The organism is Barnesiella sp. B2-R-119, assembly GCF_023656675.1.
GTDB lineage: Bacteria > Bacteroidota > Bacteroidia > Bacteroidales > Barnesiellaceae > Barnesiella > Barnesiella intestinihominis.
On the sequence record NZ_JAMOKL010000003.1, the window covers coordinates 1 to 57,671 of the forward strand.

Genomic DNA, 57,671 nt, shown 5'->3' on the forward strand with positions numbered 1-57,671 from the left:
TATTGCTACCTCTCCGCTGCCCCTCGACTTGCATGTGTTAGGCCTGTCGCTAGCGTTCATCCTGAGCCAGGATCAAACTCTTCGTTGTATCTTTTCTTTTTCTTTATTATACCTTCGAAGCGTTACCTGACCGAATTGACTTCTTTCTCTCTTCTTTTCCTGTACTACACTTGCTTCTTCAATTTCCTCAATGAACTTGGCAAAAGTTCCCCGGGGCGTACCCCGTTTCCTCTTTTGCGGTTGCAAAGTTAATTCATTTTCCTACTCCGCTCCAAATTTTTTTACCACTTTTTTATGCTATATAACATAAAATTATACAATAGACTTATTTTCAACTAAGTATATGTAAAAAAAATTTCTCGAATAGATGCTTTCAAACAAATTATTCCGGACTCTTAAATGGAGCTATGCAGTCCATATAATAAACTCAGAGAATAAAAACAGCTGTAAAATTATCTTTTTACCTTTATTTTCTTACCAGACAAATCTTCTATTTCTGCATTAACACTTAACCGGAAGCGATCGCAACTATCAAATCCATGAACCTTCTTCGGTGTTTCCCCTGCAAAGCAGGAACTTTGCAACGATGAATAATGTGCACAATTCCTACATATCAATTTCCCTTTATGAACAAATGTCTGTTCTTTTTTCCCATATCGATCTTTCACTCCAAAAGAAACATAATTGCCCAGCCCCAATCCATGATGGACAATCTCGATAATACCTACCACCAAAAGACAACACAATAGCAGTACAAACAAGCCGATGATATTGGTGAACATATAAATCATTCCTACAATACCTACAAAATAAACCATCGACCACAATAGTCCTGCCCACAGACTACCCCGCCGGACGAAACTCTTAACCATCAAGAATATTTGGAGACCCTGTAAGACCAACAGCAACCCCAATGAGAGAGCCATACCGGGTTGCCAAAACAATCGCGACGCCATATATCCCAAGAGGCACAAGGGCATAGAATATACACCTATCCGCCGACCACCAGACCCGATGGAATGTACAAGCTGAATGTCGTCAAGAGTAGCGGTGAACGAGGTCCACTGATTGATACATATAAGCGCTACCAGAATATACAATATGAGATATACGAACATTCCCAACGCTCCATATCCGGCATATCCGTAAAACCAAAGCGCCTGATCGCCATGCCCCGCCATATAGACCACTTCTATTATGCTCAATGACAAAAACACCACGATATTCAGTTTGTACCGCCACCCTTCCAACCAATTACCTCTTACCCGGTGGACCCATAACAAGAAGCACGACAAAATGAAAATCGCCCATACAAAAGTCATCGCGACATTGGCGTTAACAATCCACGTCCACCTCTCTCCATACAACGGCAGAGGCAAAATATTTTTCAAGAAGGATAGATTTTCATCTTTTTCGGCTAAATTCCCCACCTCAACTTCTTCGAGATAATTGGCATTCACATACGCCACCTTACCATTAAAGTTGATTTTCGCCCAAGCATCTTCAACCGACTCCACTATGACAGTGTCGCTTTTTGTAATAGTTCCAATTTTTTCACTTTGTACAGACGGCTGCTCACGGACATTCAAATTCGAGACACTAACGGCACGATACGAGACAACCTCTGCCGAACAAACCGCACACATAAAAGAAGAGAGAATGAAGCCAAACAAAACTGTTTGAATACGAGTAATCGTTTTCATGGAGAGTAATTATAAGATTTGCAATCCGATTATGATATCACTTGCAAATATAATCTTTTCCTACAAAGGACCAACGACTCTCTTCACTTTATTTTCTTCATTCTCCCAAAACCTCTTCTAGACACTTTCTACAAGAGGAATTACCCGATTGAGATTTATCTCTCTTTCAACTAAGAAGCTGTTTTAAATTATTGAGAAATAATATTATCATTGCAAGCAGGTATGTTCCGTCCATATTGAGCCCCTGTCTCGCATCTCGAATCCCTTGATTTTTGTCAATAGCCCGCTATTGACAAAAATCTCGGACTCCAATCGGCTTCAATATAGGTCTCAATCTGCCTCGGAATAAATTAAAACAGCTTCTAAATCGTTTCACACGGCAACCCAAAGGCTTCGGCAACTGCCGGATAAACGATTTTGCCATCGACAATATTCAGTCCTTTATACAATGCCTCATCTTCGGAACAAGCTTTTTGCCAACCTTTATCGGCTAATTGAACCACATAAGGGAGCGTAGCATTTGTCAAAGCCAATGTCGAAGTCGCAGAAACAGCACCGGGAATATTGGCTACACAATAGTGTATTATACCATCGACTTCGTAAACCGGTTCGGAGTGCGTCGTCGGACGAGAAGTCTCGAAACAGCCTCCCTGATCGATAGCCACATCGACCAATACAGAACCCTTTTCCATTGTGGACAGCATATCTCTCGTGATCAAATGAGGGGCTTTCGCACCCGGAATCAACACAGCACCCACTACCAAATCGGTCGTAGGAAGCTCTGCACGAATATTAAATTCAGAAGAATACAACGTTTTAATATTAGCCGGTTTTATTTCATCGATATGCCTTAAACGCGACAATGAAAGGTCTGTGATTGTCACGTCGGCCCCCATTCCGGCGGCAATGCGAGCTGCCGAATACCCCACAACCCCGGCGCCAATAACCAACACTTTTGCGGGTTTTACTCCCGGAACACCACCCATCAATTTTCCTTTTCCACCTTGCGGTCGTTCTAAAAAACGCGCACCCTCTTGCGTTGCCATTCGTCCTGCCACTTCCGACATAGGAATCAACAAAGGCAGGCTGTGATCTTTCAACTCTACCGTTTCATAGGCCAAACACGTGGCTCCACTCGACATCATGGCCTCTGTTAATCTTCTATCCGAAGCAAAATGGAAATAGGTAAACAACAATTGGCCTTTACGGATAAGCGGATATTCAGGAGCAATAGGCTCTTTTACCTTTACAATCATTTCGGAGATAGCGTACACGTCTTCAATAGTCGCCAATATTTTCGCTCCGACTCGTTCGTATGAACTATCCGGGAAACCACTATTCTCTCCGGCTCCTTTCTGGACGTACACCGTATGCCCATGTTTTACCAACTCATTCACTCCTGCCGGAGTCATGCCTACTCGGTTTTCATTGTTCTTGATTTCTTTTGGAATTCCTACAATCATAGCCTATAAGTATTAAGATTAGATTAAATTCGGTTGAAAGATAAGAAAATTATTTTTTACTTTATTACATCAACATTCATTTTTTTCGACAAAAAACGGGGAGGTTCTGATTCATCAGAGCCTCCCCCTCTAAATATCTATACAGTAATGTATTTAATTCTTCTTGACCAACAAAACCGAAGGCACAGCCCGCTCTCCTTCGTGGTCGTATATTCCATTATCGCAAGGATAATTAATAACCCCATATCCTTGTATATACAGCGTGGAAGAACCGCCACCATCTAAATTAAGAGCATCGGTCGCCCCCATCTGCCGAGCGAATGTCCGCAAATCATACAGATTCACTCCTTTCGCACCATCTAACCTCCCATCAAAAACTATCAACAACACCTTATTATCATCGGTAGTAGCCACGCAGGTGCGAGGATGCGTATCGGTAGTGAAAGTATTGCTCCACATAGCGACATCACGACCGTCGTCCAACATCAAAGGCCCCGACACAACAACTTGCTGATAATTTCCACCCTGAGCAGCTTCCTCCGTCGAACTCCACTTTTTTATTTCCACAACATCTCCCGTCGCACAAAAAGCCCCCGTCGCACGTGTGGAAAATTCATTTGTCTGAGTAGCAGCCATCACTGTACCATTACATTTCAAAAAATGACGACTGATCCCGGTCGAAGTATTGAAATATGTTCCATTTACAGCGGCCAATGCGTTAGCAGCCAATGCCCGATCGCTAGTCGTCTTTTTTAGCGAACCTGCCTCATAAGACACCAAAAAGGAAACATCGGCTTTATTCAAATCGATTTCCAGCATGCTTATCGTTTGAGGATAATCGAATAGTAACGGAACTTGGGCCGTTTTACTAATTATTCCTGTCTGAATTTCCCGTTCCTGCCATTGTATTCCGGCAATGGCAATTGAATCGGCTTGATTTCCGCCCGATGGTCTTTGCGGAACCGACGAACTACCATCATCTTTCCCACACGAAGACATACCCACAATCATCGACACAACCATTACGGGCAAAAACAACTTACTCCATTTCATCTTCCTTGAACTATTGAAGAAACCGTGTGGATATCAAAAATTAAATTTTTCGAGTTTCATCTCGGAAAGCTCTTTCATCTTTCCTACATACGAAACAAAATGAGCTGTCTGTTCATGAATCGACAATGCATCGGCATCTTTCCATGTCTCGCAAATCATCAATACATCGGGACGTGTACTGCTCTCAAAAATATCATATGCTACACAACCCGGCTCCTTCAATGAGCATTCTGTCAATTTTCTCGCTATATCAAGAACCTTATCTCGACAAGATTTCTCTACCTGAATAAAAACATTCAATCTAATCATAACTTTTCAATTTATTCGATACCAGTTTTGAACTGGTAAAAGTAATATATTCTCCTCATAAAAGAGATTGCGAAAAACAAATATAACTAAACAAATTCCTCAATCTCTAATAAACGAAGAGCCGCCTCTGCAACAGATACGGCTCTTCCATCTACTATATTTTAATTCTATTAGAATGGCAAATCATCGGTAGGAGAAGACGCCAAATCGGGAGCTGCCGGAGCCGGTGGGAACGGAGCTATATCGTTGGGCATCGGAGGCATATCGGGAACACCCTGAGCAACAGGAGCTGACTTTTCTATCTTCCAAGCTCTCACATCGGTGTACCAACGACCATTAAACTCCCTACTTTCAAGATCAAAGCTAACCACGACATCTTCGCCGATAGCGGCAGGATATTGATCTACTTTATCACCGAAAAGATTGAAACAAACTTTTCGAGGATATTGCTCTTCTGTTTCCAAAACATACTCTTGCTTTTTCCACGGATTGCCTGCTTTCGAAACACCCTCCTGCAAAGGCAACACATGGATTATTCTTCCTTTAATTTCCATATTCAATTTACAAACTGTGTAATTATTCGGCAACAAATATAGCAAAAGGTAAGGGGTAAGGCAAGATGAAAACAAGTTTTTTTCACTCCGTTCTGCCCAAACTTCATTTTATATCGCAAAAGCAGCGAGACTTCCAATAAAAACATTTTCACTTTTTTATTTGTTATATTACAAAAACCTTTCTCTATAACATTTATTAAAAAGGAGTTTTAACTAAACCCTCAATTTTATAACAAGTCACCTCTCTTGAAATCGGAAAAATCACATTATCTTTGCAAACTGAGATTATATATTCAAACAAATGAAAGAAAAGCAATTACTTAAAACCATCGTAGAAGGCATTCAAGAAAAAAAAGGAAAGAAAATTACAACCGTAGATCTCTCAAAAATAGAATCGGCAGCCACCTCTCATTTTATTATTTGCGAAGGACAATCGACAACCCAAGTCATGGCGATTGCCGATAGTATAAGAGAATATGTATTACAAAATACAGGAATAAAACCTTTCGGATATGACGGATATCAAAACGGACAATGGATTGTTATCGACTACGGTAACATATTGGCCCATATTTTTTTGCCGGAATACCGAAATTATTATAAGCTCGAACAATTATGGAATGATGCCAAATTGGCAGAAATTCCCGATGTGGAATAATTTTTGATACATCAACAGCACATTATATCATCAAAATATGGGAAACAACAATATGTCTCCATTAGGACCTAAAAAGAAAGGTATTCGATTCAATTTGTATTGGATGTACTCGCTCATCGCTCTCGTTTTAATAGGACTTTACTACATGAACGACAACACGATGAGTAAAGAAGTGAATTGGACCGAATTCGAAAAAATCGCCAAAGAGGGCGGTATAACCAGACTGACCGTTTTCGCCAAAAAAGATTATGCCGAAGCCCAACTGAACGACAGTACAGCCAAAGCTGTCTTTAAAACTGACAAAATAAACGGGAAACCAGTAATATATACCAATATTCCTTCGGGAGACAGTTTTGCAAAAACTCTCGATACGTGGAAAAAGGAAGATGGTTTTAATGCAGAAGTCTATTACGAAAACAGTAGTGACCTAACTAACATATTATGGTCGGTAGGCCCATTCATATTACTCATTGTATTTTGGATTTATTTAGCCCGCCGAATGACCAATCAAGGCGGAGGAGGCAGTGGAGGAGTATTCAATGTAGGGAAAGCCAAAGCTCAACTTTTCGATAAAGACGGCGCTGTAAAAGTGACGTTCAACGACGTTGCCGGATTATCGGAAGCCAAACAAGAAGTCGAAGAAATCGTAGAGTTTCTAAAAAATCCCAATCGTTATACCAACTTAGGTGGCAAGATCCCCAAAGGTGCCTTATTGGTAGGTCCTCCGGGAACCGGAAAAACATTATTGGCAAAGGCCGTTGCCGGAGAAGCCAACGTCCCGTTTTTCTCTTTATCTGGTTCCGATTTCGTAGAAATGTTCGTCGGTGTGGGAGCCTCTCGTGTTCGCGATCTTTTCAGACAAGCCAAAGAGAAAGCTCCGTGTATCGTCTTTATCGATGAAATCGATGCTGTGGGGCGTGCTCGTGGGAAAAATCCGAATATGGGTTCTAACGACGAACGAGAAAATACATTAAATCAGTTGCTAACCGAAATGGACGGATTCGGCTCGAACAGCGGAGTTATCATTTTGGCCGCTACCAACCGAGCCGACATATTGGATAAAGCATTGCTGCGTGCCGGACGATTCGACCGTCAAATCTACGTAGAACTACCCGAATTGAACGACCGGAAAGAAATATTTAAAGTCCATTTAAGGAATGTAAAAATAGACGATTCTGTCGATGTAGACCTTCTGGCTCGACAAACTCCCGGCTTTTCGGGCGCAGATATAGCCAATGTCTGCAATGAGGCCGCCCTCATCGCCGCCCGAAAAAACAAAAAAAGCGTTCAACGGCAAGACTTCATGGATGCTGTCGATCGTATCGTCGGCGGTCTGGAAAAACGATCTAAGATTACAACCCAAGAGGAGAAACGCTCCATTGCCATACACGAAGCCGGGCATGCTTCTATCAGTTGGTTATTGAGATATGCCAACCCCCTCATCAAAGTAACGATCGTTCCTCGCGGACGTGCATTGGGAGCCGCATGGTATCTCCCCGAAGAACGACAAATCACGACACGCGAGCAGATGCTCGACGAAATATGCGCCACATTAGGAGGTCGTGCAGCAGAAGAAGTATTTATCGGACGAATCTCTACCGGTGCTTCCAACGATTTGGAGAGGGTTACCAAACAGGCTTATGCTATGGTCGTTTATTTCGGTATGAGCGAAAAATTACCGAATCTTTCTTACTATGATTCCACGGGGCAAGAATATGGATTTACCAAACCGTATAGCGAAGACACAGCTAAACTCATCGATGAAGAAGTAAGCAAAATCGTAAGCGAACAATACGAAAGGGCTAAAAAAATTCTAAAAGAGAATGCCGACAAACACGCCCAACTGGCAGAAGTATTGATCTCCCGTGAAGTTATTTTCTCGGAAGATGTCGAACATATCTTTGGAAAACGTCCGTGGGTATCTCGCTCCGAAGAAATCTTGCAGGACGAAGAATCGGCAAAACAAGAAGGAGAAAAAGCCGAGAAAGAAACCCAAGAAAAAGACCTCTCGACAGGAAACAACAATACCCATGAAAGGGAAAACAAAACGGAGGAAAAACCAGAGAAAGATTCGGAGAATACATAGTTTTCACCAACTCCCCCTATATAAGAAAAGAGGTATCGACAAGTCGATATCTCTTTTTTATGTCGCATCACCAAAAAAGAGCCCTAAATAAACGTAAGTTTTTTCAGAGAATAGTTATATTTGTCAGCGATTTATCAAAACAAAAAAATCGTGAAAAATTTATTGACCCGAACTTTAACCGGTATCCTTTTTATCGTTATCATCACAACGGCCGTTCTATCAGGAGCTTATACATTTCTCTTTATATTCGGTATCATCTCGCTCCTCGGATATATCGAATTTATAAACCTGACTCAATTTGGCAGAAAGTTCGATAAGATATTACTCATGCTCGACATGGCAGGAGCCTGTGCCCTATTTCTAGCTGTATTTTCTTTCTCTGGACAATTACCATATAACTTCCAAAAGGCTTCTATCCTCACTTACGTTATTTACCTCATCGCACGTCCAGTCACGCAACTCTATTCGACACCCGAAAAATCGCCCATAACCAGTTGGGCATATAGCATTTTAGGTCAAATTTATGTTGTACTGCCTCTGGCCCTATTAGGAGTTTGGGGATACAAAAGCGACTATCAACTATTCATGAATACCGAATATTTGCTGATGGCTCTTTTTGTATTCGTATGGACAAACGATACCGGTGCGTATATCGTAGGTTGTACGTTAGGTAAACATCGACTGTTCGAGCGCATATCGCCAAAGAAGTCATGGGAAGGATTTTTCGGAGGTTTGGCATTCTGTATCATACTCGCTTCTTTGGCAAACCACATCATACCGGGTATGCTTTCGACAGCCCAATGGATAGGTATGGGAATCTTAACCTCCATATTTTCCACTTGGGGAGATTTATGCGAGTCCTTACTCAAACGTACGGCAGGAGTAAAAGATTCCGGGAAAATATTGCCGGGGCACGGAGGTATTCTCGATCGCTTCGACAGCGAATTGATAGCCTCGCCCGTTATATTCATATATCTGACTTTCGTTTTATAACCCCGATGCTTGCATCGGCTTCTTTTTTACATTAAATTTGTAATTATTCAAATATCCGCCTATGAACGACCAACGTTATAATCTGCGAGGCGTATCGGCTTCAAAAGAAGATGTACATAACGCCATAAAAAATATAGATAAAGGAATTTTCCCAAAAGCGTTTTGCAAAATTATACCCGACATACTCGGAGGAGACCCCGAATATTGCAACATCATGCACGCAGATGGAGCAGGGACCAAATCGTCATTAGCTTACATGTATTGGAAGGAAACTGGCGACCTCGGTGTATGGAGAGGCATAGCGCAAGATGCCCTCATCATGAACATAGACGATCTGCTCTGCGTAGGTGCGACCGACAATATACTCGTGTCCTCGACGATCGGACGAAATAAACTATTAGTTCCCGGAGAAGTCATCTCGGCAATCATAAACGGGACCGAAGAACTCCTCGCCGAATTGCGAGACCTCGGAGTAAACGCATATAGTACCGGAGGCGAAACGGCCGATGTCGGAGATTTGGTTCGAACGATCATAGTCGATAGCACTGTCACTTGTCGCATGAAACGGAAAGATGTCATATCGAATGGCAATATCCGGCCGGGCGATGTCATAGTAGGATTATCGTCCTATGGACAAGCCTCGTATGAAAAAAGCTATAACGGAGGCATGGGCAGCAATGGTTTGACATCGGCACGACACGATGTATTCGGGAAATATCTCGCGACCAAATACCCCGAAAGCTATGACAATGCAGTTCCTGACGAATTGGTATACTCAGGGACATTGAAACTTACAGACAAAATAGCCGAATTAGGAATAGATGCCGGTAAACTGGTATTGTCACCTACACGAACATACGCCCCTGTCATTAAAAAATTGCTTGACGAGATGCGGTCGCAGATACACGGTATGGTACACTGTTCGGGGGGAGCTCAAACCAAAATCATGCATTTCGTAGAGAAGATGAGAGTTGTCAAGAACAACCTCTTTCCGGTTCCGCCTTTGTTCAATATCATACAAGAACAATCGGGAACCGACTGGCATGAAATGTACAAAGTATTCAACATGGGGCATCGCATGGAAATCTATGTAGACTCATCGAATGCTCAAAAAGTTATCGAGATCAGCCATTCATTCGGTATCGACGCTCAAATTGTAGGATATACCGAAGCGTCCGATCGCAACGAGCTAATCATAGAATCGGACAAAGGACGATTTGAATATAGATAAATTCCGTTTCACAATTTAATTAAAACAACTATGTTAATTATAGGAATAGCCGGCGGAACCGGTTCGGGAAAAACCACCGTTGTACGAAAAATTATCGAAAGCCTACCCGCCGGACAAACTGCCGTTATTCCACAAGACTCCTATTATTGGGATAGCAGTCATATACCCGTAGAAGAAAGACAAAATATCAATTTCGACGAACCGGCTGCCATCGACTTCGATTTACTGGTAAAACATTTGAAAGGACTGAAAGCGGGACACTCCATCGAACAGCCCATATATTCGTTCCTGACATGTACCCGCTCCAACGAGACAATAACCGTCGAGCCGCGCGATATAGTCATCGTCGAAGGTATTCTTATTCTTTGCAATGAAGAGCTCCGAAACATGATGGATATGAAAGTATTCGTCGATGCAGATGCCGACGACCGACTTATCAGAGTCATCAATCGGGATATTATCGAACGAGGACGTACGGTCGAGATGGTTATCGAACGCTACGAACGGGTTTTGAAACCGATGCATCTGCAACATATCGAACCTACAAAACGATATGCCGACATCATTATCCCCCAAGGCGGACACAACTCGGTGGCCATAGAAATCATGACCAATTTTATTTCCCACAAACTTAAAGGTTAGAAATCATGCGGAGGGCAATATCCTATTGGATATATATACTCTTCGTGCTGATTTTCGTCTCGGCTTGTGGAGGAAACAAACAGCACTCGTCAGAAAATGTCTTGAACGATTTCGATTCTATCTGCCAGCGTGGAGAATTACGTGTCTTGACATTGTATAGTTCCACGTCCTACTTTATTTATCGTGGAGAAGAAATGGGATACGAATACGAACGTATCAAACAATTCGCAGATCACTACAACCTGAAAACGAAAGTCATCGTCGCTGACAATATCAAGCGCCTCACCGAAATGTTGCAAAAAGGCGAGGGTGATATTATAGCTTATGAAATGCCCATTATCGGCGATGCCAAGAATGAATGGTTATATTGCGGAGCGGAAAACATCACTCACCAAGTGCTGATTCAACTTCGAAAACCTAAAAACGAAATGATTAACGACGTTGTCGATTTAATCGGGAAAGATATTTATGTCGAAGCAGGTTCTAAATACGAAGACCGAATCAAAAACCTCAACGATGAACTCGGCGGCGGGATACATATACATCATATCGACAAAGATACAGTCGTTACCGAGGAACTTATAGAAATGGTCTCTACGGGAGAGATACCTTACACTTTGGCCGATAATAACCTCGCGCAATTGAATCGTACCTACTATAACAACATAGACATTCATCTGAAAGTTAGTTTCCCGCAAAGAGCTTCATGGGCGGTAAACAAGCATTCCAAATCCCTCGCTCATGCTATAAACCAATGGGTAAAGGAAAACCACAAATCAGACTCTTACCGAAGTATTTCCCGCAGATATTTCGAACTGAGTAAAACTTTACCGGCATCGGCCGTACTATCCATACCCAAAGGACAAATATCTATCTACGACCCTCTTTTTAAAAAATATGCCAAGCAAATAGATTGGGACTGGCGCATACTTGCCGCCCAAGCCTATAACGAATCCCATTTCGATACTTTGGCGGTATCGTGGGCCGGAGCGAGAGGGCTTATGCAACTGATGCCTCGTACGGCTCAGGCATTCGGTGTTTCCATGAACGAAATAACCAATCCCGAAAAAAATATCGGTGCGGCTGTAAAAAGTATCCAATCTCTCAACAAGAGTCTTGCCGATATCGAAGATAAAAATGAACGCATAAAATTTATATTGGCTGCTTATAATGGAGGGCTCGGACATATACTCGACGCTATGGCGCTCGCTAAGAAATATGGGAAAAATCCCCATGTATGGGATAAAAACGTGAGTGAATTCATTTTACTTAAAAGCAACCCTGAATATTTCAATGACGAAGTTTGTAAATTTGGCTATTTCAAAGGCAGACAAACCGTAGCCTATGTCCATGAAGTTTTACGCTATTACAAAATATACCAAGAAAAAATTCCTTTATAAAAATCACATTCTCCAAAAAATTCGTATATTTGTATAAATAGAATACAAAAGTAAGCTATATCCCGACATAATCAATAGGAACATTTGTTTTCATTCTTGTATTATTTTGTACATAAACATATTACTAACTTAAAAATTGAAGTTATGAAAAAGAACAAATTAAACATGGTTGTTGCCATAGCGTTGTGTGTATCGCTGGGTCTTTCTTCTTGTATCGGATCATTTAAATTGACTAATAAAGTACTCGGCTGGAACGAAGGTGTAGGCAATAAATTCGTAAACGAACTTGTATTCATCGCATTCCACATTATCCCCGTATATGAATTGACAGTAGTTGCCGATATTCTTGTATTGAACTCCATCGAATTTTGGAGCGGTGAAAATCTTGTATCTCAATCGACAAAAGAAGTAAAAGGAGAAAATGGAGATACTTACTTAGTAACGACCGATGAAAACGGTTATACGATTACCAATCAAAAAGACAATACGACTATCGGGTTCGTGTTCGATAGCAATGACAACTCTTGGTCTGTTTCTGCCAATGGCGAAACGACGAAGTTTATGACATTCGTCGATGACAATCATGTAAAAATGCCGGGAGTCGATGGAAACGACATGATCATAGAACTCTCGCAAGCGGGTGTAATGGCTTATCAAGAAGCTGCACAGCACTTTAATTTCGCCATGAAATAATCATTAGACCATAACACCAAAAAGAGGGAAGCCGATTAATCGGCTTCCCTCTTTTTTGTTCGAATAAATGGAGAGATATTTTTCAAAATTCCCGTCTCTCCCTCAACACGTTATTCCAACGCAACTTTTTCCAAAATCAAAACCAAATGGTTCCAAAATTTCTCTACCGCCGGAATATGCATCTTCTCATCGGGCGAATGAACTCCCCGCAATGTAGGACCAAATGAAATCATATCGAGCTGAGGATATTTCGTTAAAAACAATCCACACTCCAATCCGGCATGAATAGCCTTGATAGCAGGTGTCTGTTGGTATAATTCTTGATAAGCCTCGACTGCAATATCTTTAATGCGAGAGTGCATATTGGGTTTCCAGCCCGGATACCCGTCGCCATGAGAAGGTTCAGCTCCGGCCAAACGGAACAGACACTCAACTTGATAAGCGATATCGTATTTCTCCGACTCTACCGAACTGCGCTGACTGGTTGCCACGACAATCTTACCCGGCTCGGTCATTTTAACAGATGCCAAATTGGTCGAAGTCTCCACCAAGCCCTCTATATCATGACTCATGGCTATTACTCCGTGAGGAGCTGCATAAAGAGCGCTTATCAAAGCACGTGCAACTTTATCCTCTATCATAAATTCGGGAGTATCGGCAGTCACCATGTCCACAGTCACATTGGGATCAACTCCGCTCAGTTCAGCAGCGACATCGGCAGCATAATGATTCAACTCGGCTCGAACAGCCTCTTTTTCCTCGGGGTTTACCGCGATAACAGCCATTGCCTCCCGCGGTATGGCATTGCGCAAATTACCACCGTCGATAGCACACAAATGCACTTCGTGACGTTGCATACACAACCATAAAAAACGAGCCAACAATTTATTGGCGTTTCCTCGACCCAAATGAATATCCCCGCCGGAGTGGCCTCCCAAAAGATTCTTTACCTCGACACGTAAATAAAATTTACCGGCGGGTAATGCTTCTTGCTTATATGTAAAAGCCGATGTCGTATCGATACCTCCGGCACAGCCGATAAAAATCTCGGCTTCATCTTCCGAATCGAGATTCAATAAATATTTGCCATCGATCATTCCGGACTCTAATCCGAAAGCTCCTGTCAAGCCCGTCTCCTCATCGACCGTAAACAGAGCTTGTATCCGTCCGTGCTTCAACTCTTTATCGGCAAGAACAGCCATAGCTGCCGCCATACCTATACCGTTATCGGCCCCTAATGTCGTTCCGCGAGCCTTCACCCATTCTCCATCTATATACGTTTCGATAGGATCTCGCTCAAAATCATGCTTCACATCTCCGTTTTTCTCACACACCATATCCATGTGAGCTTGCAATATTACCGTAGGAGCTCCTTCACAACCCGGAGTAGCTTCTTTGGTAATAACTACATTCCCGGTTTTATCAACCTTTACTTCAAGGTTCTGCTCCTTAGCGAAGTTCAATAAAAACTCACGAATACGTTCCTCCTTTTTCGAAGGGCGGGGAACCCCGGTTATCGCATCAAAATAGTGCCAAATTGATGTCGGTTTCAGCTCTTTTATGTCCATACTTTTTATATTTTAGTTGCAATTTGATCACTGCTAAACTTTCTGCATTCGAAGAAATTTATGTTAAAATTCACTCTTTTGCCGATTCTGTCGGCAAAATATTTCCATTCTTCGACCGAAATCACATTTTCCTTTCCTATCTTTGCAAAACAAAGATAATGTAAAAGCACAATCAATGAGTTTGTTTTTGCTATATATTGCTTATCTTTGTTTTACTATACAAATATAGTGAAAGGTAAGAGAAGGACAAAATGGACAAGTCCATTTTTCACTCCGAACCTCGGTCTATATTCGATGAAATCAAATATAGTCAAAATGTGGAATATTTTACTTTTTACCGTAGGGTTTGTTGCAGTGGCTGTCGTTCTTTTGGGAATAAGAGTTTTCTTCGTGAAAGGAGGTCGTTTCCCGAGTTCGCACATCAGCGACAACCGGCATTTACGAAATAAAGGAATCGTTTGTGCTGTATCGACCGATGCCCTAGAACGGAAAAAATGATCTGGTAAACGCAATATAAATTTTTAGACTGATAAATACGAATTATGAAAACATTCACCCTTGCAATCCGGATTACAACTGTGGTTGCCCTTTCTTTATTGATGGTACAATGCGGCAATAAACAGGCTGCTCCGAACCAATCCGTAAGCGATGACACTACTATTTCTTCTTACAGAGACAAACTGCCTATCGCCTATATTAATGTAGATTCTTTGCTTTCAAAATACAACTATGCCAAAGATCTAAATGAAAAGATGATCAACAAGCAAGAAAACGCAAGAGCATCCATCAACGAAAAAGCGAGACAATTGAAGAAAGAACAAGACGATTTTCAACGTAAATATCAAAATAACGCTTTCCTCTCTCCCGAAAGAGCCCAACAAGAATATCAACGATTGGAAAAAAAGGCTGCCGACTTGCAAGAATATGCTCAAAGATTGGAAAACGAAAATATGCTGGAACAACAAAAAATGTTGATGCAAATGAACGACTCGATCAATCTCTTTATCAAAGAATATAATAAAGAAAAGAAATACGAGGCTATCTTCAATAATGCCAGCACGCTTTATATCAATCCTCAATATGACATAACCAACGAAGTGGTCGAACTATTGAATAAGCGATATACTTCTGCAAAGAAATAAAAATTAGGAATTAATCTTTTTTTACAAAACCTGTTACCGAAATGTAGCAGGTTTTATTCATATTATAAAATGAAAAACATCTTCCATCTCATTATTACAGCCGGATTAGTTTCCATACTCCTTGTTTGTTGTCAACCCCTATACGGAAAACAAATGGTCGCCATCGGCAACAGCATCACAGCACCCAAAGATTCATGGGCATGGATCACAGCCCAACATTTCGACATGGAACTAACCAACCTGGCCGTGTCGGGAGCCCAATGGACCGACTATCAAGGGACAACTGTCGATACGAATCCGAAACCCGTATACGACGGTGTACACACAAATAATGTCATATCCAATCAAGTATATCGGTTTTTACAACTGATAGTACCCGAAGGTGAAATTATATCGGAAACCGAAGGAGAAAAATTCCATACTTCCACCCCTGCTCCTTTGACCGGATTAAAAACTAAAAATTCTACATTCGCCCCGGCTATTGTCATTATATCCTGCGGAACGAACGATAGTTCTAACGGAAAGCCTATCGGAGATCCATCGGAACTGGACAAGCCCTACCAAGAGGCAGACAGAAAAACTTTATATGGAGCTATAAACTGGGCTGTCTCCATCATTCGTAAATACAGTCCCGATACCGAAATCGTATTGCTGACTCCGATCCAGCGTTCTTCTCATTCCCAAAAATTACCGATGTTTGTCGATGCTATCCTGCTTGCCGGAGAAAAACTGAACTGTCCGGCAATCAACATGTATGAAGAATCGGGTATTACAGAAGCCGTTGAAGCCAAAGAACATAAATATCTTTACGACGGACTGCATCCCAACGCTCTCGGACAACAATTAATGGGAGAAGTCGTTATCAAGCACTTGACAGAGTTATATGAAAATAAACAGTAAATAGGCACTACTTCATAAACGCCCTTCGTCGAGATAACTGAAATAACCATCTTCACCGACAATGATGTGGTCAAGAACCGAAATATCGAATAAAGCGGCAGCCGACTTTATTTTTTCGGTTACCCTATCATCGGCTTGACTGGGATTAAGATTATTCGAAGGGTGATTATGACACAAAATAACAGCCGATGCCAATTGCTGTAAAGCCGATCGCATAACTAATTTTACATCAACCACCGTCGCAGAAGTTCCCCCTTGACTGACTTTGATCGTATCCATCACCCGATTGGCCCGATTGAGTAGCAAGACCCAAAACTCTTCATGAGGCAAGTCTATCATCTGTCCTCTCAATAAATTATATACATCGGCACTGCCGCTTATCGAAGGTCGTCTGGGCAATTCTTCGTCGCGACGCCGCCGACCTATTTCAAGAGCGGCCATAATAGTAATAGCCTTAGCTTCTCCTATTCCCTTAAATGGCTTTACAAAATCGTCCATTCCGTATTTACCCAAGTTGTTCAAGCTGTTTCCAGCCGAATTGAGTATACGTTGGGAGAGTTCAACCGCTGTTTCATCGACATTGCCCGAACCTATCAAAATTGCTATGAGTTCGGCGTTACTCAACGCCCTGATACCGTGTAGCATCATCTTTTCACGAGGACGGTCCTCGATTGCCCATTCGGTAATTTTCAGTTTCTCTCTTTTCTTGTCCATTGCTATTTTCCTTTTCGCAAACGCACCTCTTCTGCCTCGTCCCTACCTCTGCCTAACAGAACTTTATAAAAAAACGCTTTCAGAAAACCCATGCCATATCCCCCCAACTGTATTATACTGGCGACTACCGACAAAGCTGCTATTTTCAACCGTTTGTTCACGCACCATGAAACTAAGAAAACAGCAAACAAATATATCACTAACGGCAAGATAGCCGGCCACCAGAAAAAAGAGGCGATTATCATGGCCAACGTGCCTATGACAAAACATGCCGGAAACCAATGAACCAGTCTCAACGTATCAGGATAGAGTAAATAAAGGGAAATGCGCGACATGCCGAAGATATAAATCTGTCTGAAAAACAAACGCATACTAATTCTTCGTTTATGATAGACAAACGCATCGCGAATAAGAGATATACCAAAACCGGCCTGACGAATGCGGGTACTCATATCGATGTCTTCACTGAACATTTCTCTAAATCCCCCGACTCGATCATAAACCTCTCTCGAAAATCCCATATTGAATGTTCTCGGCGTAAATTTTTCAAGTTGTACTTTCCCGCCTCTGATTCCTCCTGTCGTCAGGAATGACGTCATCGAGTAATTTATTGCCTTCTGAACGTCACTGAACGAATCGTGAGCAGCATCGGGCCCGCCGAAACAATCGGTATAATGCCGATTCAATACTGCATTTAAAGCCTCGAAATAACCTTCCGGAATCACACAATCCGAATCAAAAAAAATGAAATAACTCCCCACGGCTCTTTCCAGCCCATAATTACGGGCTATACTTCGACCCTCGTTTTCTTTATAATAATAGTGTATATCCACTATACGGGCATATCTTTTCACGGCATCGGCACAACATACCGTCGAACCGTCTTCTACTATTATCACTTCAAAATCTTTATAGGTCTGTTTCGACAGACTTTCCAAAAGATCATTGACCTCGTCGGGACGATTATATACCGGAATTATGATCGAAAAATAAGGCATAACGACAATTATTCAGTTTGAGACAAATATAGAGAAAGGTGAGCGCAAAGGCAAACGGAAATCTCATTTCCGATTTGACTCTGCCGAACCGCATCCTATATTCTACAAATATAGTGAAAGTTGAGTGCAGAGACAAGAGGAAATCATATTTCCAGCTTGGCTATGCCGAAACGAATCCTACATTATACAAATATAACAAAAGGAGAGTGCAGAGGCAAACGAAAATTTCATTTTCGGTTTGACTATGCCGAGCCGCATCCTATATTCTACAAATATAGTGAAAGTCGAATGCATAAAAACAAACTTGTTTAAGAAGCTGTTTTAAATTTATTGAGAAATAATATTATCATTTCAAGCTGGTATGTTCCGGCCATATTGAGTCTCTGTCTTGCATCTTGAATCCCTTGATTTTTGTCAATAGCCCACTATTGGCTGCATATCTCGGACTCCAATCTGCTTCAACATAGGTCTCAATCTGTCTCGGAATAAATTAAAACAGCTTCTAAGATTTTTGTCGAGACGCATACCATATTCCATAAAAAACAGAGAGAACAAAGGTTACATTCGGCACTACCGTTTCTTCCCTATCGTATTGCGAATCCCCGTAAAGCATGGGACACGGCAAGGGAGAAGTGTAAAATATATCCTTACACCCCAAAAGGAGAATAATCCTTTAAGCGCCTCTCCTATACCTGCGGCATTGCGGGGTATTCACACACTCCTCCACTGCCGTGTCCCGTAATGTTATGGGGTCCGGCGGAGGAGAGGGTGAAATGCAATCCCATCGCATTCGCTAAAATTTAGGTCTATCCCCTCGAACTTTTTACTGAACCGAAAAAACTCTATGTCCATAGAGGAAAGGAGTTCGAGAAAATAAAAAACGGAGTTCGCTTATGGTGAACTCCGTTTCATACATCTTATTTAGATTCAATCTTATTTCGCACGTTCGATATAAGAACCGTCGCGAGTATCTACAACAATCATCTCTCCCGTTTCTATAAAAAGAGGAACACGCACCGTAGCCCCGGTTTCCACCGTAGCCGGTTTAGTCGTATTGGTCGCTGTATCGCCCTTCAAACCGGGTTCGGTATAGGTAACTTCCAACTGCACCTTTACGGGAAGCTCGGCAAACAAAACAGTTTCGGTAGAAGCATCGGAAACAACTTCGACAACCATGCCTTCTTTCAAAAAGTCTACCCCCGTAATCAAGTCCTTATTGATGATAAGGTCGTCCCACGTTTCTTGATTCAAAAAATGATAATGTTCTCCTTCATTATAAGAGAATTGATACGGACGACGTTCTACACGAACATCTTCCAGCTTTTCGCCTATATTGAAACGGCGTTCGAGCACTCGACCCGATACCACATCTTTCAATTTGGTACGCATAATCGTATTGCCCTTACCCGGTTTTACATGTAAAAATTCTACACAGAAATAGAGTTTTCCGTCCAAACGAATACAAGTTCCGTTTTTAATGTCTTGCGAGTTAATCATACTTGTCTTTATTACTTTATTTTGGATTTATATTATTCTTTGTTTCTGATGATTCCAAATGCAAAAGTAAATTAAATCGGTAAAATCTCAAAAAGAAAACCCCAAAAATAGATTATCTCTTGGTTTATTTAAAAAAAGTATCTATTTTTGCAGTCCGAAAAAAGAATAATAACGATAAAATATAACGGCAATGAAAAGAACATTTCAACCTTCAAACAGAAAAAGAATAAATAAACACGGATTCCGCCTGAGAATGTCGACTGCCAATGGTCGTCGTGTATTAGCCAGCCGTCGCGCCAAAGGTCGTGCTAAATTGACGGTATCGGACGAAAGACATCCTTTCTAAAATTTTTTATTCGACATAATAAAGAAAGCCGTATCGATTGATACGGCTTTCTTTGCATCTATACTTATGCAATTCTACACTTCCTTAGAACAGAATATTCGCCGTCGCTCCCCATGTGAGAGAATGAATCGTACGATTTTTCGACGAAATATCCATGATACCCAGTTCGGTAGAGGGAGACAAGCCCAACGAAGTCGAGGTAGACGAGTAGTCGCAAAACAGCCTTGCCCCGAAATTGCGCTTCAACACATAACCAACCGACACGCCTGCACTCCAAGCAAATCCGTTATTTCCCAATTTTATCTCGTCACGACCGATCGAGCGGTCCAGTATATAACTATATCCAGCCAACGCCTTACACCCCAAGTTCCAACGTCTTGTAAAAGGATATGAAAAATAAGCTCCTGCCATAACCCGACTCTCATCTATCGCCTCTAACGAGACATCGGGACGATTATTCAGCGACACGGGGATATTGGACACCGTCGCCAATCCGCCGCAACCTATGTATTTATTGAAAAAATAAGCTCCTTCGACACCCATACGGCTACCTATATTCGTGTTTATTCGAAGTCCGTTACCTATATCTATACTTCCCAACCCGGATATAAAACCCATATAAAGCCCTACAAACGAGGGATTTTCCAACAAAGGATAATACCGGGGGGATTCGAAATTAAGACCTTTATCCTTAAAAATCAAATCGGCCAAATAATAGCCTAATTCTGTCGAAAGAATACCTATACCGGCTCCCGCCAACACATCGGACAACCAATGCCTATTATTCAATATCCGACTAATTCCCGTAGCCGTTGCGACTGTAAAAGCCGAAATGCTATACCACGGACTACGATCGCCATACTCCTTATGCATCATCATGGCCGCCATAAACGCAGTAGCCGTATGTCCCGAGGGAAAGGATTTATAATTGCTTTTATCGGGTCGACGCACATGAGCCGTATATTTAATGGTATTGACAACCGAAGCCATTATAGCCACGGAAAAAGCATCGGAGACCAACATACGTCCCCACGAACTGCGACTTTCCACACCGAACCCTTTCAATCCTAACATAACTACGGCCGGAGCATATTGCAGATAATCGTCATATCCGTAATGAAAATTCGGAACAAAATCTTCTCTAAGTTGACGAAAATGCTCGCTGCCATGTTTCACCGACAAACCGGCAATAACCAACGGAACTCCCACGTAGGTCATCTGGAACCACTTCGCATCGGTAATTTTATCGGCTTTCCTCTGAAACGGTTGTTCGTAAACGAGCGGTCTTAAATCGACAATCGTATCGTTAACCTCTGATTTAGGAGCGACTGCTCCTACTTTAAATACCGAAGAAGACAGCAACCCGGTCACCAACAATCCTGTAATGAATCTCATCTTATCGAGCGATTAGAATAATATAATAAAAACGGAACAAATTTCTATTATTTATCCCGTTTATCCAAAATAAATTAAATATTTTAAACCCGTTCTAATTTCCCAAGAGACACATACCAAATAAATCCCGACACTCGGTCATATCCCATCTTTTCAATCAAGGAAGCATAGGTATTTACTTGTCTTTTGTATGAGGCACGTTCCACATTCCCGAATTTATAATCGACAACGATAACCTCATTGTCCGTTTCGACAACCCGGTCGGGGCGATAAAACGAACCATCGGGCTGTAAAATTTCCCTTTCCGTCCACACGTTCACCCCCGGCGAAAACCACGAACTCACTCGTTCGTCAGCAAGCCAACGATTTATATCCTCACGAATCGATTTCGACTCCGACTCGGAAAGCTCTCCCGAACGGACGAACGCCGCAATCGTATCGTCGATGCGATCGAGGGTTTCGATCTGGCTCAAAATGCGATGCATGAGCGTACCGTATGTACGATCCTTCCCCTCACCGAAAACGCCCTTCCCTTGTAATCGCAAGTGCAACCGATTTCCCGGTTCGATAGAGCGATATATACCGGCAGGAAAAGACGGTACGGCAGAAACGTTTTTCTTTTTTTTCTCGGCTCGCCAATCGATTCCGGCCTCATAATGAAGGTCGCCGCCGTCGTTCCCCTCCGGGAACAACACTTCACCCAACATTGCCGAGATACTGCCGAAACGCCCTTTGTCGCTTTTATTTTTAACAGCCGGAGCAAAAATATGCAATTCTTCTTCCGCCCGGGTAAAAGCGACATAAGCGATATTCAGATTATCGATACAAGCATACATCTTTTCATCGAAATACTCGGTTGCGTAGTAGGTCTGGGCCAAACCGCTACCATATCGTAACGGTAGCACTGGAATACGAGAAAAAGGCTCTTCATGAGTACGGCACCAGACAAAATTGGTTTGATTGGACTGATGATCCAAACTCCAATTACAAAAAGGAATGATTACGACTTTAAATTCAAGGCCTTTGGATTTATGTATAGTCATTACCCGCATGGCATCTTGCTCCTGCGGAGTCGTCACCGACAACTTATCCTCATTATCGTCCCACCACGACAAGAACGAACCCAAGTCGGCCGTATGTGTCCGACAATAATCCAAAACATAATCTTGAAAAGCCTGTATATACACCCGTTCACCTTTGTCAGCCCTCTCATCTGAAAAATAAGAAATAATCCGCTCGCACATCTCGAACAAAGGCTCTTTGCGAATACTCTCGACAAAGGAGAAAAAATCATTATCGAGATGCCTCCCGATGTTCTCTCTATCTTCGAAATAAGACAAAATAACCGCATCATCAGACGCCTTGAATTTTCGGCTATTATATTCATAGACAGCCAACAGTCGGTTCAATTCGATCGAAGGATCTTGAATATATCTCAAAATTCCTATCAACAAATTGATTATAGGAGAGTTTCTTATCAACAACGACTCACTCGATATAACGTCGTAACGATAACGCCCATCGGTATTCTCGGAATTCAGACGCAACAACAAATCGACAAGCATGGTCCCTTCTCTGGCAGTTCTCGTCAAAAACGTTATGTCGCCGGGGGTGTACCCCCTATCCTGTAAATCCCTCAACAAATCGGGAATACGAGCTAAGGACTCGTTATAAAAATCCTCCTTTTTATCCGATTCCCACATCGTTACAGAAACATGACCGCTGCGCAAAAGATTCGAATCGGCAACTCTCTGCCCGATATCGGCATAAGCCTTTTCTATCTTGACATCGAAGCTCCCTTCGACCAAAGCAGACTCCTCAATCTCTCGCTCTAACTTCTGCTGTAACAAACGAGCAGCCTCGCCAAAGATTCTATTATTAAACTCTACTATACAGGCACAACTGCGATAGTTCATATTCATAGACCTTTCGCTATATTGCGACGGTCTGAACAACGACTGAACGCCTTCATTCAACAAAGACCAATCGGAGTTACGCCACCGATAAATGCTCTGTTTCACATCACCCACGATCAAATCGGTGTGGTCATGGCTCAAACTCTCTCCTATGAGAGGTGCGAAGTTTTGCCATTGCAGTTTGGAGGTGTCTTGAAATTCGTCTATCATAAAATGGTTGACCCTCGTCCCTATTTTTTCATAAATGAACGGGGCATCGTTCTCGTTGATAACCGCATTGAGTATACCGGCCGTATCGGACAGGAGAAGTACATTATGTTCCTTTTCGTACTCCTCGATACGGCGGTCTATATCGACCAATATCCCCAAAGCATAAATATACTTCGAACTTTGTACCGCTGTGTTGTAACGCACGTAGGGTTCTCCGAAACAATTTACCATTTCCTGCAACACCGGATTAAGTTCCTCATAGAGACTATCTATACAAGCCGGTATTTCTTTTTTCAAAAACCAACCGTCCCGATTGCCCACATTTGCCCGAAAAGTCTGTGTCGGAGGTTCCACTTTTCCATCGACAATTTTTTTAAGATACTGAATCCAAGAACGCCCCTTCCCCTTAAAATCATCGGGCGACAATCCATAACGTTCGAGTACAGCCATAGCCGCCTCTCCCAATTTCCGTAAAAGGGACTCGAACTCGACACGGATACGGCGCATCTCTTTCAGATAATCGTCAAGAACCGACTTATCCTTGATTTGCGAAAGTATCTCGTTACGAAACAATTTATAAGTTTCTTTCGATAACTCCCCGGCCAGTTCTCTCAAATCGTCTTTCCGTTCGGATCGATTTCCCAAGCTCCACCAATTCCCCGACTCTATACGCTCCTCGGCATAATGTATCAGCCAGTTGAGAAGACCTTTTTGGTCGACATCGGACAATTCGGAATACATGCGGTCTATGGCAGAAGCCGTAACGAAATCGTTATCCATCTCTATCTCAAAACTGCCCTGCAATCCAATTTCGCGGGTAAAATTCCGAAGCACTTGTTGAAAGAAACGGTCGATCGTGCTGATATTGAAATAAGAAAAATCGTGTAACAAAACATACAGCGTCTCCGAAGCTATACCCCGAATCTGTTCAACCGTACAACCGAACAGTTGCATCAAGCCATCGACATAAGGCGACTTCTCCGTATCGTGCGCCAATATATCGAGCTGGAAAACGATACGATGCTTCATCTCTTCGGTCGCCTTATTGGTAAATGTAACCGCTAAAATACGTCGATGCTGTGCATCGCTCTTCCGATATAACTGGTAACGCCCCTGTTCGTCCCTATATCCCAACAGCAATTTAATATACTCCAATGTCAGGGTATAAGTCTTACCCGAACCGGCCGATGCTTTGTATATATGTAACATAAAATCAGATAATGCGAGCTCGATACCCTTCCGACAATAAAATTTCCAACACTTTTTGACGGAAATCTCCCTGAATCAATATATCGCCTTCTTTATCAGACCCTCCTACCCCGCACTTGGTTTTCAACTTTTTCGCCAAAGCCTTCAAATCCTCGGCCGTACCGATAAATCCGGTCACGAGCGTAACCGATTTTCCGTTTCTGTTGCGTTTATCCAACGATATGCGCAACTGTTGTTTCCCCGGTTCCAAAGTTTCGGGTTCATCTTCCTCGCCATTATCGAATTTGAAATCGGGATTCGTAGAATAAACTACATTCAATCTGTCTTTCCAATCATTATTTTTTTTCATTTCGGTAATTTTATCTCTTCTATCAATTTAGGATATAAAAGGCAATCTCGCATAGTTAAATTCAAAAACCGTTTTCATTTGCCTCTACTCCCGCCTTTCGCTATATTTGTAGAATATAGGATGCGTTTCGGCATAGCCAACCCCGAAATACAATTTCCGTTTGTCTCTGCTCTCACCTTTCACTATATTTGTCCTCAAAAATAATAAAGATAGCGATACGAAACAACCCGCATCGCTTTTTATTCAGCAATAAACCGAGCGATTTCCCGTTATATAAAATACGATGAAAGATATTACGAGACATCACGATATATTCCTTGCAAACCGTTTGTCCTTATTGCGTATATGGCTGTGCATAAGTACGCTCTTTTTTACCATAGAGACATCGTTTGCACTCAACCCCAGCCGTTATGCGACCCAATCGCAACTCGCCGACGGATATTGGGTAAAAGTGGCTGTTTACGAATCCGGTATTCACCAAATCACCTATCGGGAACTCCGTAGATGGGGATTTTCCGACCCCTCGGCCGTGACCGTTTTCGGATACGGAGGCGCCATGCTACCCGAAACATTTTCTGAGAACGATATAGACGACCTGAATCAGTTACCCGTCATACGCACCGACAGTAAAATATTGTTCTACGCACAAGGCCCCACTTCATGGTCGTATAACGAAAAAACCAAAGAATACGACCATGAACAAAACACATATTCTACCGCAGGATATTATTTCCTGACCGACAGTAAAAATCAATCGGCGACCATCGCCGAACGGGAAGGGGGACAAACGACCGGATTACAGGACATAACTTCATTCGACGAACACGCCGTGTACGAACAGGAATTATATTCTCCCGGTTCGACAGGACGATTATTTTTAGGCGACGATTTCCGTTATACGACATCTAAGAGTTTTACATTCGAACTTCCCGGTGTAGACAATTCCTCTCCCGTAAAATTAAGAACTTCTTTCGGAGCGAAAATATTAGGTGGAACTGCCACACTTGTCTTTACCCGCAATGGACAAACTCTTCCATCGAGCAACACCGACAATATAGGAGCAGGATCGAGCAGTTCTTATGACTTCGTAAGAATGACCTCGACGCTCAAAGAAATCGACCTCGACAGCGAGGAACTGGCTTTTACGCTCCTTTTCCGACAAAACGGAGGTTCTCTCTCTATGGCCCGTCTCAATTATTTTCGGTTCAACTATAAAAGAAAATTGCAATTATACAACGGAAGTATCCAATTCCGGCTGGGTCAGCTCCCTGCGAACAGTTGCTATAACCTGCAAGGTTACTCGACGACGACTCATATCTGGGATATATCGGATCCTCTGAATCCCGTTTCTATCAAACCCAACGTCAACAACGGTAATGCACGTTTCGTGCCTACGAAAGGAAATGAAGAATACATTGCATTCGACGAACAAGCTACCGTTGCCTCGGTAGAGTTTATTGAAAAAGTACCTAACCAAAATTTACACGGTTTGACAACCCCCGACATGGTTATTCTCACGCCCAAAGAATATATCTCCTACGCCCAAAGCATCGCTCGATTGCATAATGAGAACGACGGTATGGAGGTAGCTGTCATTGACCATGAAACCGTATTCAACGAATTCTCCTCGGGAACACCCGATGCGACAGCCTATCGACGACTGATGAAAATGTTTTTCGATCGAAAAGGCGGCCTCGACGGAGAGCCTTTATACTTGTTGCTTTTTGGAAAAGGATTATACGATAACCGAAAAATAGGAGAAACCGGTAAATATGTGAAATACCCCACACTCCTCACATACCAGCACGGCAGCGGAACAGACGAACGTCAATCCTATACGACAGACGATTACTTCGGATTCCTCGACGACGATTCCGGGAATAGAATAGCGTCGGATAAACTCCGTGTCAATATAGGCCGTTTGCCCATAAAAAGCGAACAAGAAGCCAAAGATGTGGTATCCAAATTATACAATTATATAGAGAATAACGATAAGGGCTCTTGGAAAAATCAGGTTCTTGTCGTCGCCGACGATGAAAATTATGCCATTCACATGGAACAGGCCGAAGAGATTTGCAGCATTATGGAGAATAGCGATGCCCACTGTTTCATCAACAAAGTCTACACGGATGCTTACACGGCAGAAATAGGCTCCACGGGACGAACATACCCTTCGGCCAAGAAAAAATTATTACAAATTTTAGATGACGGCGTTCTCGTAGTAGATTATATAGGTCACGGCAGTACCGTGGCATGGACACATGAAGATTTGTTGAATATAGGCGACATTCAATCCATGTATTTAAAAAGGTTGCCACTATTTATCACAGCGACTTGTGACTTCGGACGTTACGATCACGAAGAAACATCGGGTGGAGAAATCCTTTGCCTGAATCCGAACGGAGGAGGTATAGCCCTCATCACCACGACCCGAGTCGTTTATATCAGCGACAATCACTATCTCAATAGTGGTGTCGCGCAACAAATATTCAAGAAAAATGAAAATCACGAGTATCCACGACTCGGCGACATATTGCGTGAAGCGAAATGCAACATTGCACAAACAGATAGCAACAAACTGAACTACACGCTATTGGGAGATCCGGCTCTAAAATTATTATACCCCGATTACCAAATTAAGGTAACCGAAATAAACGGGCATGACATCACTCAAACCACACCGACCATACAAGCGAGAGACTCCGTTTCTATAAAGGGAGAGATATATACCCCCGGCGGAGAAAAAGCGACCGATTATAACGGTATCATCTGTCCGACAGTCTATGATTCCGAAGTAACCGTAGTAACCCACGGCTATGGAGAGGAAGGCAAAGCCATAGAATTTAAAGAAAGGAGCAACCGCCTTTATGTGGGAAAAGACTCTATCGTCAACGGCATTTTTGAAATTTCATTCAAAGTCCCGAGAGAAATCAACTTTGCCGATGACAAGGGATTGATAAATCTATATTGCTATAACGATGAAGGTCAAGAGGGAAACGGCAATGAATCCAACTTTATCGTAGGAGGATTTAACGACGACTCGAACGAAGATTTTGAAGGTCCGCAGATATATTCTGCCTACCTCAACTCCGAAGAGTTCAAATACGGTGATACGGTCAACGAATCGCCTCTGTTTATGGCCGAGGTGTATGATGAATCGGGAATAAACATATCCGATGCCGGTATCGGGCATCAGATGACTATTACCTTAGACGATAAAACTGTATATACCGACGTATCTTCTTACTTCCAACCTGCATTGGGCGAATTCGGCAGAGGGTTTATCGCATACCCTTTGAGCGGACTGAGCGAAGGGGAACACTCTTTACGATTAAAAGTGTGGGACACCGAAAACAATTCGTCGGAAACCGAAATAGGCTTTACGGTAAAGGCCGGATTAAAACCTGTTATTTATGACTTGTATGCCGATCGTAACCCGGCCAGCACTTCGACAAATTTCTATTTGAGACACAACAGACCGGATGCCGTGATAAACGTAACCATATCGGTATATAATCTGATGGGAGTAGAAGTATGGCGTTATACGGGGAAAGGTCTCTCCGACATGTACAAGTCCTACCCGATTACATGGGATTTGACCGACGGTAGCGGAACTCGGGTTCCCGGTGGTATCTACTTGTACAAAGCGATTATATCGACCGATAACGAACACGAAACCACTCGTTCGAAAAAACTCTGTGTGACCGGCAGAGAATAGACTGTTTCTTCGACAAGGATATACATCGCCGATCCCTTTTAAGGGATCGAGTAAAAAATATTTGAACCAAATTTCAGTATTTTGTTATATCTTTGTATATCAAACAGTCAAAAAGATGTATAATTCGGAATCGAAATCTACAATTAAATTACCGGAGCCTTCGCTTCGCAGGCTTCCGTGGTATTTGGCTTATATAAAATTGCTACAAACAAAAGGAGAAGAATATGTTTCTTCCACACAAATAGCAAAGGAAATAGGCGTAGATTCGTCGAAAATAGCCAAAGACCTCTCTTTTATCAATATTTCGGGGAAAACACGTGTCGGTTATGAAATAAATTCGTTAGTCGCTGTACTGGAAGAATTTCTCGGATTCACGTCTATGCACAAAGCATTCATTTTCGGAGTCGGAAGTTTGGGGGCCGCGCTCATGCAAGATTCGGGATTGTCGCAATACGGTCTCGAAGTCGTTGCCGGGTTCGATGTCAAACCCGAGTTGGCAGGAACCTTCATTAATCATATTCCGGTATATCCCCTGTCTCAATTCGCTCAAAAGCAAAAAGAGTTGGGTGTACAAATAGGAATCTTGACCGTCCCGATAGACAAGGCTCAAAGTGCGACAGAAGAGATGATAGCCGGAGGTATCAAAGCGATTTGGAACTTTACCCCTTACCGGATTCGAGTTCCCAAACATATAGTTATTCAAAATACATCTATTTATGCTCATTTAGCCGTTATGTTCAATCGGTTAAATAATATCAAGTAAATCTCATGAAAATAATTGCCGTCGGTTGGAATTATAGAGGACACAATGCAGAGATGAACCAAAAAGAAACTCCTCAAAATCCCATCATTTTTTTTAAACCCGAAACGGCTTTACTAAAAGACGGGAAGCCATTTTTTTTACCTCAATTCTCCGACCGTATCGAATACGAAACCGAATTGGTTTTCCACATTTCCCGATTAGGGAAAAACATAGCCGGTAAATTTGCACATCGATACTACGACTCTGTAACGGTAGGTATCGATTTCACGGCCAGAGACAAGCAAGCCGAAGCAAGGGCGAACGGAAATCCGTGGGACATTGCAAAAGGATTCGACAACTCGGCTCCCATCGGAAAATTCATTCCATTACCCGAACAAACACCCAAAGCCGACAATATAAATTTCTCTTTGTTTATAAACGGAGTAAAAGTACAACAAGGCAATAGTCAAGATATGATTTTCCACATCGATGAACTCATCGCTTATATCAGCCAATTCTATACCTTGAAGATAGGAGACCTCATCTTTACCGGGACACCGGCAGGAGTAGGACTCGTAAAAATAGGAGACCATCTCGAAGGATATTTGGAAGAAACAAAAGTACTCGATTTTTTTGTTAAATAGCCATTAGTTTATACCAATGCCTCATACGATTAAGCGAACACAAAAACAACGAATATTATCCATTATAGCTTGTTTTTATATTTTACTCCAACCTACATACGGAAGAGATCGACAAGACTATGCGGAAAACTCCATATTAGCGGAAGGCAATTGGGTAAAGATATCGACAACCGATGCAGGAATTTACCAAATAACAGAAGACTCTTTGAGGGCTTGGGGTTTTACAGACCCTTCGAAAATAAAACTGTTCGGATATGGAGGAACCGTTATCGATGAACTGTTTGCAAACAGCGATAACTACATAGACGACCTACCGCAAATTCCGCTTTGGCGACATAACAACAAACTATATTTTTATTCGCAAGGCACTACCAAATGGTCTTTCGATTCTGCCAGTCAAGAATTTGTACATCGGCTTCACCCCTATTCTACATATGCCTGCTATTTCCTGACAGATAGGAATATCGAATCTACCGACTTTCCTACCATATCATCTTCCTTACCGACCGAAATCGATACCCCGATTACCGTATTCGACGACTATGCCCTACACGAAAAAGAATTAATATCGGTAGGCAAAACGGGACAAAATTTCTTCGGTGAAGATTTTCTATCGAATTCGAATCAAGACTTCACGTTTCACCTATCGGGAGCACAACCCTCTCCGATAAAAATAAGAGTATCTTTCGGAGCAAAAATCAGTGGAAGCGAAGGGTATATACACATTTCTTACAATGGGACCGAATTACCGACCAATACCTCGAACAAAATCACAAAATATTACGATAGCCATGAATTTCTTCGAGTAGCTTCCCCACTTAAAACAGTGAACCGAGCCGAGGAAGAATCAACGATAAGCCTTCGCTACGCCAGTACTGGAACAACCCTATCGGCATATCTCGATTACATCAGACTCAATTATAAACGTAAGTTACAATTATACAACGGGCAAGTCTGCTTTCGTTTTATCAACCGGCAAACCGACAATTATTACCGAATAGAAAACAGTACAGCCACAACATTGGTTTGGGACGTCACTACGCCCCATAGACCGAAAAACATTACAACCTCATTCGATAACAACACAACCTCATTTACACCAGAAGATGCTCAGCTCAGAGAGTTCATTGCGTTCGACCCGGAACAAAATTTTCCTTCTCCGTCCTTCGTACGGCAAATCGAAAACCAAAACTTACACGCATTGAATATCCCCGAACTAACGATCATCACCCCGGCAGCATTACAGACAGAAGCCGAACGCGTAGCTCAGCTGCACAGAGAAGAAGGACTAACCGTCGCAGTTATTGAACAAGAAAAAATTTTCAACGAATTTTCATCGGGAACACCCGATGCCTCGGCCTATCGAAGATTAATGAAAATGTTTTACGACAGAGCCGAAGGTAATGAAAACGTTCGTCCGCGTTATCTGCTTCTTTTCGGAGACGGTTCTTACAACAACCGCAAATCTATGGAAAAGTTACATTCACCCGAATGCAACATGTTACTTACCTACCAATCGAAAACAAGTATCGACGAACGAGAATCATTCGTTATAGAAGATTATTTCGGTTTCTTGGAAGACAATTCGGGCGAAGAAATAAAGGTCGATAAAGTATGTTTAGGAATCGGTCGTTTTCCCATTTCCTCGATTAAAAACGCACGATTGGTAGTAGATAAACTATATCGATATGTACACGACAAAGACTTCTCCTCATGGAAAAACAATATCTGCATAGCTGCCGACGATGGAGACGAAGCGATACACGCCGAACAAGCCGATAGAGGAAGTGACACCCTTTTACTCAAAAATACTTCTCAACCGAGATTGGGATTCAGAGTGAACAAAATATACATCGACTCCTATTACATGGATCCCCAAACAAAAAAATACCCCGAAGCCAATCGAGAGTTGATGAAACAATTTAATGAAGGTATGCTCGTCTTCAACTATATAGGACACAATGACCCCGAAGTAGGGTTTACCGGAGAAGGATTATTTTCCCGATATGAAATGGACCATCTTACCAATACGCGGTTACCCCTATTTATCACTATCACATGCGACTACTGCCAATTCGACGCAGAAGACGTTTCAGCCGGAGAGAACGTATTCCTCAACCCCTCTGCCGGAGCCATAGCCTTAATAACGACTACCCGTGTGGTTTATACCGATGGAAACGATAAAATCAATCGACGATTAATGAAGCGACTCTTAGAACGGGATTCCAATGGTTCTCCTTTACGAATCGGAGATGTTTTAAAACTGGCTAAACGAGATTTCAACACCGAAATCGACAAGAACAAACTCAACTACGTTCTTATCGGAGACCCGGCTTTAAAACTTGCTTACCCCGAACATTCCATACAAGTTACCCGCATAAACGGAAATAGCGGCAAAAAAAATATCGAAATGATTCCGGGCAAAAATTATACGGTGGAGGGTGAAATACGATCTCACCAAAATGAGCTACTTTCCGATTTCAACGGTTATATATACTATAACCTATATGACAAAGAAAAACAGTTCACCACATTGGCACATCAAGACAAAAAAACATGGACTTATACGCATCGCCCCGATTTATTGACTACCGGTAAAGGCACGATACAAAACGGGACATTCCGAATCACCGTCACACTCCCGATTGACAATTCACATTCCGGAAAATCCGGGCTGCTAAATTTGTACGCCTATGACGAATCGGGCAGAGAAGCCAACGGATATACCGATAAATTAATCGTCAGCACGGCTGTCGAACCGATAACAGAAGATATACAAGGCCCCGACATCGAGTTCGCCGGAATTAACGACGATTCCTTCACCGAAGGAATATTAGTAAACAATCCGGCCACGTTCGTTTGTAAATTCTCGGACCCTTCCGGTATATGGAGCGGAAACAGCTTAGGCAAACAAATGACCTTATCGCTCGATGGCGCATGTATCGAAGAAAACATCGCTCGCTATTACAAGCCTATCGCAGAAAGCGAGATTCCCGAAGGAGAATTCATATATCCCCTTCCCCGACTGAGTAATGGATTGCATACACTTACATTCAAAGTATTCGATACCTTAGGAAATTCATCGGAAGTAACCATAGCCTTCGAAGTCAAAGAGAACAGCGAAACATATACCATCTCCCTTGAAGAAGAACCGGCGACCGAAAGAGCGACAATCTCGTGTCAGGACCAAAACGGGAACGACGTCACAGAATCGAAACATACCCGAATCTCTGTTACTAACACCTTAGGCGAAGAAATCTGGTCGTATGAAACGACCGAGAATAACCTATTCCCCTTGACCTGGAATCTCCAAGACAACAACGGAAAAAGAGTATCCGCCGGTCAATACTATTGCAAGGGTTATTTCGAAACATCTGCCGGGACAATCGTTACACCCGCTAAAAAAATCGTGGTTATCACGCAATAATCCCCACGATTCTCTGTTTATTATATACATGTAATTCGTAACGTCAGCAAAGATGAAAAGACTGTCTTTTTATATTATAACAATTATTCTTGTATCGTTATTCTTGCCGGTATATGCCCTTGCAGCCAACGGTAATTCGACCAAGAATGAATTCAACCCCATCAATACAGGAGTCACTTCGCTAAGCATAACCCCCGATTCTCGTGGAGCATCGATGGGTGACTTAGGTGTCGCCACCGACCCCGATGCAAACTCTCAATTCTGGAACCCTTCCAAATATGCTTTCGCTTACAGCCAAGCAGGTGTATCTCTATCGTACACGCCGTGGTTACGCAAACTGGTAAACGACATCTATTTGGCCTATTTAGCGGGGTATTGGAAATTGGGAAGCAGCGATTTACAGGCATTAAGTGCCTCTTTACGCTATTTTTCATTGGGAGAAATCGTACTCACCGATCAAGAAGGAAACGCACAAAATAGCATAACCCCTTATGAAATGGCTTTCGATGTAGGATATTCCCGCAAATTGTCCGATAAATTTTCTATGGGTGTCGTATTCCGTTACATTTATTCCGACTTAGGGTTTCATTACGACGAATCGAGTGTTTCCGATGCATCGGGTGCATCGGCATTCGCCGCCGATATATCGGGATACTACACGACTTACCCCATCATAGGTCGTAACGAATGCCAATGGTCTTTGGGTTTCAATATCTCCAACATCGGAACCAAAGTATCTTATGACGGAGGTAATGAAAACGCATTCCTACCTACTAATTTGAAAATAGGCACATCGTTTCTTTTTCCATTAGCCGAATATAACACACTATCGTTGAACCTCGATCTCAACAAGTTATTAGTTCCTTCTACCCCTCAAGTTTCCAATTACGAAACAGAAGAAGAGTATGAAGAAGCCAAAGAGAAATGGCAAAATACCTCACCCATATCCGGTATATTCAAATCGTTTACCGATGCTCCGGGAGGATTCAAAGAGGAGCTTCGAGAAATAAACTTCTCGATAGGAGCCGAATATTCTTACAATCAACAATTCTTCCTGAGAGCCGGATACTTCAATGAAAACAAATACAAAGGAAACCGCAAATATTTTTCTTTCGGAGCCGGATTTTCCTTGAACGTATTGAAAATAGATGCGGCATATATGGTGGCAACAGCACAAACAAGTCCTTTGGATCAAACACTTCGTTTCACTCTCTCGTTCGACATGGACGGGCTTAAAGACCTTCTGGGAAGACGATGAAAACACGTATAGGTTTCGGATTCGATGTCCACAAATTGGTCGAAGGACGGGAATTATGGTTAGGAGGAATACGTATCGAGCACACCCTCGGACTCTTGGGACACTCCGATGCCGATGTTCTTATTCATGCTTTATGCGATGCCCTGCTCGGAGCGGCGAACATGCGCGACATAGGATTTCACTTCCCCGATACGGCCAACGAATATAAAAACATAGACAGCAAGATTTTACTAAAAAAGACCGTGGAGCTCATTCGAGAAAAAGAATTTTCGATAGGAAATGCCGACATAACGGTCTGCGCCGAACACCCTAAACTCAACCCTCATATTCCTCTCATGCAAAAAACACTTTCAGAATGTATGGGCATCGATCTTGAAGATATATCCATTAAAGCCACTACTACCGAAAAATTAGGCTTTACAGGAAGAGAGGAAGGAATTTCTGCTTATGCCGTAGTACTTTTGGAAAAATAACGAAGAGAAAGCCGTAAAATCAACAGCTTTCTCTTCTCTTTTCTGCGATTTCTTTAACCAAACAATTCTCAGAAAAAAAGGGCTATGACCCAATAAGTAGCCCACAAGTTCAATTCATGGTCTTTTCGCAGAAAATAAACAGGAAAATCCCCTCTTTCGTAATCTCGTCTAAACAAAAATAAACCCACAAAACTTTAAAATAAAAAAGCGTGAGCCTGATGGTTTATCCTATTCGAGGTTCAGCAAAACCTTTGGTGGATAAACAACCAGCCCACGCTTGTCCATATAACAAGCGTAGGCGTTTAGTTGTCTATTACCCCACCATAAAAAGAATTTTGCTGATTCCGAATAGAGGTAATATTCTAAACGCTTATATTTCCAATATTTTTTCAAAGATACTCTTTTTCCCATGAGACGTCCAAAAACTCCCCGTTTTTTAACATTCTCAACATATACGTTTTTATGAACAGATTGTATCTGGCTTCGTAAAAGTTCGCTATTTTTGCAATAGATGCGAAACAGGATACAACTCGACATAAAAATGAGCGAATACATTTTATTCGGTTTTCACCTTTCCGTATTTTTGCAGCAACATGAAACGCTATGGATTCTGACAAACGAGTATTGATAGGCATGAGCGGTGGTATCGACAGCTCTGCCGCATGCATGATATTACAAGAACAAGGGTACGAAGTGATCGGTCTCACCATGCGCATGTGGGATTTACCCCGACATTTCCCGAACGAAGGACAATCGATTCCTCAATTCGCCATAGAGGCCAAAGAACTGGCAGAGAAGATAGGAATAGAACACCACATTCTCGATGTAAGAGACGATTTCAAGAGAACGGTCATAAAAAGTTTTACCGACGAATATTTAAAAGGGAATACTCCCAACCCATGTGTTCTTTGCAATAAACAATTCAAATGGCATTACCTCTCGCAGGAAGCAGACCGGTTGAATTGCCAATGGGTCGCCACCGGACATTATGCTCGGATTTCACGGAAAAATAATCGCTTCATACTAAACAGAGGCGCCGATCCTAAAAAAGATCAATCTTACTTTTTGTGGAGACTCGGACAGCAGGAACTTGCCAGAACCATTTTCCCGTTAGGCGACATCACCAAAGAGGAAATAAAACAATACGTCGAGAAAAAAGGATTCCACGAAAAAGTCGAAAAAAAAGAGAGTATGGAAGTTTGTTTCATACCGGGAGACTATCGGGACTTTTTACGTGAACAACTTCCCGACTTAGACCGGGAAGTGACAGGAGGATATTTTATCGATGCCGCCGGACGGAAGCTCGGACAGCACAAAGGATTCCCATTCTATACCATAGGGCAGCGCAAAGGATTGGAGATAGCTTTGGGGAAGCCCATGTTCGTCACCCGCATAAATCCGATAAAAAACACGATACGGTTGGGAGAACGGTCGGAACTGCTCACCCGGAATATGGTTATTACCGATGTTATCGAAACCATACCCGGCATTCTGAATACATCGGAACCGGTCGACGTTCAAATTCGTTACCGCAGTGCGGCTATACCAGCGACCCTTCGCAAAGGAGAAACTCCTAACGAATGGATAGTCTGCTTTCAATCCGATGCTTCGGCGGTAACTCCGGGGCAATCGGCAGTCATTTACCAGAACGACTGTATTATCGGCGGTGGAATCATTGCCGATCAACGGTTATTAAAAAAGTATGCTCTATGATACGCCCGATACTGCTATTATCCTTTTTCATCGCTTTCACAGCCAATAATATAGCACAAGAGCAACAATACCGGATATGGTTCAACGACAAGCCCGAATCGGTTCACTCGGTCGATGAACCCGAGAAATTCTTATCGGAACAGGCTATCGCCCATCGGGAAAAACAGAATATTCCCATAGACTCCACCGATTTACCCATAGACCCCGTCCGATTAAAAAAACTTTCGGAACTCGGAGCCCGTATATTGGCCACATCGAAATGGCTGAACACCGCCACCATAGTATTGACCGATACAGCTGACTTATCGGCAATCGCCTCTCTGTCGTTCGTCAAAAAGCACAAAAGTTTAGGAGTAGCCGTACAACCAGTCTCTAACCTCAAAAAAAGACAGAAACAAATCGAATCGGAATCCGAGAATCCCTACGGAGATGCCACCCTGCAAATAGAGGTACACAACGGGGACGAATTACATCGAGCAGGATTCACCGGAAAAGGAATGACAATCGCCGTCATCGATGGAGGATTCCTCAACGCAGACCGCAACCCCAAGTTCGACCAAAATAAAATTGTCGGGAACCAGGACTTCATAGACAAGAAAATGGATTTCACACACGGGGATACACACGGTTCGTCCGTCCTATCGACCATGTTGGTTAAAGACAGTTCCGTCTTTATCGGTACAGCCCCCGATGCCGCATACTGGCTCTTGCGTTCGGAAGATACCGATACGGAATATCCGGCAGAAGAAGATTATTGGGTGGCGGCTCTCGAATATGCCGACAGCATAGGAGCCGATGTGATAACCTCTTCTCTCGGCTACTCCGAATTCGACGATTCCCGGTTCAACCACACATGGGATCAACTTGACGGCAAATCGGCATTTATTTCCCAAGCAGCCGCTATGGGAGTACAAAAAGGATTGCTCATCGTGGTAAGTGCAGGGAACGAAGGAGGTAACAACTGGGGAAAGATAACTTTTCCGGGCGATGTCGATGGCGTTCTCACGGTAGGAGCAGTTTCACCCAACCTGAAACCTGCATATTTCTCCGGCAGGGGATTTACGGCCGACGGCCGCATTAAGCCCGATATCATGGGAATCGGGGTTACCGCCGCAACAATAACTTCCGAAGGAAACACGGCATGGAAAGACGGGACCTCGTTTTCCGCACCGATAATAGCAGGACTTACAGCCTGTCTGCGACAAGCTCTTCCCGACCTTTCTGCACAGGAAATCGTCGGACTTATCAAAAATAACAGTTCGCAATCTTTAACACCCGATTCCGTCATGGGATACGGCATACCCGATTTCTATGCAGCCTATCGTCAAGGAACGGGAATCGAACCCTCCCTAAAAGGGGATATTCCTCTACAAATCATTTACAGAGAAGGAATCCCCATCATAAAAATAAAAAGGCTACCGATCGGCGAGACCTCGATTGCCCTCCACATATACACTTTGGAAGGTGTTATTATACAAGAGTATAATGTTTCGGAAAATTCCGAAACGCCCTTGTACACATTGAAAAAAGGAATATATATACTGGCAGCCCGCTGTCAATCAAATTATTGGACTCAAAAAATACAACGGTTATGACCTCCGGGAAAAAAGAATTTTCACTACTCGAACTAAATGCTTGCGTGCGCAATACCCTACAAGAGTCTTTGCCGGAACGGTATTGGGTACGCGCCGAAATCAGCGAGGCGAGAATACACCCTTCCGGTCACTGTTATTTGGAACTGATCGAGAAAGAAGAACAATCCGGGAAAACCGTAGCCAAAGCCAGAGCCACCATTTGGGCGACGACATTCCGATTATTGCAACCGTGGTTCGAGCAGTCGACCGGACAACTGTTCACATCGGGTATCAAAATACTCATACAAGTCAGTATCTCCTTTCACGAGCTATACGGTTATAACCTGACCGTACACGATATCGATCCTGCTTATACGTTGGGAGATGCGGCCCGTCGTCGAGCCGCCATACTGCAACAACTTCGGGAAGAAGGAGTGGCCGACATGAACAAAGAGCTCACGTGGCCGATACTGCCGCAACGCATAGCGGTCATATCTTCTCCGTCGGCCGCCGGCTATGGCGACTTTATGAATCAAATACAAAACAATTCTTACGGGTACAAAATATACACTGTTCTCTTCCCGGCGGCCATGCAAGGCGACCAAACAGAACAATCTATCATTCATGCCCTCGACCGAATCAACCGGCACGAAAAGTTGTTCGATGGTGTCGTCATCATTCGGGGAGGCGGAGCGACGTCCGACTTGAATAGTTTCGACAGTTATCCTCTGGCCGTCAATGTAGCCCAATTCCCACTACCTGTCATTACCGGTATCGGGCACGAACGAGACGACACCGTTATCGACATGGTAGCCAACACACGGGTAAAAACCCCTACGGCGGCAGCCGAATGGATTATCGCTCGTATGCACGAAGCCGACACATATGCCGTCAATCTGTCTCACACGATCAACTCAGAAGTCCGTAATCGAATCGACCGGGAAAAGCAGACAATACAACGCACGGCCTCCACACTTCCACTGCTCATCGAACGACTGATACTCGGAGAAAAACATAAAACCGGATTGTTAACCCAACAAATCAAACTCGCTTTACGAGCCGTTATCGATTCGGAAAGGAACAAGCTCGACCATACGGAAAAGACTGTCCGGCTATTGTCTCCCCAGTCACTACTCGAACGAGGATACAGCCTGACCCTCCACGGCAACCGGGTCGTTAAAAGTGTCGCAGAGCTATCTCCCGGAGACACGATAGAGACTATCTTTGCCGATGGCAAAACGACAAGCCGGATAGAAAAAACAGAACCTTCGAAAACAAAATAAAATATATATGGCTAAAAAAACGACTCTCTCCTACTCCGATGCGATAGCCGAGTTGGAAACGATTGTAAACAAATTACAAAACAACGAATACGAAATAGACGAGCTGCAAAAATGCACGACACGTTCGCTCGAATTATTGAAATTCTGCAAATCCAAATTATTCGAGACCGACGAAGCTCTCCAAAAAATATTGGCCGAGTTGAACGATTAAACAGAATATATAAATGGCTCTTAACACCCACAATATAATATATGCCGGTTTATATATCCAAAAACAAAAAAAATGTTTAATTTTGCCGAGTTTTCAACTATATGAATATGTCCGAAAGAAAAGTCCGAGTGCGTTTCGCACCAAGCCCCACGGGAGCATTACATATTGGCGGGGTTCGTACCGCTCTCTATAACTATTTGTTTGCCAAGCAAAATCACGGAGATATGATCTTCCGTATCGAAGACACCGACTCTCAACGCTTCGTGCCGGGAGCCGAAGCATACATTATCGAAGCCCTCGAATGGTTGGGAATCAAGTTCGACGAAGGGGTCAGCTACGGCGGAAATTACGGACCTTACCGACAATCGGAACGAAAAGACATTTATCGTAAATATGTAAATCAACTGCTCGATGCGGGAAAAGCCTACATCGCATTCGATACTCCCGCCGAATTGGAAGCCAAGCGAAACGAAATCGCCAACTTCCAATACGACGCCTCCACTCGCATGCAAATGCGAAACTCGCTGACAATGGACAAAGAGGAAGTAGATTCCCTCATCGCACAAGGACAACAATATGTCGTAAGATTCAAAATAGAGCCGGGCGAAGACATCGTAGTCGACGACCTTATCAGAGGAGAAGTGACCATCAACTCGTCCATTCTCGACGACAAAGTGCTATACAAATCGGCAGACAACCTGCCCACCTATCACTTGGCGAATATCGTCGACGACCATCTAATGCTTGTCTCCCACGTAATCCGTGGAGAAGAGTGGTTACCCTCGGCTCCGTTGCACGTATTGCTCTACCGGGCTTTCGGTTGGGAAGACACCATGCCGCGGTTCGCCCATTTGCCCCTGTTGTTGAAACCCGACGGTAAAGGCAAGTTAAGCAAACGAGACGGCGACCGGTTGGGATTTCCCGTATTCCCGCTCGAATGGCACGACCCCAAAACAGGCGAAGTATCCTCAGGATATCGCGAGTCGGGCTACCTGCCCGAAGCCGTGGTTAATTTCCTCGCCCTGTTAGGTTGGAATCCCGGTAACGATCAGGAAATCATGTCGATGGACGAACTTATCGAACTCTTCTCTCTCGAAAAATGTAGCAAAAGCGGGGCTAAGTTCGACTATGAAAAAGGGAAATGGTTTAACCACAAATACATACAGGAGAAAAGCAACGAAGAGCTCACCGAGTTATTCATGCCTATTCTCGAAGAAAAAGGCATAAAAGCCGATAAATCCACCGTCGCCCGTATCATAGGCCTTGTAAAGGGTCGCGTAAGTTTCGTAAAAGAATTGTGGGATCAAGCAGCTTTCTTTTTTGTCGCACCGACTACCTATGAAGAAAAATCGGTAAAAAAACGCTGGAAAGAAGAGACCCCCGCTCAAATGCGCGAACTCATCGAAATATTACGCAATATGGACGACTTCTCGTCTGCCCCGGCCGAAAAAGTCGTATTAGGTTGGATCGAACAGAACGGTTACCATTTGGGTAACGTCATGAATGCTTTCCGTTTGGCCGTAGTTGGGGAATGTAAAGGGCCTCACATGTTCGACATTACGGAAATCATGGGCAAAGAAGAGACTATCAAGCGTATCGAGCGGGCTATCGAATATTTAGGTTAATGAAATACAGACAGCCACATACACTGCTTTTGATTATTCTCCTTGCTGCGCTGTTTCCTGCAAAGGCTCAGCAAATAGCTTGGAGCGTAGATATGACCGGATTTTTCGACAATCGGGAGTTCGGTTATTCCAAAGCTCAGTCCCAAACTTTTTTCGGGACACGCTTGTCTCCCGAAATCGGTATCAGAATAGGACATAGCACGATCATGGCAGGAGCCTCATGGGTACAACCCATCGACGGATCTACTCGCGAGGCCAAAGTGCACCCCACGGTCTATTACCGTTACGATACCTCCAAATTCCGAATGTCGTTGGGTATGTTTCCCCGTACCCAATTAATCGAAAACGTACCGGCAATCTTGCAATACGATTCTCTCACCTACTTCCGTCCCAACATAGCAGGTGCATTATTCCAGTATATACATACCAAAGGATTCGCCGAGCTCTATATCGATTGGAGACAAGTACAGACCGAGGTAAAACGAGAGGCTTTCATGGCTGTATTCAACGGCCGGTGGCAACCCCTGCCCTACCTTTTCGCCGGAGGGCATTTGGTGATGAACCACTTGGCTCGTCCTCGCAATTCGGATAGCCGCTATACGGTTACCGACAATCTCATCGCCAGCCCATACATCGGACTGGATTTAACCACATACACACCGTTGGACACCTTGACCCTCAAAGTGGGGTATCACATCAGTCTCGACCGGCTTCGCAACGTCGGGACGTGGCATCACCCGCAAGGCATTCTCATAGACTTATTGGCCGAATGGCGCTTCTTGGGTCTACATAATACATTTTACAAAGGAGGTTCGCAAATGCCCCTTTATCCCCAATTAGGAGCTCAGCTCAATCAGGGAGATCCGTTCTACCAGTCTTCGACCTATAATCGCACGGATATATACGCCTACATTTTCCGCAAAAGTTATCTTAACTGCATAGCTTCCTGCAACCTGCATTATACGCCCGGCAACCTCGATTTTCAACAGCAACTCACCCTACGATTCTATATAGACGACCAAGCATGGAAAAACCGTAAGGGAAAACAGAATCGAGGTTACCTGAAAAATATCTTGTAACCCGACAAGAGAAAATCGCCGCTATGAAATCGATTTATAATTTTGGAATATATTGCTATAAACAATTAGTCGCACTCGCCGGAATACGAAATGTCAAGGCCCGGAAACTGACTCAGGGACAAAAAGGAATCTTCGATTACCTCTCCCGGCATGCCGATCCGCAAGGAGGTTATTTGTGGATACATGCCTCGTCCCTCGGAGAGTTCGAACAAGGACGTCCGCTTATCGAAGCCATAAAAAAAGCGCAACCCGATACCAAAATATTACTCACGTTTTTCTCTCCATCGGGTTACGAAGTCCGCAAAGATTATTCGGGAGCGGATCTTATTTGCTACCTTCCGTTCGACCTGCCGGGCAATGTAAGACGATTCCTCGACTTGACCAAACCCACGAAAGCCATATTTATTAAATATGAATTTTGGGCGAACTACCTCAACGAACTTAAACGCAGGAATATACCCACGTATATTGTCTCGGCTATCTTCCGCCCCAAACAAATATTCTTCCGTTCTTATGGAGGATATTTTCGTCGCATTTTGAAAAACTTTACCCACCTTTATATACAGGACGAACGCTCCCGACAACTACTCGCCAGTATAGGCATCGATAATGCATCGATCGTAGGTGACACTCGTTTCGACCGGGTCGGCGACATTCGTCGCACGGCCAAAGAATTACCTCTTGTCGAAGCGTTCGCACAAGGGAAAAAGATACTTATTGCCGGCAGCTCGTGGCCCAAAGACGAGGAGTTCATTACTCGATATTTCAATCACAACGACAATATCAAACTCATTCTGGCCCCACACGAAATACACGAATCTCATTTGCAATCGATAGAGAAACTACTGAAACGCCCAGTCATACGTTACACACAAGCCACAATCGACACCGTACAGTCGTATGATTGCCTCATCATAGACTGCTTCGGGCTTCTCTCCTCCATTTACAGATACGGAACCGTCGCTTACGTCGGTGGAGGATTCGGAGCCGGCATACACAATATTGCCGAAGCCGCCGTATATGACATACCTGTTATTTTCGGACCTAACCATCGCCGATTCAAAGAAGCCCACGAACTCATAGCATGCGGAGGCGGCTTTGCAATCCACAACAGTCAAGAATTTGCAACCGTTGCCGACAAACTACTAACCAATCCCAAATACTTAGCCTCTGCCAGCAAAAATGCAGGTGATTACATTTCGACTCATGCCGGAGCAACCAAACTCATTTTGAAAGAGTTGTTCGGGATAGAAGAATAACGGTACACCTGTTCTTTATTGTTTCCACCTTTACTCAATCTCGGCTGGATTAAATTCGATTTAAAATGGAAAAGGAGATAAAGAAACCCGTTAAAATACTTTTCGTCTGCCTCGGAAATATTTGCCGTTCGCCGGCTGCGGAAGGAGTATTTAAACATATGCTTCGGCAACGAGGGATAACCGGTTCCTTCGAGGTAGACTCGGCCGGGACTTACAGCGGTCACGCCGGGGAATTACCCGACCCTCGCATGCGTTCACACGCTGCCCGGCGCGGATATTTGCTGGAACATCGCAGTCGCCCTGTAAGACCCGATGATTTCGAGAAATTCGATTTGATTTTGGGTATGGACGATTACAACATCGATACGCTCCGTTCTATGGCCGACTCTCCCGAAGAAGCCGCAAAAGTAAAGCGTGTGACCGATTATTGCCAACATTACCCGGTAGATTGTATCCCCGACCCTTATTACGGTGGAGCCGACGGCTTTGAGAATGTATTGAATATCTTGGAAGATGCCTGTGAAGGAATAATCGAGGATTTTTACATCGCATGAATGTAATGCGCTTCACACCGCACAAGACATAAAATTACCGACTTTCCATCTTTCCCTTGACAAAGGGAACATTTCTACACCTCTCCCCTGCCGTGTTCCACGTGGCATTGCCAACACCCTTTTTAGAACTATGAGGGAGTAATGCGGCATTATTGATATGGTATAAAACCTCCTTCCCTACCGTGTCCCGTAGCATTGGGTGTCGCAAAGCGATATAGAGATCTTCTGTTAGCCGTATAGGGGAATAAATACGAGGAAAGTATTTCTCCCTCCTCCCCCCCTGCCGTGTCCCGCAGCATTGCGGGGTGTTTTACAATGCAAAATATAGGGGAGGTGTCCGCAGGACTAGAAAATGCCGGCAGTGGAGGAGATAGAGTCAGATTTCCTCTCCCTCTGCTCATTGTAAATGAGACAGGGGGGAATGCCCGCAAGGTAAAGGGATTAGCTTCCACAACCTAGAACTTCTATCTTTTCAACCCCTCTCCTCAGAAACTACCGTTCCTTCGGGGTCTCCCCTATACCGCTAACGCAGCACAGGGGAGAAGGGACAATGCACCAGCAACAAAAACAAACCACTCCCCAATATTCCCGTAAGTATACATAAAGGTAATACCCACAAAATGAAAAGGAACTAAAATGTAGTAGAACAAAGATGTTTGGAAATCTCTCCCTCCTCCCCTGTGTTTTGCAACGTAAAATATAGGGGAGGTGGCTCGCAGAGCCGGAGGGGTTGAAAAGAGATGGTGAACAACTGGCTTATAAGCTCAGAGACGAAAGATAAATAAACAATAGATATGACATTTTCATTAAAAATATAAAGTTTCCTTCAAAAAAGCTTTTTCTTTCCGATTCGTTTTTATATTTTTGTTAGACTAATTTCAATGGGCTCAAAATAAACCATATAGAATATTCTAACTCTAAAACAATACATCTATGAAAAAAAATTACTTCTTACACACAGCTATTTTATTAGTAGCGTTGGTTTGTGGTTCTGTCCCGGTGTGGAGCCAGACTTACAAAAAAATATCTTCTATCGAAGAACTTACCGATGGAAAATATGTAATAGCTTATGAAAACATGGCTATGGAAAATAAAGCTAATGGTTCTAGAATTGCTGCTACTGCAATCAATGTTACAGATAATGCTATTATTAGTCCCGATGCATCTATTATTTGGGAGATTACAACAACAGCAAACGGTATGAGCATTAACAATAATGGAACATATGTCGTTGGTGTAAATAGCAATAATGCCTCTCTTTCTTCAAACTTTGAAGAAAAAACATGTGAATGGAATTTTTCTGTGGAAAAAGACAATTTTCGAGCCACCAACGTACAATATAGTAATCGATTTTTGCAATATAACAGCAGCAGTAAGTGGTTTGCATGTTACCAGTCAAATAGCAACCAAAAAGATTTGACACTCTACAAATTGGAAGAAACGGGAAAATCAAATCCCGAATTAACATTTAGCGGAATCACTGGCGACATAACCAAAATGTTGGCAGACGGAAGTTACAGCAGCAAAGCCACAACGAAATCGGATGCCACTATCGTTTACAGCAGCAGTAATCAAGAAGTAGCTACCATCGACCAACAAGGTACGGTAACGCTCCTTGCCGGAGGAACAACTGTAATCAAGGCCGAAGTTGCCGAAACAGCGACTTTCAACGCCTCTTTTATCGAATATACGTTGAAAGTAACAGATCCGGCAGCTCTCAAAACATTTGTAAAAGTGACTAATGACGCCGTAACCGAAGGGAAATATATTATCGTCTATCAAGCAAATGATGATGCCAACTCGGTAATGGCTTTGAATACAACCAATGCCGGGAAATTCTTTGGAAACACCGAAATAGATCTTACCGAAAATAAAATCGTCACCGACGACAAAACAGTTATGTGGGACATTACCCTAGAATCGGACGATCATTACTCTATCAGCAACGGAAATATATTTGTAGGATTTAAGGGTAACAATAATGAAGCCTATATATACAATGACTATACAATCGGAGAATGCGGTTGGAATTTTATATACGATGAGAATAATAAAGTTTTCAAAATCCAAAATGCTGGTGTAAATACTCGTTATTTACAATTCAATGCTAACAACAATCAATATCGATTCGCTTGCTATACCGGTTCCCAAAAACACCTTACTCTTTATAAACAAGAAGACAGCAGAACAGCCGTAGAAGTAACGTTCAATGAAATAGACGGAAACCAAACCTTATTCTTCACAAAAGGATTCACCTACAATAGTGCAGCTACTGCTACTCCAACAAGGCCTATCACTTACAGCAGTAGTAACCAAGAAGTAGCGACCATCAGCACAGAAGGTGTAGTAACACTCGTAGGTGCAGGAACAACTGTAATCAAAGCCTCCACTGCTGCCGATAACACCTATCAAGAAGGTGCTGCCCAATACACACTGACCGTTCGTAATACATCGGTAGCACTTCCTTATCAAATTGATTTCAAGACAGAAGGATTAGGCGATTGGCTCACCTATACAACCGAGGGAACAGTAGAATGGGAATCGACCAATTATGGGGTTCAAGCTAATGGTTTCAATAAAGGAGTCGGTGAGGCTTATTTAATCTCTCCCGCCGTAACAGCCTCAGATATAATTTTAGCGTTCAGCAGTCAAAAGTCATTTAACGGTAACGATTTACAACTGTTCTACTCAACCGATTTCGACCCCAGCATCATGTCGCAACCGAGCGATGCCTCATGGACCGAAATCACCGATATGGCAACATGGGCCACCAGCCAAGAAACGACCGAATCGGGTAACATCGAGCTGCACGATCTCGCTGCGCCCATTCGTTTCGCTTTCAAATACACTTGTGAAGCCAATGAAGCTGCCCGTTGGACAATCGTCGAGCTGTCAATCTCAAAAGGTCAACCTAGCGGTATCGAAGATGTAGCCACCAATGAAATGAAAGTCATCAACGGCAAAGGTCAAGTAACCATCGAAACTGCCGAAGCCATGCCTATCGCTATCTATACACTTACCGGAGCACAAGTTCGACAAATAGAACTTGTCGAGGGAACCAACATTATAGAATTACCGACCGGTATTTATCTGATCGGAAATAAAAAAGTAGTCGTATTTTAACCGATACTACTTTCAACCATAAAAAAGGAGCGGCATATAATGCCGCTCCTTTTTTATATTCCTCACGCGCCAGACATCGGTTCGATAGAAAATCCGTAAATAAAGATTTGAATTTTAGCAATGAATTCTTGTCGACAACCTCATTCCGATCAATTCGGTGAGAGACAGAGAACTATCGTTTGATTGAAGATTTAACCCCCTCGCCCTACGGGCACTCCCCCTATCTCATCTGCGATGAGCAGAGGGAGAGGACTGAAATGTCGCTTCATCAGTTTTAAACTCCTCCATTGCCGTGCACCGTAGCATTACGGGGTGTGGCGTCAGCCATATAAGGGAGGTGGCACACAGTGACAGAGAAGTTGAGAAAGATAATATGTTTTTTGCTTGAAGATTCTCCCCCCTCGCCCTGCGGGCACTCCCCCTATCTCATCTACGATGAGCAGAAGGAGAGGACTGAAATGTCACTTCATCAGTTTTAAACTCCTCCATTGCCGGCATTTTCTAACCCCTCCGTCCTACGGACACCTCCCCTATATTTTGCATAGCAAAACACCGGGGAGGAGGGAGGTAAATACTTCCCTCGTATTTATTTTTCTAACAAAAGACCTCTATATCGCTTTGCGACACCCCGTAATGCTATGGGACACGGCAGGGGAGGAGGTTTTAAAATGCCACTCCAACAATGAGCCATAAATCCCTACCAATTATCGAATGGCCCAAACATCGGCTTATTCCTACGAGCCGGAAGAAATAAATAATCAATAAAATAATCGACTCCAACTCCCAATAAAACAGAAAGAAAAACCATTCGCCCTTCTTTTTGTATTTTTTTTACTCAAAAGAAATACCTTTAACACCCTATGTTTGTTTAACTTTAAATGATAAACTATGGTAATTGCGTATTTAAGAGTCAGCACCAGTAAACAACATCTTGTCAACCAACAAGACGAAATCAGGCGTTTCGCCCACACCAAAGAGATAGAAGTCAGCCGATGGGTAACCGAAATTGTCAGCGGAAAAAAGAATCAGAAAGAACGGAAGTTAGGGAGAGTAATCAATCAATTAAAACCGGGAGACACGCTCATCGTTACCGAAATATCGAGATTAAGCCGCACTCTCACAGAGATTATGACCATTATGGGAAAATGTCTTGAAAAAAATATTACAATCTACTCTACCAAAGACGGATACGCATTCGATAATACCATAAACAGCAAAGTCCTTTGCTTTGCATTCGGCCTTGTCGCAGAAATCGAACGGAACCTTATATCTATGAGAACCAAAGAAGCTCTTGCCTTACGAAAAGCAGAAGGAGTCATTCTCGGTCGGAAAAAGGGAAGTATCACCAAATTGAAAATACTCATCGATAACGAACTTGAAATAATAGATCGCCTGAAAAAAGGAGAATCTATGGCTTCGATTTGCCGTATATACGGAGTCTCTACCGATACGTTCTCCAAATTCAGAAAGGTTTGTCCAAGCGTAGAAGAAGCATTCCAATACAAGATGACGCATTTTTATACTTCGTCAAAATAAAAATCACCCCGGAGAAGAAGCACCGGGGTGAAAATAAAGAAACCTATTTTTTCAGAAGGTCCAGCAGAAGTTCCGGCTCATTCGTCGTGATAAAGTCGGCTGCTTCATCGATAAAATACTGCAAGTCGTCTGCTTTATTTACGGTCCAGACATTAACCGTCAAGCCCAAATCATGAGCTTCCCGAATCCAACTCTTATTGTTTTTCAATACCTTTTGATGATAATCAAGACCCGTATACCCCAACTCTTTAAGCTCGGCAGGTGTTTTATCTCCATTCAAATAAGCGACCTTCGCATTCGGGTCCAACCGGATAATCTCCGTTCCCACCAAGTTGCTGAATGCGATGTATTCTACCTGCCCTTCCATTTTCATCGATTTGACCATATCCACAACCTTTTTAGCCAACTCGGTATTTCTTTCGGGAGTAGATTGGGTTTTAAGTTCCAACACCAATATCATGGGCTTCAACTTCTTTCCGGCTTTTAAATAATCCTTCAAAGAAGGAACAGTCTCCCCGTTTTTCAATTTTGACTTCGTTATGGTCTTGAAATCCGTTTCTTCGATTTTCAATCCGTCCAATGTTTTGGGGTCATGGTTTACCACCAACCCACCGTCCGAAGTCAACCATATATCCAATTCCGACCCCCAACAACCGACGTCATGAGCTTTTCGCAATGAAGCCAAAGAGTTCTCGGCAGAGCCTTCACATTTCCAATATCCCCGATGAGCCACGGTCTTGGTCGACGACTTTGCCTGAATAGCCGGAGTCATAGCCAATAACATCAATGCAACCATTAAAATTTTAGTTTTCATAATCATTTGTTTTTTATTAAGGTATCTACTTACTTCTTCGGATTCTCCAAATTAGTTCTTATCTTGAAGTCGGCGGTTTTAAAAGAGACGTTCTTATCTCGAACATCGTTACAATGGACGATCAAAGCTCCCTCTTTTTCCCAATACGATTTCACGGTATGTCCGCTCATCGGGCCGTCTTCTTTGCCTCTCACCGTCACATCGTCGGGGTTCACCACAATTTTCAATCCTCTCGATTCATTCAACATATCCATGTCTCCTCGGCTATTCCCGCCCACAATCAAAGGCACGGCTTTAATATAAGTAGGTATAACCTGAGCCTTGCCATCATCTTGCGGTATGGGCATAATGATTTCATCGGACATGACTCCGTTTTTCACGACACCCTTAACCCCCAGCACATGAGTGACGGGTATTCCCAACTCGGAAGCGACAAACCTTTGGTATAAAAATTCGGGAGAGGCTGTCAATATCCACACCTCGAAACCATATTCTTTCAAGTTGGAAATAAGAGCCTTCATCTCAGGATACATTTTCCCCTTATACGAACGCATATAACAATCGTAACCGAGGGTAGCGATTTCCTCGGGAGTCATGCCAGACAAAAAATGTACCCTATCTTCCACATAAGGTTTCCCCACGTTATTACCGTCTTTCACCATACGGTCGAGAATCGCCATCTTTTGTCTCGATTCTTTATCTTTACGGTTCTTGTAATTTTTATCGGCATAATCATACAACGCCTCGTCGGCCAGATAGTAAGGAGCCTGTCCGAACACCGTACCGTCGCAATCGAACACGGCGACCTTACGGTCGGTAACGGTCAACGTCGTATTCAGAAATTCCTCGATACAAGCATTCGTCTCATCGGGCCAAGTCGCAATAGGACGATATTGTTGGGCATAGAGACTCCCTACTGCAAAAACATTTAACAGAACTACAATCGCATAAAAAAATCTGTTGGAAATAGATCGCATAATATATTTTTTTTAATTTGCACTTTATGCAAATATACAACAATTATCTACATATAATATTATACGAATCGAAAAAAAATCGAAAGTAAAACCTCCTTACTTGAAATAAAATCGAAAGGAAACGAAAATTTCATAGAATCGTAATAAAGCGATTGTTCATCACATTCCGTACTCATAAAAGGGTACATCGCAGTTACCCGACTTTACTCCGCATTCTATCGTTTAATATCGCTGCCATATTCTCCCCAGCCCATGCAATCAGACTATCAATACAAGGCAACAAAGATTTCGCCCGGTCGGTCAAAGAGTATTCTACCCTCGGGGGAACCTCGGCATAAATCACTCTTTTTACCAATCCGTCTTCTTCGAGGGCTCGCAAGGTAACCGTCAACATCTTTTGGGAAATATCGGGGATATTCTTCTGCAAAACGTTAAAACGCATAACAGACGAGCTACTCAATGTGTAAAGAACCAACAGGGACCATTTATCACCGATACGCGAAAGAATATTCCGAATAGGACAATCGGGAAAAAGTGCATCCTTAATTTCTATTTTAGCCATAATCATTTACATTTCAACAACAATACAAAAGTAACTAAGAAACTTAGATAATGCAAATAACAAAATTTCACTACGTTAAAAGACGTTAAAACACGCTTTAATAACTCATTCGTATTCAACGAAGGTTTCAAAAAAGTAACTATCTGACTTCGAGGTATCTTCTTGTGAAGAAAAAATTATAGTTTCATATTTGCAGCTAAAAAGAGAGTAACAATAATTTAGTAACTAATAAAAACTAGAATTATGAAAAAGAACATTTTAATTTTATTATCATTAATCACATTTACAGCAATGGCACAAACAAAAGGAAAATTCGAAGTTCTGGACTTGAAGGATTTCAAATTGCACGTGCATTACACGAACGATGCTCTGAACGATGCAAGCGTAGAGGGCAAAAACGGACTCATTACTTTGGAACAGCCTTTATTTAAAGATAATGTGGCGGAATTCGACGCTTATGTGGCCTCGTTGAACAAACCTGTACAGACAATCATCACCGATTACCATGTGGGTGGGACGGGAAACCACGATATAGTAATGGCCGAAGGTATGCCAGCCTTTACAAAAGGAGCGACCTACGACGGAATGATGCGGAACTTCGCCGAAATTTTCGGCGATGCAATCGTACCGCTACCGACCGGAAAAGCAGAAGAAATTAAATTTGGCAGCAAACAAACGTGGGATAATATAGAGTTTTACTTCGACAAAGGAGCTTCCACCGACTTTCCCGCAGCCAGTATCATTATCGGGAATAAAGTTTACTACACCCACTGGACTCCGGTAAAAGCTCACATAAGCTACTTGCAAATAAGTTCTCCGGCCGCCATCGATGCAGAAATTGCCGAAGCCGAGAAAGCGCTGAAATCGGGATGCGAATACTTTATCGGAGGTCACGGCGAAGCTACCGGGCGCGAATCGGTCGAATTTAAAATCGACTATCTGAAAAAAATGAAACAAATCCTCCGGGAAAACTCCACCGCCGAGAGGTTCATCTCGGCCATGACTCAGACATTCCCCTCTCTGCCAGGAGAAAACAATCTGACCGACTTGGCGAAAGCCCTCTACAAGCACTAACTTTCCTATCGAACAAAAAAATCCGATAGCAGTTGAAGCTATCGGATTTTTCTGCATCCTCTCCGCTTTTATAGCTCTCAACTCATCGCCTGATTACGAAACTCGTTCGGAGTACACCCTTCGAGTTTTTTGAACAAACGACTGAAATGTTGGGGATATTGAAATCCCAAAGAATAAGCGATCTGACTGATTCCGAGCTGTGAGCCCAATATATACTCCTTAGACAATTCAATAATTTTACCTTGTATATATTCCTGCGCTGTCTTCCCGGTCTCTTTTTTCACCAAGTCGCCGAAATAACCCGGAGAAAGAAAAACTTTGTCGGCAAAATACCTGACGGAAGGTAGTCCCCGCACTTGTGATTCCCCGTTGCGGAAATAGTCGTTTAAAAGCTGTTCGAACCTGATAAGGACATCGTTATTAACCTTTTCACGAGTATAGAATTGACGGTCGTAAAACCGCAAACAATAATCGAGCAACAGTTCTATATTGACCGATAACAACTCCCTTGTGTGTTTGTCCACCGGGTGTTCCAACTCCACTTCTATTTTATGGAAACAATCCATAATAATTTCCCGCTCTTGATCCGAAAGATGGAGTGCTTCGTTCTGTTCATACGAAAAGAAAGAGTACTTCCCTATCTTCTTCCCTAATGCCGTTCCATAAATAAGATCGGGGTGAAAAATCAATCCATACACCTCGGGGCTTATCTCGTCCTCATCGGAATCTACGCCAACCAACTGCCCCGGAGCGAAACTGACGATCGTACCCTCCTGATAATCATAATACCGTCGGCCATATTTCAACGTACAATTCGTTCCGTTTTTCAAGAACAAGGCATATACGCCATAATTCATCTTCACGTGATTGACAACTCGGGTCGCTTTCCTCAAATCCACGACCGAGACCAGAGGATGCAAGGTTTTCAAGCCATACATCTTATTATAAACATCGACACTGTTCAACTGAATAATTTCGTTCATATCTTTTTAGAAAACTAATTGCAAAAGCTGTACGGCCAAACCGTACATTCTTATACAGTGCAAAATTACAACAACTTACGAAAAGAGAAAGAGACGCATCACAGAATCCGGAATTCGGGTTATTCTTTCCGTAATTCATCTACTATCGTTATAGAATATAGGCGGTAATTTTACATCGTCAAACCAACCATGCAAAAAGAATATAATATGGATTTAAAACGATTCCAACAAATGATTGCCGCAGGCGAGCCGTTGGCGGGTGAAGAAATGATTGCTTTCATGCGTGAACAAAGCGACGACACTCGCCGGCTACTATTCGATTTGAACGGTTCTTACCACACACCCGAAGAGATCGTCACCCTATTCAGCCAAATTACCAACAGCAAGATAGACAATTCTTTCCGTCTGTTCCCACCTTTTTATACCGACTTCGGAAAAAATATCCATGTAGGGAAGAATGTCTTTATCAACTCTTGTTGCCAATTTCAAGACCAAGGCGGTATCTTTATCGGCGACGGAGCACTGATAGGGCATAGTGTGGTGATGGCGACTTTGAATCACGGCTTCGCTCCCAATGACCGCCAGAATCTCTATCATGCACCTATTCATATAGGGAAAAGTGCATGGATCGGTGCACATGCCACCATCTTACCCAATGTGACTATTGGTGACAATGCCATCGTCGGAGCAGGCTCGGTCGTTACCAAAGATGTACCGGACAATGCAATCGTTGCCAGAAATCCGGCTCGATTCATCAGAAAAATAAACTCTTAAACCGAATGAAGCCTTTTATCATTGCTTTAACCCTTTGCCTTTTCGTAAACATTTCCTCATGCTCGACCAACGATGCCCCGATTGTGGAACCACCGAACGGAGAGACAGCAGGAGACAGTAATACGCCCACGATGAACGAACAAATACGTATCATTATCGGCAACGCCTCTTTTACGGCCACTTTGGAGGATAACGCCACAGCGAAAGCGTTCAAGGCATCGTTGCCCATAACTGTAAACATGACCGAACAAGCCGGTAATGAAAAGTTTTATTACTTGCCGACAGCCTTGCCTACGAGTACTGTTACGCCCGGAACAATCTTCGCTGGCGACCTGATGCTATGGGGCAACAGTTGTCTCGTCTTGTTCTATGAGACCTTTTCCAGTCCGTACAGCTATACGCGAATCGGGAAAATCGACAAGCCATCGGGATTATCGGCAGCAGTCGGCGACAGGAACATAACCGTGACATTCGAATAACCTCAACCATATAAACATCAATCTTATGAAACAACGAATCAAATTTATCTTTACAACATGGTTCATCGCCATAAGTCTGTTTACAATAAATGCACAAGATGTACAAACCAATAAAAACGATATGGAAAATTTGAATCTGACAAATGAGTGGGATAAAACATTCCCCCAAAGTGACAAAGTGAAACATAGTAAAGTAACATTCAGGAACCGTTACGGAATTACGCTCGCAGCCGATTTATACATGCCGAAAAACGCCGAAGGCAAATTACCGGCTATCGCCATCTGCGGCCCGTTCGGGGCTGTAAAAGAACAAGCGTCGGGACTCTATGCGCAAACTATGGCCGAACGAGGCTTTCTGACAATCGCCTTCGACCCCTCTTTCACCGGCGAAAGCGGCGGCGCACCTCGCTACGTGGCATCACCCGACATAAATACGGAAGATTTCAGTGCAGCCGTCGATTTCCTCTCCTTGCGTGACGATGTAGATTCGGAGCGAATCGGAATTATCGGCATCTGTGGTTGGGGCGGACTGGCTATAAACGCCGCAGCCATCGACACACGCATTAAAGCGACCGTAGCCTCTACCATGTACGACATGAGCAGATGCACGGCCAACGGTTATTTCGACGAAAACGACAATGCCGATGCCCGTTATGAAATGCGCCGACAACTCAGCTCCCAACGTACCATCGATGCAAAAAACGGTTCGTATGCCACGGCCGGCGGTGTAGTCGATCCACTACCACAGGATGCACCGCAATTCGTAAAAGATTATCATGCCTACTACAAAACTTCACGGGGTTACCATTCTCGTTCGTTGAACTCTAACAACGGCTGGAACAAAACTTCGGCTCTCTCGTTTCTCAATGCTCCTATCCTCGCTTATAGCGACGAAATTCGTAGTGCCGTGTTGCTGATTCACGGAGAGAAAGCTCATTCGCGTTATTTCAGCGAAGATGCTTTCAAAAAGTTGAAAGGCGACAACAAAGAGTTGATGATTGTCTCAGGAGCCAACCACACGGATTTATACGACCGAACAGACATTATTCCTTTTGATAAACTGGAATCTTTTTTCAAGGAGTATTTGAAATAAAATAGAGCCTGACGAATAAAGCCCGATAACATAGGTTTATCGGGCTTTATTCTTTATTCCAACGAAGCATCATCTCCGGCAGGGCAATCGTACCATCGCCCCGCAACCGGAAAAACCAAATGCTACTTACCAAAATTTATTCTGCTGAGGATTGTATTCAAAACCGACGCTTCCCAACTTAGCGACTAAATCAGCTTTACTGATGTGCATATCATCGCACAATTCATCTAACGACACATAATTATCCCGTAACTTCGTATTAATAAATGAGAACAAAATCATCGGGTCTTCTGGCAAAACAGTCATATACTTCTCTCCTTTTATTTCGGGCAGCAAAGATAGTGTAAATTAAACAATTCCTTCAAAAAAAAATTACAGATACCCAATTGCTAAGTATCTGTAATCTTTCTCGGTGATCCGCTTGGGGCTCGAACCCAAGACCCCAACATTAAAAGTGTTGTGCTCTACCAGCTGAGCTAGCGAATCTAACCTTGTTGCTTTTTGTAAAAGCGTTGCAAAGGTAGAACTATTTTTTCTTTTTGCAAAATTATATATCCATAAAAATATGTTAAATAATATCTTTCATTCTTGTGCCTCTTCCGAAACAGAGGTGTCAGTAGGAGAATCTGGTGGCTCGACAGAATCGGCTCCTATCACATAACGCTGATAATAAGACAGACACAACGTCGTTAACGGAAGAGCGATAATCATACCGACAAAACCGAGCAATGTGCCCCAAATAGAAAGCGAGAGCAAGATAATAGCGGGATTCAATCCTGTGACCTTACCCATAACCCGAGGAACGATAAACACATCTTCGATAATCTGGACTATGATAAAGACCAATATGCAAGCACCGAACAGCAACCAGAAATTAGTTCCGGTATCGGATGCCGAAACAAGACATAGCAGGATCGTCGGAATAATACCGATAAGTTGCAAATAGGGAACCATATTCAATACCCCGATGAACAGCCCCAATACGATAGCCAACGGCAACCCCACAATCAAGAAACCTATACTGAATAAGATACCTACCAAACCGGCAACCAACGCCTGTCCCCGGAAATAACGGTTCATACTCTCCTCTATATCGTTTCCTATCGAGACGAGCATAGGCCGGTATTTTTGCGGTATCATACGCTGGAACCCACACAATATCCTGTCATAATCGAGCAATATAAAAACTATATACAACAGCACGACCAGCCAGCTCACGATATTGATGATTTCGCCTACCGAACCGGTGATGAAGCCCCAAGCCCCGGAAAAACTCTCCTCGATAATCGAGAGCCATTGTTCCCGACTCAATAATCCCGACAGCTCGGAAAAATTAATATTATCACGAATAAAATCATGTACGGCTTGCGGGACGAAAGGTATACTCGAAGAATTGTAAACATACTCACTCAACAGCTCCCTCATATGAGCAATCTCATCGATAATCGACGGCAGAAACAACACACACAACAAAGATATGGTTATCAACACTTCCAGAAAAGCCAGAGTGATGGCTACTACCCTGCCTTTCAATTTAAACACCCGCTTGTTATACACGACCAACGGATTGAGCATGTAGGCGACTATCCATGCTACAAGAAAAGGAAGCAAGGCTCCCCGAAGTATGTAAACCAAATAGAACAATCCCACGACGGAGACTACACCGA

49 protein-coding genes, 1 tRNA gene and 1 rRNA gene (1 of these 51 running past the window's edge) are annotated in these 57,671 nt (G+C 43.0%); 31 read left to right on the forward strand and 20 right to left on the reverse strand.

Going from position 1 to position 57,671, the window contains the following annotated elements:
- From NBH06_RS06350 to NBH06_RS06375, 6 genes are all read right to left on the reverse strand, one after another.
- Window positions 1-88: ribosomal RNA gene (locus tag NBH06_RS06350) — 16S ribosomal RNA — on the reverse strand; the annotation flags it as partial.
- A 364-nt stretch (window positions 89-452) separates the two neighbouring features.
- The gene (locus NBH06_RS06355; RefSeq protein ID WP_250793384.1) at window positions 453-1,703 is read right to left on the reverse strand and encodes an SH3 domain-containing protein; all 1,251 of its coding nucleotides are present in this window, start codon (window positions 1,701-1,703) and stop codon (window positions 453-455) included.
- Window positions 1,704-2,065: 362 nt separating this feature from the next.
- Window positions 2,066-3,166, reverse strand: coding sequence for an alanine dehydrogenase (gene ald, locus NBH06_RS06360; RefSeq protein ID WP_021891959.1), 1,101 nt, complete (start codon window positions 3,164-3,166; stop codon window positions 2,066-2,068).
- A 153-nt stretch (window positions 3,167-3,319) separates the two neighbouring features.
- Entirely contained in the window at window positions 3,320-4,219 is a 900-nt protein-coding gene (locus tag NBH06_RS06365; RefSeq protein WP_195491701.1) for a phosphodiester glycosidase family protein, read from the reverse strand.
- A 33-nt stretch (window positions 4,220-4,252) separates the two neighbouring features.
- On the reverse strand, window positions 4,253-4,528 hold the full coding sequence (locus tag NBH06_RS06370) for a putative quinol monooxygenase (RefSeq protein WP_008862459.1): 276 nt from the start codon (window positions 4,526-4,528) through the stop codon (window positions 4,253-4,255).
- A 170-nt stretch (window positions 4,529-4,698) separates the two neighbouring features.
- Window positions 4,699-5,082, reverse strand: a complete 384-nt coding sequence (locus tag NBH06_RS06375; protein ID WP_195491702.1) for a DUF3127 domain-containing protein — start codon at window positions 5,080-5,082, stop codon at window positions 4,699-4,701.
- A gap of 301 nt (window positions 5,083-5,383) precedes the next feature.
- On the opposite strand from NBH06_RS06375, the gene rsfS reads away from it, so the two are divergent.
- From rsfS to NBH06_RS06410, 7 genes are all read left to right on the forward strand, one after another.
- Window positions 5,384-5,740 carry a ribosome silencing factor gene (rsfS, locus tag NBH06_RS06380; protein WP_046415765.1) on the forward strand — a complete coding sequence of 119 codons (357 nt, stop codon included), beginning with the start codon at window positions 5,384-5,386 and terminating at the stop codon, window positions 5,738-5,740.
- A 37-nt stretch (window positions 5,741-5,777) separates the two neighbouring features.
- Window positions 5,778-7,826, forward strand: coding sequence for an ATP-dependent zinc metalloprotease FtsH (gene ftsH, locus NBH06_RS06385; protein ID WP_250793386.1), 2,049 nt, complete (start codon window positions 5,778-5,780; stop codon window positions 7,824-7,826).
- Window positions 7,827-7,976: 150 nt separating this feature from the next.
- The gene (locus NBH06_RS06390) at window positions 7,977-8,819 is read left to right on the forward strand and encodes a phosphatidate cytidylyltransferase (protein ID WP_250793388.1); all 843 of its coding nucleotides are present in this window, start codon (window positions 7,977-7,979) and stop codon (window positions 8,817-8,819) included.
- 61 nt (window positions 8,820-8,880) lie between these two features.
- On the forward strand, window positions 8,881-10,050 hold the full coding sequence (locus NBH06_RS06395) for an AIR synthase related protein (protein WP_046411693.1): 1,170 nt from the start codon (window positions 8,881-8,883) through the stop codon (window positions 10,048-10,050).
- 30 nt (window positions 10,051-10,080) lie between these two features.
- On the forward strand, window positions 10,081-10,692 hold the full coding sequence (gene udk / locus NBH06_RS06400; RefSeq protein ID WP_250793390.1) for a uridine kinase: 612 nt from the start codon (window positions 10,081-10,083) through the stop codon (window positions 10,690-10,692).
- A gap of 5 nt (window positions 10,693-10,697) precedes the next feature.
- Window positions 10,698-12,092 (forward strand): MltF family protein, encoded by a 1,395-nt coding sequence (locus NBH06_RS06405; protein WP_046411697.1) that lies wholly within the window; start codon window positions 10,698-10,700, stop codon window positions 12,090-12,092.
- 144 nt (window positions 12,093-12,236) lie between these two features.
- On the forward strand, window positions 12,237-12,785 hold the full coding sequence (locus NBH06_RS06410) for a DUF3332 domain-containing protein (RefSeq protein WP_008862468.1): 549 nt from the start codon (window positions 12,237-12,239) through the stop codon (window positions 12,783-12,785).
- A gap of 110 nt (window positions 12,786-12,895) precedes the next feature.
- Here the strand turns inward: NBH06_RS06410 and NBH06_RS06415 are convergent, their stop codons facing one another.
- Window positions 12,896-14,353: an aminoacyl-histidine dipeptidase gene (locus tag NBH06_RS06415; RefSeq protein WP_008862469.1), complete on the reverse strand. Its 1,458-nt coding sequence runs from the start codon at window positions 14,351-14,353 to the stop codon at window positions 12,896-12,898.
- A 315-nt stretch (window positions 14,354-14,668) separates the two neighbouring features.
- Here NBH06_RS06415 and NBH06_RS06420 point away from each other — a divergent pair, with 315 nt between their 5' ends.
- The 3 genes from NBH06_RS06420 (at window position 14,669) to NBH06_RS06430 (ending at window position 16,395) form a co-directional block, all read left to right on the forward strand.
- On the forward strand, window positions 14,669-14,851 hold the full coding sequence (locus NBH06_RS06420) for a hypothetical protein (RefSeq protein WP_040296225.1): 183 nt from the start codon (window positions 14,669-14,671) through the stop codon (window positions 14,849-14,851).
- 44 nt (window positions 14,852-14,895) lie between these two features.
- Window positions 14,896-15,495 carry an OmpH/Skp family outer membrane protein gene (locus NBH06_RS06425; RefSeq protein WP_155013142.1) on the forward strand — a complete coding sequence of 200 codons (600 nt, stop codon included), beginning with the start codon at window positions 14,896-14,898 and terminating at the stop codon, window positions 15,493-15,495.
- A 69-nt stretch (window positions 15,496-15,564) separates the two neighbouring features.
- Window positions 15,565-16,395, forward strand: coding sequence for an SGNH/GDSL hydrolase family protein (locus tag NBH06_RS06430; RefSeq protein WP_250793393.1), 831 nt, complete (start codon window positions 15,565-15,567; stop codon window positions 16,393-16,395).
- A 12-nt stretch (window positions 16,396-16,407) separates the two neighbouring features.
- Here the strand turns inward: NBH06_RS06430 and radC are convergent, their stop codons facing one another.
- The 3 genes from radC to efp form a co-directional block, all read right to left on the reverse strand.
- Window positions 16,408-17,109 carry a RadC family protein gene (gene radC / locus NBH06_RS06435; protein ID WP_046411707.1) on the reverse strand — a complete coding sequence of 234 codons (702 nt, stop codon included), beginning with the start codon at window positions 17,107-17,109 and terminating at the stop codon, window positions 16,408-16,410.
- A 2-nt stretch (window positions 17,110-17,111) separates the two neighbouring features.
- On the reverse strand, window positions 17,112-18,107 hold the full coding sequence (locus NBH06_RS06440) for a glycosyltransferase (protein WP_250793395.1): 996 nt from the start codon (window positions 18,105-18,107) through the stop codon (window positions 17,112-17,114).
- 933 nt (window positions 18,108-19,040) lie between these two features.
- On the reverse strand, window positions 19,041-19,604 hold the full coding sequence (efp, locus tag NBH06_RS06445) for an elongation factor P (protein WP_008862476.1): 564 nt from the start codon (window positions 19,602-19,604) through the stop codon (window positions 19,041-19,043).
- Window positions 19,605-19,794: 190 nt separating this feature from the next.
- On the opposite strand from efp, the gene rpmH reads away from it, so the two are divergent.
- Window positions 19,795-19,950: a 50S ribosomal protein L34 gene (rpmH, locus tag NBH06_RS06450; RefSeq protein ID WP_008862477.1), complete on the forward strand. Its 156-nt coding sequence runs from the start codon at window positions 19,795-19,797 to the stop codon at window positions 19,948-19,950.
- An 84-nt stretch (window positions 19,951-20,034) separates the two neighbouring features.
- Here rpmH and NBH06_RS06455 read toward each other — a convergent pair whose 3' ends face one another.
- From NBH06_RS06455 to NBH06_RS06465, 3 genes are all read right to left on the reverse strand, one after another.
- Window positions 20,035-21,345 carry a phosphatase PAP2 family protein gene (locus NBH06_RS06455; RefSeq protein WP_250793398.1) on the reverse strand — a complete coding sequence of 437 codons (1,311 nt, stop codon included), beginning with the start codon at window positions 21,343-21,345 and terminating at the stop codon, window positions 20,035-20,037.
- A gap of 83 nt (window positions 21,346-21,428) precedes the next feature.
- The gene (locus NBH06_RS06460) at window positions 21,429-24,680 is read right to left on the reverse strand and encodes a UvrD-helicase domain-containing protein (protein ID WP_250793401.1); all 3,252 of its coding nucleotides are present in this window, start codon (window positions 24,678-24,680) and stop codon (window positions 21,429-21,431) included.
- Window positions 24,681-24,684: 4 nt separating this feature from the next.
- Window positions 24,685-25,029 (reverse strand): translation initiation factor, encoded by a 345-nt coding sequence (locus NBH06_RS06465; RefSeq protein ID WP_008862480.1) that lies wholly within the window; start codon window positions 25,027-25,029, stop codon window positions 24,685-24,687.
- Window positions 25,030-25,312: 283 nt separating this feature from the next.
- Between NBH06_RS06465 and porU (NBH06_RS06470) the strand changes: the two genes are divergently transcribed.
- The 16 genes from porU (NBH06_RS06470) (at window position 25,313) to NBH06_RS06545 (ending at window position 49,248) form a co-directional block, all read left to right on the forward strand.
- Window positions 25,313-28,747, forward strand: a complete 3,435-nt coding sequence (porU, locus tag NBH06_RS06470) for a type IX secretion system sortase PorU (protein ID WP_250793403.1) — start codon at window positions 25,313-25,315, stop codon at window positions 28,745-28,747.
- 115 nt (window positions 28,748-28,862) lie between these two features.
- Window positions 28,863-29,510 (forward strand): redox-sensing transcriptional repressor Rex, encoded by a 648-nt coding sequence (locus NBH06_RS06475; protein WP_046411720.1) that lies wholly within the window; start codon window positions 28,863-28,865, stop codon window positions 29,508-29,510.
- A 5-nt stretch (window positions 29,511-29,515) separates the two neighbouring features.
- A complete protein-coding gene (locus tag NBH06_RS06480; RefSeq protein WP_250793405.1) occupies window positions 29,516-30,133 on the forward strand; it encodes a fumarylacetoacetate hydrolase family protein in 618 nt (205 codons plus the stop codon).
- A gap of 16 nt (window positions 30,134-30,149) precedes the next feature.
- Window positions 30,150-33,560 carry a type IX secretion system sortase PorU gene (porU, locus tag NBH06_RS06485; RefSeq protein ID WP_250793407.1) on the forward strand — a complete coding sequence of 1,137 codons (3,411 nt, stop codon included), beginning with the start codon at window positions 30,150-30,152 and terminating at the stop codon, window positions 33,558-33,560.
- 52 nt (window positions 33,561-33,612) lie between these two features.
- Window positions 33,613-34,818 carry a type IX secretion system outer membrane channel protein PorV gene (porV, locus tag NBH06_RS06490; protein WP_046415574.1) on the forward strand — a complete coding sequence of 402 codons (1,206 nt, stop codon included), beginning with the start codon at window positions 33,613-33,615 and terminating at the stop codon, window positions 34,816-34,818.
- On the forward strand, window positions 34,815-35,291 hold the full coding sequence (ispF, locus tag NBH06_RS06495; protein ID WP_250793410.1) for a 2-C-methyl-D-erythritol 2,4-cyclodiphosphate synthase: 477 nt from the start codon (window positions 34,815-34,817) through the stop codon (window positions 35,289-35,291). Before porV ends, ispF begins: the two co-directional genes overlap by 4 nt.
- Window positions 35,292-35,894: 603 nt before the next feature.
- The gene (gene mnmA, locus NBH06_RS06500) at window positions 35,895-37,004 is read left to right on the forward strand and encodes a tRNA 2-thiouridine(34) synthase MnmA (protein WP_250793412.1); all 1,110 of its coding nucleotides are present in this window, start codon (window positions 35,895-35,897) and stop codon (window positions 37,002-37,004) included.
- Window positions 37,001-38,599, forward strand: a complete 1,599-nt coding sequence (locus NBH06_RS06505; protein WP_195634602.1) for a S8 family peptidase — start codon at window positions 37,001-37,003, stop codon at window positions 38,597-38,599. The genes mnmA and NBH06_RS06505 overlap by 4 nt, the downstream gene beginning before the upstream one ends.
- Window positions 38,596-39,861, forward strand: coding sequence for an exodeoxyribonuclease VII large subunit (xseA, locus tag NBH06_RS06510; protein WP_046411732.1), 1,266 nt, complete (start codon window positions 38,596-38,598; stop codon window positions 39,859-39,861). Before NBH06_RS06505 ends, xseA begins: the two co-directional genes overlap by 4 nt.
- A 7-nt stretch (window positions 39,862-39,868) precedes the next feature.
- Window positions 39,869-40,072 carry an exodeoxyribonuclease VII small subunit gene (xseB, locus tag NBH06_RS06515; protein ID WP_008862491.1) on the forward strand — a complete coding sequence of 68 codons (204 nt, stop codon included), beginning with the start codon at window positions 39,869-39,871 and terminating at the stop codon, window positions 40,070-40,072.
- A 107-nt stretch (window positions 40,073-40,179) separates the two neighbouring features.
- Window positions 40,180-41,697 (forward strand): glutamate--tRNA ligase, encoded by a 1,518-nt coding sequence (gene gltX / locus NBH06_RS06520; RefSeq protein WP_040296230.1) that lies wholly within the window; start codon window positions 40,180-40,182, stop codon window positions 41,695-41,697.
- On the forward strand, window positions 41,697-42,776 hold the full coding sequence (locus NBH06_RS06525) for a lipid A deacylase (RefSeq protein WP_155013130.1): 1,080 nt from the start codon (window positions 41,697-41,699) through the stop codon (window positions 42,774-42,776). The genes gltX and NBH06_RS06525 overlap by 1 nt, the downstream gene beginning before the upstream one ends.
- A gap of 23 nt (window positions 42,777-42,799) precedes the next feature.
- A complete protein-coding gene (locus NBH06_RS06530; protein ID WP_250793414.1) occupies window positions 42,800-44,035 on the forward strand; it encodes a 3-deoxy-D-manno-octulosonic acid transferase in 1,236 nt (411 codons plus the stop codon).
- A 65-nt stretch (window positions 44,036-44,100) separates the two neighbouring features.
- Window positions 44,101-44,589 (forward strand): low molecular weight protein-tyrosine-phosphatase, encoded by a 489-nt coding sequence (locus tag NBH06_RS06535; protein ID WP_250793423.1) that lies wholly within the window; start codon window positions 44,101-44,103, stop codon window positions 44,587-44,589.
- 933 nt (window positions 44,590-45,522) lie between these two features.
- Complete coding sequence (locus NBH06_RS06540) at window positions 45,523-47,712, forward strand: immunoglobulin-like domain-containing protein (RefSeq protein WP_250793425.1); 2,190 nt, start codon at window positions 45,523-45,525, stop codon at window positions 47,710-47,712.
- 888 nt (window positions 47,713-48,600) lie between these two features.
- A complete protein-coding gene (locus NBH06_RS06545; protein WP_046411746.1) occupies window positions 48,601-49,248 on the forward strand; it encodes a recombinase family protein in 648 nt (215 codons plus the stop codon).
- Window positions 49,249-49,291: 43 nt separating this feature from the next.
- Here NBH06_RS06545 and NBH06_RS06550 read toward each other — a convergent pair whose 3' ends face one another.
- The 3 genes from NBH06_RS06550 to NBH06_RS06560 form a co-directional block, all read right to left on the reverse strand.
- Window positions 49,292-50,062 (reverse strand): glycerophosphodiester phosphodiesterase, encoded by a 771-nt coding sequence (locus NBH06_RS06550; RefSeq protein WP_250793427.1) that lies wholly within the window; start codon window positions 50,060-50,062, stop codon window positions 49,292-49,294.
- A gap of 29 nt (window positions 50,063-50,091) precedes the next feature.
- On the reverse strand, window positions 50,092-51,039 hold the full coding sequence (locus NBH06_RS06555; RefSeq protein WP_250793428.1) for an HAD family hydrolase: 948 nt from the start codon (window positions 51,037-51,039) through the stop codon (window positions 50,092-50,094).
- Window positions 51,040-51,232: 193 nt separating this feature from the next.
- Window positions 51,233-51,601, reverse strand: a complete 369-nt coding sequence (locus tag NBH06_RS06560; protein ID WP_250793430.1) for a winged helix-turn-helix transcriptional regulator — start codon at window positions 51,599-51,601, stop codon at window positions 51,233-51,235.
- Between the two features lie 243 nt (window positions 51,602-51,844).
- Here NBH06_RS06560 and NBH06_RS06565 point away from each other — a divergent pair, with 243 nt between their 5' ends.
- Window positions 51,845-52,675, forward strand: coding sequence for a hypothetical protein (locus NBH06_RS06565; RefSeq protein ID WP_250793432.1), 831 nt, complete (start codon window positions 51,845-51,847; stop codon window positions 52,673-52,675).
- Between the two features lie 77 nt (window positions 52,676-52,752).
- Here the strand turns inward: NBH06_RS06565 and NBH06_RS06570 are convergent, their stop codons facing one another.
- Entirely contained in the window at window positions 52,753-53,658 is a 906-nt protein-coding gene (locus NBH06_RS06570; RefSeq protein WP_008862504.1) for a helix-turn-helix domain-containing protein, read from the reverse strand.
- Window positions 53,659-53,865: 207 nt separating this feature from the next.
- Here NBH06_RS06570 and NBH06_RS06575 point away from each other — a divergent pair, with 207 nt between their 5' ends.
- Genes NBH06_RS06575 through NBH06_RS06585 form a run of 3 tightly spaced genes read left to right on the forward strand, consistent with a single transcriptional unit; the run spans window position 53,866 to window position 56,004 of the window.
- Window positions 53,866-54,432 (forward strand): DapH/DapD/GlmU-related protein, encoded by a 567-nt coding sequence (locus NBH06_RS06575; protein ID WP_250793434.1) that lies wholly within the window; start codon window positions 53,866-53,868, stop codon window positions 54,430-54,432.
- Window positions 54,433-54,437: 5 nt separating this feature from the next.
- Window positions 54,438-54,911 carry a cyclophilin-like fold protein gene (locus tag NBH06_RS06580; RefSeq protein WP_195491727.1) on the forward strand — a complete coding sequence of 158 codons (474 nt, stop codon included), beginning with the start codon at window positions 54,438-54,440 and terminating at the stop codon, window positions 54,909-54,911.
- Window positions 54,912-54,936: 25 nt separating this feature from the next.
- Window positions 54,937-56,004: an alpha/beta hydrolase gene (locus NBH06_RS06585; protein ID WP_250793436.1), complete on the forward strand. Its 1,068-nt coding sequence runs from the start codon at window positions 54,937-54,939 to the stop codon at window positions 56,002-56,004.
- A gap of 126 nt (window positions 56,005-56,130) precedes the next feature.
- Here NBH06_RS06585 and NBH06_RS06590 read toward each other — a convergent pair whose 3' ends face one another.
- The 3 genes from NBH06_RS06590 to NBH06_RS06600 form a co-directional block, all read right to left on the reverse strand.
- Window positions 56,131-56,310, reverse strand: a complete 180-nt coding sequence (locus tag NBH06_RS06590) for a DUF4250 domain-containing protein (protein ID WP_040296166.1) — start codon at window positions 56,308-56,310, stop codon at window positions 56,131-56,133.
- Between the two features lie 107 nt (window positions 56,311-56,417).
- Window positions 56,418-56,490, reverse strand: a tRNA-Lys gene (locus NBH06_RS06595).
- 96 nt (window positions 56,491-56,586) lie between these two features.
- Window positions 56,587-57,671, reverse strand: the 3' portion of a protein-coding gene (locus NBH06_RS06600; protein WP_046411764.1) for an AI-2E family transporter. The gene runs 49 nt beyond the window's last position; 1,085 of the gene's 1,134 nt are visible here — the last part of the coding sequence; the start codon falls outside the window, past its right edge; it ends in the stop codon at window positions 56,587-56,589.

Bases quoted from the DNA above. Each gene is read 5' to 3' on its own strand.
- xseA (WP_046411732.1), top strand. From the start codon at position 38,596: ATGACCTCCGGGAAAAAAGAATTTTCACTACTCGAACTAAATGCTTGC.
- NBH06_RS06370 (WP_008862459.1), bottom strand. From the start codon at position 4,528: ATGATTAGATTGAATGTTTTTATTCAGGTAGAGAAATCTTGTCGAGAT.
- NBH06_RS06550 (WP_250793427.1), bottom strand. From the start codon at position 50,062: ATGAAAACTAAAATTTTAATGGTTGCATTGATGTTATTGGCTATGACT.
- ald (WP_021891959.1), bottom strand. From the start codon at position 3,166: ATGATTGTAGGAATTCCAAAAGAAATCAAGAACAATGAAAACCGAGTA.
- rpmH (WP_008862477.1), top strand. From the start codon at position 19,795: ATGAAAAGAACATTTCAACCTTCAAACAGAAAAAGAATAAATAAACAC.
- porV (WP_046415574.1), top strand. From the start codon at position 33,613: ATGAAAAGACTGTCTTTTTATATTATAACAATTATTCTTGTATCGTTA.
- NBH06_RS06530 (WP_250793414.1), top strand. From the start codon at position 42,800: ATGAAATCGATTTATAATTTTGGAATATATTGCTATAAACAATTAGTC.
- porU (WP_250793403.1), top strand. From the start codon at position 25,313: ATGAAAGATATTACGAGACATCACGATATATTCCTTGCAAACCGTTTG.
- NBH06_RS06395 (WP_046411693.1), top strand. From the start codon at position 8,881: ATGAACGACCAACGTTATAATCTGCGAGGCGTATCGGCTTCAAAAGAA.
- mnmA (WP_250793412.1), top strand. From the start codon at position 35,895: ATGGATTCTGACAAACGAGTATTGATAGGCATGAGCGGTGGTATCGAC.
- NBH06_RS06375 (WP_195491702.1), bottom strand. From the start codon at position 5,082: ATGGAAATTAAAGGAAGAATAATCCATGTGTTGCCTTTGCAGGAGGGT.
- NBH06_RS06365 (WP_195491701.1), bottom strand. From the start codon at position 4,219: ATGAAATGGAGTAAGTTGTTTTTGCCCGTAATGGTTGTGTCGATGATT.
- efp (WP_008862476.1), bottom strand. From the start codon at position 19,604: ATGATTAACTCGCAAGACATTAAAAACGGAACTTGTATTCGTTTGGAC.
- NBH06_RS06420 (WP_040296225.1), top strand. From the start codon at position 14,669: ATGTGGAATATTTTACTTTTTACCGTAGGGTTTGTTGCAGTGGCTGTC.
- NBH06_RS06480 (WP_250793405.1), top strand. From the start codon at position 29,516: ATGAAAATAATTGCCGTCGGTTGGAATTATAGAGGACACAATGCAGAG.
- gltX (WP_040296230.1), top strand. From the start codon at position 40,180: ATGTCCGAAAGAAAAGTCCGAGTGCGTTTCGCACCAAGCCCCACGGGA.
- NBH06_RS06425 (WP_155013142.1), top strand. From the start codon at position 14,896: ATGAAAACATTCACCCTTGCAATCCGGATTACAACTGTGGTTGCCCTT.
- NBH06_RS06555 (WP_250793428.1), bottom strand. From the start codon at position 51,039: ATGCGATCTATTTCCAACAGATTTTTTTATGCGATTGTAGTTCTGTTA.
- NBH06_RS06410 (WP_008862468.1), top strand. From the start codon at position 12,237: ATGAAAAAGAACAAATTAAACATGGTTGTTGCCATAGCGTTGTGTGTA.
- NBH06_RS06505 (WP_195634602.1), top strand. From the start codon at position 37,001: ATGATACGCCCGATACTGCTATTATCCTTTTTCATCGCTTTCACAGCC.
- NBH06_RS06440 (WP_250793395.1), bottom strand. From the start codon at position 18,107: ATGCCTTATTTTTCGATCATAATTCCGGTATATAATCGTCCCGACGAG.
- NBH06_RS06585 (WP_250793436.1), top strand. From the start codon at position 54,937: ATGAAACAACGAATCAAATTTATCTTTACAACATGGTTCATCGCCATA.
- NBH06_RS06405 (WP_046411697.1), top strand. From the start codon at position 10,698: ATGCGGAGGGCAATATCCTATTGGATATATATACTCTTCGTGCTGATT.
- porU (WP_250793407.1), top strand. From the start codon at position 30,150: ATGCCTCATACGATTAAGCGAACACAAAAACAACGAATATTATCCATT.
- NBH06_RS06540 (WP_250793425.1), top strand. From the start codon at position 45,523: ATGAAAAAAAATTACTTCTTACACACAGCTATTTTATTAGTAGCGTTG.
- NBH06_RS06570 (WP_008862504.1), bottom strand. From the start codon at position 53,658: ATGAACGAAATTATTCAGTTGAACAGTGTCGATGTTTATAATAAGATG.
- NBH06_RS06475 (WP_046411720.1), top strand. From the start codon at position 28,863: ATGTATAATTCGGAATCGAAATCTACAATTAAATTACCGGAGCCTTCG.
- NBH06_RS06565 (WP_250793432.1), top strand. From the start codon at position 51,845: ATGAAAAAGAACATTTTAATTTTATTATCATTAATCACATTTACAGCA.
- rsfS (WP_046415765.1), top strand. From the start codon at position 5,384: ATGAAAGAAAAGCAATTACTTAAAACCATCGTAGAAGGCATTCAAGAA.
- NBH06_RS06590 (WP_040296166.1), bottom strand. From the start codon at position 56,310: ATGACTGTTTTGCCAGAAGACCCGATGATTTTGTTCTCATTTATTAAT.
- NBH06_RS06575 (WP_250793434.1), top strand. From the start codon at position 53,866: ATGGATTTAAAACGATTCCAACAAATGATTGCCGCAGGCGAGCCGTTG.
- NBH06_RS06355 (WP_250793384.1), bottom strand. From the start codon at position 1,703: ATGAAAACGATTACTCGTATTCAAACAGTTTTGTTTGGCTTCATTCTC.
- NBH06_RS06465 (WP_008862480.1), bottom strand. From the start codon at position 25,029: ATGAAAAAAAATAATGATTGGAAAGACAGATTGAATGTAGTTTATTCT.
- NBH06_RS06455 (WP_250793398.1), bottom strand. From the start codon at position 21,345: ATGAGATTCATTACAGGATTGTTGGTGACCGGGTTGCTGTCTTCTTCG.
- NBH06_RS06580 (WP_195491727.1), top strand. From the start codon at position 54,438: ATGAAGCCTTTTATCATTGCTTTAACCCTTTGCCTTTTCGTAAACATT.
- xseB (WP_008862491.1), top strand. From the start codon at position 39,869: ATGGCTAAAAAAACGACTCTCTCCTACTCCGATGCGATAGCCGAGTTG.
- udk (WP_250793390.1), top strand. From the start codon at position 10,081: ATGTTAATTATAGGAATAGCCGGCGGAACCGGTTCGGGAAAAACCACC.
- NBH06_RS06545 (WP_046411746.1), top strand. From the start codon at position 48,601: ATGGTAATTGCGTATTTAAGAGTCAGCACCAGTAAACAACATCTTGTC.
- radC (WP_046411707.1), bottom strand. From the start codon at position 17,109: ATGGACAAGAAAAGAGAGAAACTGAAAATTACCGAATGGGCAATCGAG.
- NBH06_RS06430 (WP_250793393.1), top strand. From the start codon at position 15,565: ATGAAAAACATCTTCCATCTCATTATTACAGCCGGATTAGTTTCCATA.
- NBH06_RS06415 (WP_008862469.1), bottom strand. From the start codon at position 14,353: ATGGACATAAAAGAGCTGAAACCGACATCAATTTGGCACTATTTTGAT.
- NBH06_RS06460 (WP_250793401.1), bottom strand. From the start codon at position 24,680: ATGTTACATATATACAAAGCATCGGCCGGTTCGGGTAAGACTTATACC.
- NBH06_RS06535 (WP_250793423.1), top strand. From the start codon at position 44,101: ATGGAAAAGGAGATAAAGAAACCCGTTAAAATACTTTTCGTCTGCCTC.
- ftsH (WP_250793386.1), top strand. From the start codon at position 5,778: ATGGGAAACAACAATATGTCTCCATTAGGACCTAAAAAGAAAGGTATT.
- NBH06_RS06560 (WP_250793430.1), bottom strand. From the start codon at position 51,601: ATGGCTAAAATAGAAATTAAGGATGCACTTTTTCCCGATTGTCCTATT.
- NBH06_RS06525 (WP_155013130.1), top strand. From the start codon at position 41,697: ATGAAATACAGACAGCCACATACACTGCTTTTGATTATTCTCCTTGCT.
- ispF (WP_250793410.1), top strand. From the start codon at position 34,815: ATGAAAACACGTATAGGTTTCGGATTCGATGTCCACAAATTGGTCGAA.